The following is a 55,120-nucleotide window of genomic DNA, read 5'->3' as shown; positions in this document are numbered from 1 at the left end:
GCAACCTGCGGACCGACGGCTACGGCGGCACCCCCCAGGGCCGGGCGCGGCTCGCGATCGAGGTCGTCAGCGCCGTCGCCGCGGAGATCGGCGCCGACCGGACAGGCATCCGCCTGTCGCCCGAGCACGACATCCAGGGCGCGGTCGAGACCGACCCCGAGGTCACCGCGGCCACCTACGCGGCGCTCGCGGACGGGCTCGCGCCGCTGGGGCTCGCGTTCCTGGACGTGCTGCACGGCGACCTGCGCGGCGACCTGGTCCAGGGCGTCCGCCGCCGGGTCGGCGCGCCGCTGATCGGCAACTCGGGCTTCGCCGTGAACACGACCCGCGACGAGGCGGTCGGCCTGGTCGAGGACGGCGTCGTCGACCTCGCCGCCGTGGGGCGCGCAGCCCTCGCGAACCCCGACCTGGTGGCGCGCTGGGCGCAGGACCTGGGCGAGAACGCGCCGGACCCGGCCACGTTCTACGCCGCCGGCGCCGAGGGGTACACGGACTACCCGACCGCCGCGGCCTGACCAGTCCCCACAGGGCGCCCGGTCGCGGCCGGGCGCCCTGTGGCCGCGCTGCCGCGAGGCGCCGGTCTCGCGCGGTCGGCCGCCCGCCCCGGTGTCAGGCCTGGGACGCCCGCCCCCGGCGCCGCGGCGCCGCCGAGCGCGGCGGGTTCGCCCGCAGGTGGTCCCGCACGGTGCCGAGCACCCGCGCGAGGGACTCGACGTCGGTGCGGTCCAGCGGGTCCACGAGCAGCTCCCGGACCACGCCGATGTGGCCCGGGAACACCCGGGCGAGCACGTCGCGGCCCGCGTCGGTGATCGTCACCGTGACCCCGCGCTCGTCGTCCGGCGACGGCGCGCGCGTGACCAGGCCGGCCTTCTCGAGCAGACCGGCCTGGTAGGTCAGGCCGCTGCGGCTGTAGACCACGCCGTCGGCCAGGTCCGTCATCCGCCGGCTGCCCTCCGGGGCGTCACCGAGCGTGGCCAGGAGCTGGAACTGCACGTAGCTCAGGCCGCCGACCTCCTGCAGCTGCTGCTCGACGGTGTGCCGCAGGAGGCTGCTCACCTCGATGAGCGCGAAGTACGCGCCGAGCTCGACGGGATCCAGGGTGGGCGACGCGGGATCGGTCATGTGGCCATCATAGGTGTTTCGAATTCGCAGTCTCGGTCTGTCACTCGCGCACACGTCCACCGCGACCGGCCCCGGTGCAGTCGACCGTGGCGCGCGCGGGCTCGGCGTCCGACGGGTACGACAGCACCCCGCGCAGGACCAGCTCCCCCACCTCGCCGTCCCAGGTGAGGTCGTACGTGCCGAGCGAGACCGGCGCGTGGCCCGCCGCGCGGACCAGATCCGCGGACCGGGCGCGGAACGACCCTCCGGGGACCAGGAAGAGCGACACCCCGCTGTACGCGTGCTCGACCGCGACCACGCGGCACCCGGCGGGGCTGACGGGCTCCAGCACCCGCGCGTCGCCCGCTGCCACACCGAGCAGGAACGCGACGCCGGCGCCGACCCACCCGGCGCCGAGCAGCGCCGCCTTGCCCAGGTTGACCGGCCACCGCACGATCCACCGGAGGCTGCCCGGCGGGGCACCGGCCTCGCGCGCCGCGAGGCCCGCCGCGGCGCCGCTGAGCGCGAGGACCGTCCCGAGCAGGGCGAGCACCGGGCCGACGAGCTCCGGGGCCACGACCGCCGACCCGACGACGACCGGCTCCGGGACGTCCGCCGCCCACCGGGCGGCGAGGACCGGGAGTGCCAGGGCCGTCGCCGCGGCCCACCGCAGCAACCGTGACCAGCGGTGCAGCAGCCTGGCGCGGTCCGGGTCGGCTGGCCGTCCCGGGTCCGGCTCGACCAGGATCCCCATGCGGCCGACGCTAGGACGCGCCGGTGAGGCGTCGCGGGCGTTCCGCAGGACGCACCGGGAACGCGCACACGACGTCCACGCTGCGGTGGCGCTCCGGCTCAGCGCAGCGTGAGGACCTCGACCCCGTCCTCGGTGATCGCCACCGTGTGCTCGCTGTGCGCGGTCCGCGCCCCGGTCGCGCTCCGCAGCGTCCAGCCGTCGGCGTCGGTGACCAGCTCGTCGGTGTCGGCCATGACCCACGGCTCGATCGCCAGCAGCAGCCCCGGCCGGAGGGTGTAGCCGCGCCCCGCCCGGCCGGTGTTCGCGATGTGCGGGTCCTGGTGCATCGTCGACCCGACGCCGTGCCCGCCGAACTCGGTGTTCACGGTGTACCCGGCGTCGGTGAGGACGGTGCCGATCGCGTGCGAGAGGTCGCCGATGCGCGCACCCGGCCCCGCGGCGGCGATGCCCGCGGCCAGCGCACGCTCGGTGGCCTCGATCAGCGCCAGGCTCTCGGCCGGCTGGGTCTTCCCGACGACGAAGCTCACGGCGGAGTCGGCCACGATCCCGTCCAGCGACACCGCGAGGTCGAGCGTCAGCAGGTCGCCGTCGGCCAGCGTGTAGTCGTGCGGCTTGCCGTGCAGCACGGCGTCGTTGACCGAGGTGCAGATGTAGTGGCCGAACGGCCCGCGCCCGAACGACGGCGCGTAGTCGACGTAGCAGGACTCGGCCCCGGCGTCGGCGATCATCGCCCTCGTCCACCGGTCGATCTCCAGCAGGTTCGTCCCGACGATGCTGCGCTCCTGCATGGTGCGCAGGATGGACGCGACCAGGGCACCGGTCGCGCGGGCGCGGTCCAGCTCGGCGGGGCTGAGGATCTCGATCATGGTGCGGCCTTCCAGCATCCTGCGGATAACTATCCCGTCCATACTATCCCGGTACTAGAATCCCGAGCATGGTCAGGCTCCCGCTCACCCCGGACGACGTCGAGCGCGGCCGCCGGCTCGGCGCGCTGCTGCGCCAGGCCCGCGGCGAGCGCACGGTCCTCGCCGTCGCACTCGACGCCGGGGTGTCCCCCGAGACGCTCCGCAAGATCGAGTCCGGACGGGTCGCGACGCCCGCCTTCCCCACGGTCGCGGCCGTCGCCGAGGTGCTCGGGCTGTCGCTCGACGCGGTGTGGGCGGAGCTGCGCCGCACCGAGGAGCCGGCGCTCGTGGCCGGCACCGCGCGCATCGCGTCCTGACCTCCGGGGCCGCGCCGGGGCGCACCGCCCGGGTGTGCGCCGCCGCGGGTGCCGCTCACCAGGTCCGGCGCACGACCGCCTTGCCGCCGGCGACGAGGCTCCGCTCCGGCACGTCCTCGGCCACGACCGCACCCGCCGCGATCACCGCGTCCCGCCCGATCGTCACCCCCGGCAGGATCGTCGCCCCCGCGCCGATCCACACGTTCTCCCCGACGTCGATCGGGCCGCCGGTCAGCCAGACGCGCCGGTCGTCGGTGTCGACGGGGTGGCCGACGGTGATGAAGGTGACCTTCGGCGCGACCATGACCCGCGACCCCAGCCGGATGCCGGCGTAGTCGAGGAACGTGCAGTTCTGGTTGACGAACACCCGCTCGCCGAGGTCCAGGTTCAGACCGTGGTCGGTGAAGAACGGCGGGTAGATCGTCACGCCGTCCGGCACCGGCCGGCCGAGGATCCGCTCCAGCAGCGCGGCCCGCCCCGCCTCGTCGTCGAACGGCAGGACGTTCAGCCGGGACGTCAGCTCGGTCGCGCGCAGCACGCGCTCGGACATCGCCCGGGACTCGGGGCTGTGGATCCGCAGGAGGAGGTCACCGGGCACCCCGCGATCATCCCGCGGGCACCCCGGACCCCGACGCAACCGAACCGCGCGCCGCTGCGTCTTCTACGGTGTGACCACGATGAGCAGCGCGGACGGCGTGGACTTCCTGCGCGAGAGGTTCGAGGCCGCCGGGCACGCGCCACCGGCACCGGCCGCCCCCGGCGCCGCCGCCGACGAGGTCGCCCCCGTCGCCCTCGACCGCGACCGGCAGTTCACCGAGTTCGTCCGGCAGCACCAGGCCGACCTGCTGCGCACCGCGTGGCTGCTCTGCGGGGACCGGCACCAGGCCGAGGAGCTCGTGCAGCAGGCGCTCGTGCGCACCTACAGCCGCTGGGGCCACGTGCGGCAGCGGGACCCCCTCGGCTACACGCGCCGGGTGCTCGCCAATCTGCGCGTCGACCACTGGCGCCGTCGGCGGCGGGAGGTGCTGGTGCCGCCCGACGAGGTCTCGCCCGAGAGCACCCCGCTGCACGGCCGGCCACCGGGCGACCGCACCGGCGACCGCGACCAGCTCGTCCGGGCGCTCGCGACGCTGACCCCGCGGCAGCGCCGGGTCGTCGTCCTGCGGCACTTCCTCGACCTCTCCGAGGCCGAGGTCGCCGAGGACCTGGGCGTCAGCGCGGGGACCGTGAAGTCGACCGCCTCCCGGGCGATGGCGGCGCTCCGCGTCGTCCTCGCCCCCGACCACACCGACGCGGGCGGCGCCCGGGACAGGAGCGACCGATGAGCGCCCGCGACGACGACCTGGCCCGGACCCTGCGGGCCCGGGCGGACGCCGAGATGCCGGCGATGTCCGTCGACGTCGCCGCGGTCGTGCGCGGGGGCAGGCGCCGGCGCCTCGCGCGCGGCGGCGCGGTGCTGGCGGCGACGGCGCTCGTCCTCACCGGCGCGTGGTCCGGCGTGCGCGCCCTCGACGCCGTGCCGGCCGACCTCCAGCCCGCGGGCACCTCCTCCCCCTCACCGACGATCCCGGAGGCCGACCTGCACGCCGAGGTCGACCCGGTCGCGGGGACGATCACGTACCCGCTGGCCCGGTACGACCTCACGGCCGAGGAGTGGGCGACGGTCTGGCTCGCGCGCTCCTGGGAGATGAAGCGCTGCGCCGAGGCGGAGGTCGGCCGCCCGATCGCGTGGGAGACCGCGCTCCCGCGCGACCCGCACAGCGACCGGACCTTCGGCGTGTGGGACCTCGCGGAGGCGCAGGAGTACGGCTACGCGGTCCCCCCGGAGGGCGGCCGCGCCGCCGGTGCGGTGGACGCCGACGTGCCGATGTCGGTCTGGGAGGACTGCGGCAGGTCGGAGACCGTCCGGGCGATGAGCCCCGAGACCGACGGGAGCTACGAGCTCGCGGACGCGCTGGGCCAGGCGCACGAGGTCGCGGTGGCGTCCGAGGCGAGCCGCAGCGCGGTCGCCGACTGGACCGCCTGCCTCGCCGAGCACGGCCTCGAGCCCGCGGGCGGCGACGGCGGCTACGCCGTCGCGGGGGCGTCGACGAGCCGGTGGGACAGGGAGAGCGTGGCGCTCGCCGTCACGGACGTCCGGTGCAAGGCCGAGGTCGACTTCGTGCCGCGGATGGCTGACGCCGAGGCGGCGGCACAGGCGCCGGTGCTGCTGATGTTCCGCGCCGAGCTGGAGGCGCGGCTCGCGCACATGCGCGCCGTCGTCCCCGTCGCGGAGGCGTACCTCGCGGCGCATCCGGAGATCCCGTAGCCCGGCGCTCCCGCTGCGGCCCGCCCCGTCCTCTGCCACGCTCGACGCATGTCTCAGGTCGTGGGGCGCCGCGTCCCCGCCGGCTGGATGCTGGTCCTCGCGGCGGCGATGTTCGTGCTCGGGGTGCTCGGCTGCGGGTGGTCGATCGCGGACGGCGAGCGCGTCGCCGCCGTGTCGAGCGCGGTGGTGGCCGTGTGCGCGGTCGCGCTGTTCGTCCTGTGGCTGCGCGAGCGGGGCCGGCGGACGTGAGCACGCAGGAGCGCCGGGGTCTCCGGGTCCGGCTGATCACGGCGACGAGCGTCGGCGCGGAGGACTGAGCCCTCGCTCAGCCCGGCCCCGTCAGGTCGGCGGCCGCTCCCCGCGGTACTCCGGCAGCCGGGGGTCGCGCCGCACGCGGCGGTACTCGCTGACGGCGACGACCAGCCCGCACCCGATCACGACGGCCACGCAGACCCAGAACAGCCCGGGCACCGGGTCGAGCGACCGGGTCACCACCACGCCGACCAGCGCGACGCCGGCGAGGACCGCGACCGCCTTCGACGCGGGCGTCATGTCCCGGATGCGCCGCCCCTCCTCGCGGTAGTCCGGCTGGCGGCTCGCGGTCGCACGGCGCACGACGACCCGGGTGAGCAGCACCACCCCGAAGATCACCACGATGCTGACCAGGCCCCACGGGTCGAACGTCACGGTGGTCTCCTCGGCTCCGGCGGCGCGTGCCGGAATCGTGGCGCGGGTTCCCGTTCCGGGCAACCCGGACGGCGAGCGGCGCCCGCCCCGCCGCAGCGCGAGAGCCTGGATCAACATCTCGTTGACAACACGCCGTTGATGTCGTGGGATGGCCACCATGCCCCGACGACCAGACCCGCGCCGCCGCCCTCGACGCACACCGCGCCGTCCTGCGCCGCGCCGGGGGCAACGACCTGTCCGCACGCCCGTGGCAGCACCCCGCCCAGCCGTCGGGGGACGGCGACCTCGTGCGCCTCGCCGCGTGGCGAGCGGCCGACCCCGCCGTCGGCGCGGACGTCGTCGCGGCCGGCCTGGGGCTGCTGGGGGCCGCGCGCGCGGAGCTGGACCAGGTCGAGGCGGCGCTGCTCTTCTCGGCCCGCGCCGCCGGCCTCACCTTCCAGGAGATCGCGGCCGCCCTCGGCCTCGGCTCCGGGCAGGCGGCCCAGCAGCGGATGGCCCGGGTGCTGTCGCGCGCGGACCGGCCGTGACGGGGGGTGGTCACCCTCCGGGACGCCGGCCCGGAGAGCGGCGCCAAGGCCCGCACGCTCGGGAGGCTGCTCGCGGCGGGCTTCCGGGTCCCCGACGGCGTGGTGGTACCCCGGGCCGGCGACGCCGGGTGGCCGCGCCATCTCCCGGGCCACCTGCGCGCGCTCGGCGGCGACACCTTCGCGGTGCGGTCGTCCGCCGCGGTGGAGGACGCGCCCGGCTCCTCGTACGCGGGGCAGTTCCGCACCCTCCTGCACGTCCGGGCCGCCGACGTCGTGGCGGCGGTGCGCGAGGTCGCGGCGGCGACCGCCGCGGCCGCCACCTACGCCACGGCGCTCGGCGCACCGACCGGGGGCGGCGTCGCGGTGCTGGTCCAGCCGATGCTCGTGCCGGCCGTGGCGGGCGTGGCCTTCACCCGGCACCCGGTCACCGGCGCGCGGGCGACGGTCGTGGAAGCCGTGCCCGGTCTCGCGGACCGGCTGGCTTCCGGCGACGCCGATCCCGAGCGCTGGCACGTCGACCCCGGCCGGTCCGTGCACGTCGAACGCGGCCACGGCGTCCTCGACCCGGGCCGCGTCCGGGCCGTCGCGGACGTCGCCGAGCGCGTCGAGGGCCTGCTGGGCGGAGGGCAGGACGTCGAGTGGGCGGTGGACGCCGACGGCGCGGTCTGGACGCTCCAGGCGCGGCCGATCACCGCCTGGACCGCGGCCGTCCCCGGCCCGCGGCCCGGGACCGGCGGGTCCGGGGTCGCGGGAGCGGCGCTCGCCGTCGGCACCCCCTCCGCCCCCGGGGCGGCCCGCGGACGGGTCCGCGTCCTGCGCGGCCTCGACGACCTCCCCCGGTTCCGGCCGGGTGAGGTGCTCGTGTGCCGGGCCACCTCGCCGGCCTGGACGCCCGCGCTGGCGCGCGCCGCCGCGGTCGTCACGGAGGTCGGCGGCCTGCTGTCGCACGCCGCGATCGTCGCGCGCGAGCTGGGCGTCCCCGCGGTCACCGGGGTCCGCGGCGCGCGAGACCTGCCCGAGGGCGCGCCCGTGGTCGTCGACGGGACGGCGGGCACCGTCCGGCTGGCGGCGTCGTGAACGGGCAGGGCGCTCTGCTCGCGGTGCTGCACGCGCTGCGGGTGCGCGGCGTGGCGGACCCCGGTCAGGTCGTCTCGCGCACCGGCCTGCCCCGCACCCTCGCGGAGGACGCGCTCCTGGACGCGGAGGCCGCTGGGCTCGCCGCCCGCGTCCCCTTCGCCGGCCCGGACGACTGGTCGCTGACCGAGCGCGGACGGGCCCGCGGCGAGCGCCTGCTCGCGGCGGAGCTCGACGCCCTCGGGATGCGCGCGGAGGTGCAGGCCGTCCTCGACGCGTTCCTGCCGTGGAACGACCGGGTCGTCGGCGCCTGCACCCGCTGGCAGCTCACCGAGCTCGGACTGGCGCGGCCCCCGGCGGACCTCGTGGAGGTCCTGCGGGACCTCGACGGCGCCGCCGGCGGGCTCGCCCTGGTCGAGGCCCGGCTCGGCGCCGGGCTGCCCCGGTTCGTCGGCTATCGCGCGCGGTTCGCCGACGCGGTCGACCGGGCCCGGGAGGTCCCGTCGTGGATCGCGGCGACCGACCGCGACTCGGCGCACCGCGTCTGGTTCGAGCTGCACGAGGACCTGCTCGCCACCCTCGGCCGGGAGCGCTGACCGCGGTCGCCCGGCGTCGTGCTGGTCCGGTGGCCGCTCGCGCACGGCCTGGTCGACCGGGTGACGCTGCTGGTCTACCCGGTGGTCGTGGGCCAGGGCGTCCGGCTGTTCCCGCAGGACGGCCCGGACCTCCGGCTGGCGCTGGTGCGGTCCACGACGACGCCGGGCGGGGTCACCGTGCAGACGTACGAGCCCGCGGGCCGGCCGGAGTACGCCGGGGCGGCACCCCGCCCGGACGCCTGACGGCCCGCGGCGGGGCCGTCCGGGACGTCCGCCCGACCCGCGGGCGTCCCCCTCCCGCGGGTCGGACGGGTCAGGCGGGCAGGTCAGCGCGCTCGGCCGGGCGGTCCGCCGCCGGGTCGGTCGCGCCACCGCGGGCGGGGGTGCGGGCCGCCGGGGTGAGGAAGGTCGCCGCGGCCACGAGGACCAGCACCAGGACGAGCGCGTGCCGGAGCCCGAAGTGGTCGCCGAGGAAGCCGAGCGCCGGCGGGCCGACGAGGAACGCCACGTAGCCGATGGTCGCCGCGAGGGACACGCGCGCGGTCGCGTCCTCACCGGGCGCCGCGGTGTCGCCGGCCGCCGACAGCGCGACCGGGAAGCCCAGCGACGCGCCGAGGCCCCACAGCACCGCGGCCGCCGCGGCCACCGCCTGGTGGTCGACGAAGATGACGAGCGCCAGCCCGACCGCGCCGACGGCCGCGCTGACGGCGAGGACGGCAGCGCGGCCGAACCGGTCGACGAACCGGCCGCCGACGAACCGGCCGAGCGTCATCGCCGCGGCGAACGCCGCGTACACCGCGGAGCCCAGGGCGGCGTCGAACCCGTGGCCGTCGACCATGACGAGCGGCAGCCAGTCGTTGGCGGTGCCCTCGGCCAGCGCGAGCGCCAGGATGATGCCGCCGATCATGACGAGGCGGGTGTCGCGCCACACGGGGCGCCGCGCCGCGACGACTCCCCCGTCCGCGCGCACGCCGGCCGCGGGCGCCCGCACACCGACGCCCGCCGGGATCACCCGGATCGCGGGCACCAGCGCGACCGCGACGACGACCGCGACCGCGGCCAGGTGCGCGACGACCGGGAACCCGACCGCCGTCAGGACCATGCCGGCCACGGCGCCGACCACCGTCCCGAGGCTGAAGCAGCCGTGCATGGCGGGCATCGTCGACCGCCCGAGCCCGCGCTCGACCTCCGCGCCCTCGACGTTGAGCGCGATCTCGCCGCCGCCCATGCCGAGCCCGAACAGCGCCAGCCCCGCCGCGACGAGCGGCCCCGACCCGAGGGCCGCACCGACGCCGATCACGGCGGCGCCGACCGCGACCGAAATGGTGCCCGCGAGCATGACCGGACGGGTCCCCCGTCGGGCGACGAGGGCGCCCGACGACAGGATGCCGACCATCGACCCGGCGGAGAGCCCGAACAGGATCAGCCCCATCTCGGCCGTCGAGGCGCCGACGAGGTCGCGCACGTCCGGCGTCCGGGTGACCCAGGACGCGATGGTGAGGCCGGGAAGGAAGAACAGCAGGAACAGGGCGTTCCGGCGCGCGGTGAGGCTGGCGGGCACGGGTGGGGCTCCTCGGGCGGCTGAGCAAGACTGTACAAGCGTACACACTTCGTGGTCCGCGTCCGTCGGGGAAGATGGGCGGGTGAGCGGCACGCGGCGGGAGGTCCCCAACGACCCGGGGCGTCGGGAGCGCATCCTCGACGCCGCGCTGGACGTCGTCGCCGAGGCGGGCGTGCACGGCACCACCCACCGGCGCATCGCGGCGCGCGCGGGCGTCCCGCTCGGGTCGCTCACCTACTACTTCTCCGGGCTCGACGACATCCTGGGTGCGGCCTTCGCCCGGCTCGTCGACGCGATGTCGGCGTTCTACGGCCGGACGCTCGTCGACGCGCGGGACGGCGAGGAGGCGGAGGCCGCGGTCGTCGAGCTGATCTGCGGGCCGGCGTACGCGTCCCAGCGGGAGATGACGCTGATCTTCGAGATGTACGCGTACGCCAACCACGACCCGGAGGTCCGGGCGCTCGCGCGGGACTGGGTGCTGCGGAGCCGCGAGAGCCTGTCCCGGCACTTCCCGGAGCACGTGTGCCGCGCGCTCGACGTGCTCGTGGAGGGCTGGCCGATCCACCGCAGCTTCGACGCGGCGCCCACCGACCGGGCGCTCGTGGCCGCGACCGTGCACGCGATCGTGCACGGCCTCTCCGACCGCACCTGACCTCGGGACCCGCCCGCGTCTGCGGTCGGCCGCGCCCCGGCGCCGCGCCGGACGTACCGTCGGGCGCATGACCACCGCCGGCCCGCGTCGCGCCCCGCGCGCCGAGCGGCTGCGCCTCGCGGTCGAGCGCGACGGTGCCCGGTGCGTCTGGTGCGGGCGCGCGTTCGGCCCGCTCGTGCCGCCGACCCGCGAGCACCTCGTCCCCCGGGCCAAGGGCGGGCCGTCGTGGCTCGAGAACGAGGTGCCGGCCTGCCGCCGGTGCAACGCCGAGCGCGGGCACCGCGGGGTCGTCGAGTGGCTCGAGGAGTGCGGGCGGCGCGGGTGGGACCCGGACGCCGCAGCGGTGGCGCGCTCGCTCGACGCCCTCGCGGCGGCGATCTCGGAGCGGGGCGGGCAGCGCCGGGCGCGGGCGTACGTGGCCGCGCAGCTGCGGCGGCTGCGCCGCTGACACGTACGGTTCGGCCCAGGCGGTTCGCGCCCGCCGGCGGGCCGGTCCGTGCCAGGGTGGGCGGGTGCCGTCGTCGCTGCTCCGCTGGCTGGACCGCGTGAACGCCGCGCACCCGTGGAGCCACAACGACGCCTACCGCCGCTGGGTGCTGCGCCAGGTGCCCCGCGGTCCCGCGCGGGTCCTCGACGTCGGCTGCGGCACCGGCGGGCTGGTGCGGTCGCTGGCCGCACGCGGGGCTGCGGCGCACGGGGTCGACGCCGACGGGCCGACGGTGGCCACGGCGCGGGCGCTGTCGGCGGGACACCCCGGCGCCACGTTCGCCGTCGCGGACGCGCTGCGCCTCGACCCCCTGATCCTCGACCCCCCGCCGCCGGGCGCCGGCCACCGGGGCTACGACGCCGTCACCGCCGTCGCGGTGCTGCACCACCTGCCGATGGCCGAGGCCCTGACCCGCTGGCGCGCGCTGCTCCGGCCGGGCGGGGTGCTGGTCGTGGTCGGCTGCTACCGCGAGGCCACGCGCCGGGACCGGGCGGTGTCGCTGCTCGCGGTCCCGGCGAACCTCGTGGTGGGCCTGCTGCTCGGCCGTCGCGCCGCGGCCTCGCGGGTGGCGATGGCCGCGCCGACCCGGGAGCCCGAGGCCACGCTCGCCGACGTGCGCGCGGCGGCGGCGCGGCTGCTGCCCGGGGCCCGGGTGCGCCGGAGGCTGTTCTGGCGGTACACGCTGGTGCATCGCGCGCCGGCCTGAGCGCCGCCCGCCGCGCCGGTCAGCGCCGCGGCCAGGCCGCCCAGCCGTCCGGCACCGCGGCGAGCCGGTCGCGCGCCTCCCGCGCGCGCCGGCGCTCCGCGCGGTCCAGCGCGGGCGTGGTGCCGCCGCCGCCCCGGTCGTCCCCCCGCAGCGTGCAGCCCGTCGAGCGGGCCGTCGCCCACTCCCGGTACCCGCCGCCGACCACGACGCCGACGTGCCACTCGAGGTCGCCCGCGACCCGCGGCCACGGCTCGTCGCACGCGTCGCAGCCGCACACCGGGAACGGGAAGTCCTGCAGCAGACCTGCGTGCAGCACGACGCCCGGGAACGCCGTCCACACGACGGTGAGCGCCGCGGCGGCCGGCCGCCGCGGGGCGAGCCGGACCGCGCGCGCCACCTCCGGCAGCCCGACCCGCACGTCGCCGGCGCACGCCGGGTCGTCCGTGGCGTCCACGTCGTACCGCGCCACCAGGTGCCGGACCAGCGCGTCGGCGACCGCGTGCAGCGGAGCGAACCGCTCCGGGTGGCTGACGCGGCCGTAGGCCTCCGCCGGCGGGCCGTCCGGCCAGCGCTCGCCGTACCGCACCGGGCGGCCGTCCGCGTCGAGCGGTTCCGGCGCGCGGACGTCCGGGCGCGTGTAGCCGGTCAGCAGCACGGTCCCCTCCCTCGGCGCCGGGGCGGCGCGGGGCGCACCGGTACCCGTCGCACGCTACGCGTCGGCATCGGCGCGGTCCGCCGCGCGCACCAGGTCGACGTCGTCCTCGGTCACCCGCAGCAGGTCGCCCGGGCACAGCGCGTCGTCGAGCTCCACGACCCGCCCGTCGGCGTACGCGACGACCACCGGCGCGTCGTAGCACTCCGTGACGTCGAGCAGCAGCGCGCCGCCGTCGTCCGACACCTCGGTCTGCTCGTCGTCGCCGATCCGGACCGAGACGTCCGCGTCGGCGCGGTTCTCGATCTCGACGTCCGCGCCCGCAGCGCAGCCGGCGACGGCCAGCAGGCCGATCCCGACGACGACCCCGACCACCGCTCGACCCCGGCCTGCCCGCATCGTGTCCTCCCCCGCGCTCCGCGCCCGTGTCGGGGCGCTGACGCCCGGACCGGGGCATCCCTGCCGACGGTAGGTGCCGGACCGCGCCGGACGCCGCCCGTTCCTGTGCCGATCCTGTGCGGGTCCGGCGCGCAGGTGCGACGCGCGGACCCGGCCTCGGGTCCCGTGCGCACACCGAGGCCCCGCCGCCGCGGTGTGACGCACCGCACACCACGCAGCGACCAACGGCCCGCCCACGCGACTCCGCCGAGGAGCAGCATCGGGAGCGGCGGCAACGGCGCCGCCGCGGCCGATGGCCCCACCCCGCGGGGTCGCCGGCCCACGACGCGAGGAGGACGCGATGCGCACGGAGCACACCGACCCGCGGTACGCGGTCGAGGTCGACGACCGGCCGACGTACCGGGTCGACTTCGTCGGCGCCTACGGGGCGACGGAGGAGTTCCGGATCTTCGCCGCGCCGGACCTGCCGGCGGTGCAGCGGTGGGTCGGCGACCAGGCCGCCGGCCGCGCGTACACCGTGTGGGTCGAGTACGCGGGGAAGTCCGGGGTCGGGCTCGCGCAGGTGCTCGCGTCGCGCTGACCCGGGGGTCAGTCCGAGGCGAGCCGGCGCAGCGCCGACCCCTTGTGCGCCGCGCGGGCGCCGGTCTTCTCGGACTCGACCAGGTAGGCGGGCTCGTCGTCGGACGCCGTGAACTTCTGGCCGTCGTGCTGGAAGTCCGCGGTGCGCCGCTCGACGACGGTGCCGTGCGTGCGGCCCTGCGAGGTGTTCCAGGACACCCGGTCCCCGACGTGGATCGGCTCGGCCATGGTGCGGTCCTCCCGTTCGGCGACGTGCGGTCCGCGCCAGTCGACCACGCGGCGCGCGCGGCGGCACGGCGAGGACCCCCGACGGCTCGGAGCGGCTACGCGTCCCAGCCCACCGCCCGGAGCACCGCCGCGGCGACCTCGCCCGGCGCGAGGCCGTCGACGTCGACCACGGCGTCCTCGACGCGCGCGTCCTCCAGGATCGCGTGCAGCTCGCCCGCGCGGTGCCGGTGCCACGCGAGCACCGACGGGTACCCGGCGTGCCGCGCGTCGAGCCGGTCCCGGACGGCCTCGACCGGCAGCCGCAGCCGGCACACCGTCAGCGGCACCCCGACGGCGTCCTCGTACGCCGCGCGGGACGCCCGGTCCTCGAGGACCCCGGCCAGCACGAGACGCGACGCGCCCCGCCGCCGGTAGACGGCTGCCACCGCTCGCAGGTTCTCCAGCTCCAGGTCCTGCTGGAACGGGTCGCCGGGCGGGGCGGGCCAGGAGCGCCGCAGCTCGTCCAGGTCGACCACGGCGTGCGGCACGCCGCGTTCCGCGAGCAGCTCGCCGACGTGGTGGGCGGTCGTGCTCTTCCCCGCGCCGACGGTGCCGGTCAGCAGGAGCGCGGCCGGGGCGGGCGGCGCGGCGGGCGGGTTCCCGGGTCCCGGTGCGGAGGTCACGGCCTCACGCTACGGCCGGGTGCCGGTCCCCCGCCGCGCCTCGCCGGTCACTTCCAGGTGACGGGCGACGGGAAGTACGGGTTGTCCGACGACGCGATGAACGACTGGTACGACTCGCCGTTGTACTCGGCCGAGGTGACGACGGCGCCGTCCTTGGCCAGCGCGACGAAGCACGACACCAGGACGCGGTTCTCCTCGTCGTACTCCGGGAGCAGCAGGCCGCACGAGTCGCCGGGCGAGTTCAGCGAGAACCCGCTGGTGAGGTACTCGGTGTCGGCGCCGGTCGCGTCGAGCGGGAACAGGTCGACCGTCGCGGGGTCGTAGCCCTCCGGGGTGTCGTACAGCCACTGGTGCTGCGTGATCACGGCGTACGGGGTGTACCCCTCGAACTCCTCGGCGTTGCTGAACTGGTCGAACAGCGCGGCGTCGAGCTCGCTGACCTGCAGCACGGCCACGCCGACCCCGCCGCTGACCTCGTCCTCGCCGTAGGTCTCGGTCTGGTTCAGCCACGCCGGCTGGCCGAGGGCGAACGCCGTGCCCGGTGCGGTGACGGCACCGGCGGCGCCGAAGTCGACCGCCTCGACCTCGTAGTCGACCTCGAGCGGTCCCATCTCGGCCTCCCTCGCGGCGGCCGAGGCGCCGGCGGCGGGCTCGCGGTCCTTCTCCTTCGGCTGGTCCGCGGAGCAGCCGGCGAGGCCGAGCGCGAGGACGAGGGCGGCAGCGGGCACGGCGAGGGACGGCAAGCGCACGGGGAGACCTTCCGGGGGCGAGGTGCCTGGTGCATACACAGGCGAGACCCAGGGAACCTTAAGCCATGGTCGCGGGAGCCGCCTCCGCCACTCTCAACGTATAGCGCGGCAGGGGTCTTGCCGCAAGGCCCCCTCCCGGGCCCAGAATCCTCGGCGCACCGCCCCCAGCGCGCCCCGGAGGAGCCCCGTGACCGCCACCGCGACCCCCGCCTTCCACCTGCCCGACCGCCTCGCCGTCAAGGCCGACCCCGCCCTGATCGCGGACGACGAGCGCCAGTTCGCCGAGATCGCCGCCGCCCTCGACGCGACGACAGCCGATCTCGCGCAACGGCTCGACGCCGTGCGCCGGCAGCCCGCGGGCCGGGGCCAGCAGACCCTCGACCGCGACGCCGAGGTCCGTCGGCTCACGCGCCGCCTGCGCGCGCTGCGGCGGTTCGGGCTGGACCTGTGCCTGGGCCGCCTCACCCCGCACGACGGCGGCGAGCCCGTGTACGTCGGCCGCCTCGGGCTCACCGACGCCGACGGGCGCCGGCTGCTCGTCGACTGGCGGTCCCCCGCCGCCGAGCCGTACTTCGCCGCGACCCGGGCCCGGCCGATGGGCGTTGCGGCGCGGCGCCGGTACCGGTGGACCGGCGGCCGGGTCACCGACTACTGGGACGAGGTGCTCGCCGGGTACGGCGCCGCAAGGCACGCCGCCGGCGCCGCGCTCGACGACGAGTCCGCCTTCATCGCCGGCCTGGGCGCCAGCCGCACCGCCCGGATGCGCGACGTGCTCGGGACCATCCAGGCGGACCAGGACGCGATCGTGCGGGCGGGCTCGCGCGGGACCCTCGTCGTCGACGGCGGACCCGGCACCGGCAAGACCGTCGTCGCCCTGCACCGCGCCGCGTACCTGCTCTACGCCGACCCGCTGGTCGACCACCGCCGCGGCGGGGTCCTGGTCGTCGGCCCGAGCCGGCCCTACCTGGACTACGTCGCCGACGTGCTGCCGAATCTCGGCGAGGACGGCGCGCGGACCTGCGTGCTGCGCGACCTCGTGGCAGAGGGCGCCACCGCGGTGCCCGAGCCCGACCCCGAGGTCGCGCGCCTCAAGGGCACCCTCGACCTGGTCCGCGCGATCGAGCCCGCCGTGCGGTTCTCCGAGCGGCCCCCCGCCGACGGCCTGCTGGTCGAGACGCCGTGGGCCGACCTGTGGCTCGGCCCCGAGGACTGGGCCGAGGCGTTCGGCGCGCCCGACCCGGGCACCCCGCACAACGAGGCCCGCGACGTGATCGAGGAGGCCCTGGTGGACCTGCTCGCGGAGCAGGCCCGCGAGCAGGACGACGAGATCCCCGACGACCTGCTCCGCCGCGCCCTGCGCCGGCACGCGGACCTGGTCGCCGCGCTGAACCGCGCGTGGCCGCTCCTGGACGCGGCGGACCTGGTGGCCGACCTCTGGTCCGTCCCCGCGTACCTCCGGCTGTGCGCGCCGGGACTGGCACCCGAGCAGGTCGACCTGCTGCAGCGCCGCGACCCGCGGGCGTGGACCGACGCCGACCTGCCGCTGCTCGACGCCGCCCGGCACCGGCTCGGGGACCCCGGGGCGTCCCGGCGCCGGAACCGCCGGCAGGCCGAGGCGGCGGCCGAGCGCGAGTACCGGGCGCGCGTCGCCGACGACCTGATCGCCGCCGACCGCGACGGCGAGCAGGAGGGCATGCTCGACATGCTCCGCGGCGCGGACCTCGAGCACGCGCTGCTCGGCGACCCCGAGGACGCCCGCACCGACACCGACCGGCTGGCCGGCCCGTTCGCGCACGTGGTCGTCGACGAGGCCCAGGAGCTGTCCGACGCGGAGTGGCAGATGCTCCTGCGCCGGTCGCCGTCGCGGAGCCTGACCGTCGTCGGCGACCGGGCTCAGGCCCGGCACGGGTTCACGGAGCCCTGGGCGGAGCGGCTGCGCCGCGTCGGGCTGGGCGACCCGGTGGTGGCGTCGCTGTCGATCAACTACCGCACGCCGGCCGAGGTGATGGCGGCGGCCGAGCCGGTGATCCGGGCCGCGCTCCCCGACGCGAACGTGCCGACCTCGGTCCGCAGCACCGGGGTGCCCGTGGCGCACGGGACCGTCGGCGAGCTGGACGAGCTCCTCGGGACGTGGCTCGACGAGCACCCGGAGGGCGTCGCGTGCGTGATCGGCGCCGACCGGGAGGTCGCCGGGGCGCCCCGGGTCCGGTCGCTGTCGCCCGCGGGCGCGAAGGGGCTGGAGTTCGACCTCGTCGTACTGGTCGACCCGGAGCGCTGGGGAGGCGGCGTCACCGGGGCGGTCGACCGGTACGTCGCCATGACGAGGGCCACGCAGCGGCTGGTGGTGCTGACCGGGACGTGAGCGGGCGCGCCCGGCCGCGGCGGCGGGGCGGTACCGTCGCCCCGCCGGGCGCCTGCCCGCACCACCCCTTCTGGAGGGACCCACGATGGCCGACGCACGCGGGGCCACCCGCCCCGGCATCGACGGCTGACGGGCCGTGCCGGACTGGGCGTGGACGCTGGTCGGCGTCCTGGGAGGCGTGCTGATGCTGTGGCTCGCGCTGGTCGCCGTGCTGTGGGCGACCCGCCCCGACGAGCTGCGGCTGCGCGAGGTGCTCCGGCTGCTGCCGGACGTGGTGCGCCTGGTCCGACGGCTGGCGAGCGACCGCGCGCTGCCGCGCGGGGTGCGCGTCCGGCTGTGGCTGCTGCTCGGCTACCTGGCGCTGCCGGTCGACCTCGTGCCGGACGTGATCCCGGTGCTCGGCTGGGCGGACGACGCGCTCGTCGTGGCCCTCGTGCTGCGGTCGGTCGTGCGTCGCGCGGGACCCGAGGCGCTCGACCGGCACTGGCCGGGCTCCCCCGAGGGGCTGGCGGCCGTGCGGCGGCTGGTGCGGCTGCCCGGCTGACGGCCCGGGGGAACGACGAAGCCCTGGTGGGATCTCTCCCACCAGGGCTTCCACGTCGGGCTGACAGGATTTGAACCTGCGACCCCTTGACCCCCAGTCAAGTGCGCTACCAAGCTGCGCCACAGCCCGATGGTCCTCGAGAGGACCTCGGCGGCCCCCGCAGGAGCCTCGGAAACTCTACCGTATCCGGACGGTGCCGCCGTCCCCCGCCGGCAGATGGGCGCGCCACGCCGTCGCCACCACCACCAGGCAGACCACCGCGACGCCCAGCCCCGCCAGGAACATCTCCGGGTAGCTCCAGCGCGTCGACAGCCAGGCGAGCGTCGCGGGCACGAAGAACCCGAGGTACGCCGCCGAGTAGTAGACGGCCGTCAGCCCCGCCAGGTCCTCCGGCGTGGCGATGCGCTGCACCTCGGACAGCCCCGCCACCAGGGCGAGCCCGTAGCCCGCGCCGAGCACCGCGGCGGCGAGCAGCACGACCGGCAGCGACAGCGTCGCCGCCGCCCACGCCGCCAGCGCCATCCCGACGACGAGGATCACCAGCGCCACCACCGAGGCGCGGGCGCTGTGCCGGGTGTCGACGAGCCGGGCGACCGACTGCACCGCGAAGCCGACCGCCAGCGTGACCACGGTCAGCAGCGCGGAGAACGCGATCGGCACCCCGCCCGCGTGCTCGCGCATCAGGCCGGGGAGCACCGCGTACGCCGAGCCCACCGCGCCGAACACCCACGGCGCCAGGGGCAGCACGACCCGGAGGAACCGCCGGTGGCCGACCGCCGGGACCCGCAGGTCGTCGCGGAGCCGGGAACGCGCCCCGGCCGGGCGGGCCGGGTGCGTCTCCGGGACGGCCAGCACCGCGACCAGGGCCAGCACGGTCACGGCGGCGTGCAGCAGGTACGGGGTCCCGGTGCGCCACGGCCCCCACTGGGCCAGCGCCCCCGCGACGCCCGCGCCGAGCAGGAAGCCCGACGTCAGCGCCAGCGACGCCCGCCGCGCGCCCGCCTGCGGCTGCCCGGTGGCCGCGCACAGCTCCGCGACCCAGGTGGTGCCGACCGCCATCACCAGCCCGAGCGCGAGCCCCGACAGCACCCGGCCCGCCGCGAGGGCCGGCACGGACGCCGGACCGAGCGCGAGCACGAGCGACCCCACGACGCCCAGCGGCGCGGCGGGCAGCAGGAGCGGCCGCCGGCCGAACCGGTCCGACAGCGGACCGCCGATCAGCAGCGCCGGGACGATGCCGATGACGTACGCGCCGAGGAGGACGTTCACGGTGAGCGCCGACAGGTGGCTGACCTCGCGGTACATCACGAGCAGCGGCGTGAACTCGTTGCCGCCCCACGCGACGGCGAACATGAGCGCCGCGACGCGGAGCCACGCGCGCGGGTCCGGCTCGGCCCGGACCGGGTCCCGGGGTGTGGCGGCGGTGCCGGTGGCGGTCGTGCCGGTGGCGGTCACCGCGCGCCGCCGTCCCGCTCCGCGCCCGCCGGGTCGCCTGCGCCCGGCGCGCCGGGGTCCCGGTCGACCGCGCCGCCGGTGCGCGGGTGCGCGGAGGCCAGGTGCGCGCCGTGCAGGTGCTCACGCAGCCGGTCCCGGAAGGCCGCCGCGTCGCCCGCCTCGATCGTCGCGACCAGCGCCTCGTGCCCTTCGACGAAGCCCGGCGCGCGCTCCCCCCGCGGCGCCGCGACAGCGCGACCATCCGCCGCTGCCGCTCGCGCAGCGTGACCGAGAAGCCGGTGAGCAGGTCGTTCCCGCCCGCCGCCACCACCGCGAGGTGGAACGCGGCGTCGAGCTCGGCGTAGGCCTCCAGGTCGCCCGCGGCGACGGACTTCCGCTGCCGGGCGACCAGAGCGCGCAGCTCGGCGGCGAGCGCGTCGCGGGACGCGCCGGACCGCACGACGACGTCCACGGCGTGCGACTCCAGCAGCAGCCGCGCCTCGACGACCGCCTCGGCCTCGCCGGGCGCGGCCGGCACCACCAGCGCGCCGCGCTTCGGGAACAGCCGGAGCCAGCCCTCGGTCGACAGCCGGAGGAACGCCTCGCGGACGGGCGTGCGGCTCATCGCGAGCTCGGCGGCGACGTCGCCCTCGCTGACCATCTCCCCCGCGGGCAGCCGCCCGGAGAGCAGCGCGTCCTTGACGTGCCGGTAGGCGACCTCGGTCGCGGGCGGTGCCGGCGTGGGGATGGTGGACTGCATGGTTACTACATGTATCTCAGTTGCATCCCAGAACCAAATCGACTGCGCAGCTCATCCCTACCCGTTTCGCGCACCGCCACCCGATCGATCGGGGTGCGATGTGCGAACTGGGTGGGGACCAGGTGCGCCCGGACTGGAGCCACGTGCCGTTCGAGGCGCGGGGCCCCGGGGCACCGGCCGGCGACCGCGAGTGGCACGCGGGACCGCCCGCCGGGCGTCAGCGCGCCGGCGCCGTGTCCTCCGCCGCCTCGCCCGCGACGTCGTGCTCCCCCGACCGGCCGCGCAGCACGTCGAGCTCCGCCGCCACGACGCCGAGCAGCAGCAGGTCGACCACGAGGCCGGTGACCGCGCTCCACTGGTCGATCCGGAACAGGAAGATCTGGCTCAGCAGCAGGTTGACGAGCACCGCGCGCCGGAACCACTCGTACCCGCGCACCCGGTCGTCGCCGACCAGCCGCAGGCCCACCACGGAGCACACCAGGGACGCGGCCCCGCTGGCGAGCAGCCCGACCATCGCCCACCAGGGCAGGTCCGCCCCGGTCGCGACCAGCACGGTCCCCCGCACCACGGTGTACAGCGTGACGAGCGCCAGCACGCCGACGGTCACCCGCGGCAGCCACCGGACGCGCACGACGCGCCGGGACGCCGTCACGACGGCGCGGGCCACGGCGCTGATGGGGTCGGGCAGCTCCCGCGCGTCGTCCTCGACGACGTCGAGCAGCGCCCGGACCTCGGCCGCGCCCCGGACGTCGCCGGCGCCGGCCACGAGCTCCCGCGCCTGGCGCCGGGCACGCGGCGAGAACCCGCCCGCCAGACCGGCGACGGCGAGGTCCGCGGCGGCCGCGAGCGTCTCGTGCGGGTCGCGCCGCCGGCCGTGGATGACCTCGCCGACCAGGACGAGCACGACCACGACGACGTAGATGAGCGACGCGGTCGGCTCGTAGAAGTAGTCGTTGTCCGACGTGACGAACTTGCCGATCTCGTCGATGAACAGCCCGAACCCGACGCCGCCGACCAGCGCGGCCAGCGGCCGCACCACAGGACCCGCCCAGGACAGCACCGCGACCACCGCGACCGCCATCAGCAGCCCGCCCCACAGGACGTGGGCGATGTGCAGGCCGTCGCCGCCCAGCTGCGGGAACCCGGTCAGCGCCAGGAGCCCGCGGGTCACCAGCACGGTCAGCACCGTGACGGCGAGGAACCCGGCGACGTGCCGCGGCCCCGCGGGGTCGCGCGGCAGCCCGAGCACGAGCACCGGCGAACGCCGCCGCACGTGGTGCCGGTCCGCCTCGGCCGTCCGGTCGCCCGTCCGCTCGACCTGCGCGCCGCGGGTCACCGCTTGCGCTTCTCCCGCACGCGGACCGAGATCGAGATCGGCGAGCCCTCGAAGCCGAACGTCTCGCGCAGCCGGCGCTCGATGAACCGGCGGTAGCCCGCCTCGAGGAACCCGGTCGCGAAGACGACGAACCGCGGCGGGCGGGTCGACGCCTGGGTCGCGAACAGGATGCGCGGCTGCTTGCCACCACGCAGCGGGTGCGGGTGCGCCGCCACGAGCTCGCCGAGGAACGCGTTGAGCTTGCCGGTGGGGATGCGGGTGTCCCAGGACTCGAGCGACCGCGTGAGCGCGGGGACGAGCCGGTCGGTGTGCCAGCCGGTCCGCGCGGAGATGTTCACCCGCGGCGCCCACTGGATCTGCACGAGCTCCTTCTCGATCTCGCGCTCGAGGTACGGCCGGCGGTCCTCGTCCATGAGGTCCCACTTGTTGTACGCGATGACCAGCGCGCGCCCGGCGTCGATGACCTGCTGGATGACACGGGTGTCCTGCTCGGTGAGCGGCTGCGACGCGTCGAGGAGCACGACGGCGACCTCGGCCTTCTCGATCGCGGCCTGCGTGCGCAGGGAGGCGTAGAAGTCGGCGCCGGACGTCTGGTGCACCCGGCGGCGGATGCCGGCGGTGTCGACGAACCACCACGGCACGCCCTTGAGCTCGACGAGCTCGTCGACCGGGTCGCGGGTGGTGCCGGCGGTGTCGTCGACGACCACGCGGTCCGTGCCCAGCACCTTGTTGAGCAGCGACGACTTGCCGACGTTCGGGCGGCCGACCAGCGCGACGCGACGCGGGCCGCCCGGGCGGGCGGTCGCGTGCTGCGAGACGGTCGGCAGCGCCGCCATCGCGGCGTCGAGCAGGTCGCCCGTGCCGCGGCCGTGCAGGGCGGAGACCGGGTGCGGCTCGCCGAGGCCGAGGCTCCACAGCTCGGCGGCGTCGGCCTCGACGCGCGGACCGTCGACCTTGTTGGCGCACAGCACGACCGGCTTGCCGGACTTCCGGAGCAGGCGCACGACCCGCTCGTCGGTGGCCGTCGGGCCGACGGTGGCGTCGACGACGAACAGCACGGCGTCGGCCAGTGAGATCGCGACCTCGGCCTGCTCCGCCACGCGCGCCTCGATCCCGGCGACGTCGACCTCCCAGCCGCCGGTGTCGACCAGCGTGAACCGGCGGCCGGCCCACTCGGCGGGGTACGACACGCGGTCGCGGGTGACGCCCGGCTTGTCCTCGACGACGGCCTCGCGCCGGCCGAGGATGCGGTTGACCAGCGTCGACTTGCCGACGTTCGGGCGGCCGACCACGGCGAGCACGGGGAGCGCGAGGTGCGAGCCGTCCTCGTCGTACGCGCCCTCGTCGCCCGAGAGCAGGGCGACGTCCTCGTCCTCGAGCTCGTAGTCGTCCAGGCCCGCCCGCAGGGCGCGCTCGCGCGCCTCGTCGTCCTCCGCCTCCGCGGTCACGTCCGTGCCGTCGAAGGGCTCGGCCTCGGCGGGGCCGTCCTGGAGGTCGTCGAGCTCCACGGCGGGGTCCTCGGAGGTGGTCGGCTGGGCCGGCTCGCTGTCACGCATGGGCACCATTCTCCCTGACCGAGCGGCCGGGGACGAACCACGCCCGACGACGCCCCCGGGTCAGTCCGTCGGGAGCGCCGCGCCGGTGCGGGCGGCGGCGTCGCGCACCAGCGCCGACAGCGCCACGCGAACCGCCTCCGTGCCCGCGCCGATGGCGTCGCGCCGGGACTGCCCGGGGCCCGGCGTCAGGTCCAGCGGCGCCCCCAGCTCGACGTGCAGCCGTCGTCGCGGCAACGGGATGTGGCCCACCGACTCCCCGGTCCGCCGGGTCCCGAGGATCGCCACCGGGACCACCGGCGCACCCCCGTGCACGGCCAGCCAGGCCACCCCGGCCCGCGCGGACGCCGCGTCGCCGCGGCCCCGGTTGCCCTCGGGGAACACGCCGACCGCGTCGCCGCGGTTCAGCACGGCCAGGGCCGTCACGAGCGCGTCGCGCCCGCCGGACCGGTCGACCGGGATCTGCTGCGCCGCCCGCAGGAGCGCCCCGAGCGGACCCACGAACATCTCGTGCTTGACCAGGATGTGCACCGGCCGCGGCGTGACGCCCTGCAGCAGGGGGCCGTCGATCACGCTCGTGTGGTTGGCCGCGAACAGCACCGGTCCCGAGGCCGGCGCGTGCTCGGCGCCGACGACGCGGGCGTCCCAGACGCCGTGCGCGATCACCTTCCCGAGCCCGCGCGCCCAACCGGGCACGGACCGTGCGGCGACCGCGGCGGCCGGCGTGGCCTCGCGCGCCCGGCCGGTCACGCGTGCAGGTCCGCGGTGCGCGCCACCACGTCGAGCACCGCCTGCACGGTCTGGTCGAGGTCGAGCTCCGAGGAGTCGACCGTCACCACGCCGTCGGCCGCGACCAGGAACTGCGACACCGTCGAGTCGTCCGCGTCCCGGCGGACCACCTGGTCCCGGGTCGCCGCGACCGCGTCGGCGTCGTCGGAGCCGTGCACCTCGCGGGCGCGCCGGGCGAGCCGGGCCTCCTCGCTGGCGGTGAGCAGCAGCCGCACGTCGGCGTCGGGTGCGATGACCGTGGTGATGTCCCGGCCCTCCGCGACGATGCCGCGGCCCCCCGAGAACGCCGAGGACGCCGCCTGCGCCGCGATCTCCGCGCGCTGCCGGCGGCCGAGCTCGGCGCGCACCTCCAGGTTGGTCGCCACGGCGCTCACCGCGGCGGAGATGGCCGTCTCGCGGATCGCCTCGCCGACGTCGTGCCCGTCCACGTGCACGCCCGGCTGGCGGGGGTCGACGCCCATCACCAGCGGCATCTCGCGCACCAGCCGCGCCACGGCGTCCGCGTCGGTCAGGGACACCCCGCGGTGCAGCGCCCACCAGGTCGCGGCGCGGTACATCGCGCCGGTGTCCAGGTACGCCAGGCCGAGCCGCTCGGCGACCCGCCGGGACACCGTCGACTTCCCCGAGCCGGACGGCCCGTCGATCGCCACCACCACCGGCCGTCGCACGTCGTGCGCAGTCACCGAACCAACCTCCAACCGCGGGCCGTCAGCTCCGCCTCCAGGTGCGCCGAGCGCGCGGGGTCGACCGACACCGACGCCATGCCGACGGGTCGTCCCGCCGCGTGCTCGAGCCGCAGGTCCTCCAGGTTCACGCCGGCCGCGCCGACGTCGGTCAGCAGCCGCGCGAGCTCGCCGGGCCGGTCGGGCACGAGGGCCGTCACCACCGCGTACGAGCGCGGCGCGCCGCCGTGCTTGCCGGGCACGAGCGCCACGCCGGCGTTGCCGTCCGCGATCAGCCGCGCCACGCGGGCCAGCGCGCCGAGCTCGACGTCCTCCGGCCCGCTCGCCCGGGCGGCGCTGTCCAGCGCGCCCAGGACCTCGTCCAGGTCCTCCCGCAGCCCCGCGAGCACGCCGCGCACGGCCGCCGCGTTGGCCGCCAGGATCGACGTCCACAGCGCCGGGTCGGACGACGCGATGCGGGTGACGTCGCGCAGGCCCTGGCCCGCGAGCCCGAGCGCGTCCGGCTCGGCCCCGCGCAGGCGCGCCGCGACCAGGCTGGCCGCCACCTGCGGCACGTGCGAGACGACGGCCACCGCGGCGTCGTGCTCGGCGGCGTCCATGGTCACCGGCACGCTGCCCAGGTCGGTCGCCAGCGCCCGCACCGCGAGCAGCGCGTCCGGCCGGGACTCCCCCGAGTCGACGACGACCCACGGCCGCCCGACGAACAGGTCCGGCACCGCCGCGGCCGGCCCCGAGCGCTCCCGCCCGGCCATCGGGTGCGACCCGACGTACCGGGACAGGTCCGCGCCCGCGGCCCGCAGCTCGTTCAGCACGTAGCCCTTCACGCTCGCCACGTCCGTCACGACGGCGTCCGGGTGCGCGGCCAGCTCGTCCCGCACCACGTCCGCCGTCACGTCCGGCGGCGCGGCGACGACGACCAGCGCCGGCTCCGGGTCGCCCTCCGCCGCGGGCCGCCCGGCCCCCACGTCGCGGGCCAGCGCCAGCGCCGTGCGGGACGGGTCGTGCAGCGTCACGTCGACGCCGCGCGCGGTCAGCGCGAGGCCGACCGACGCGCCCAGCAGCCCGGTGCCGACCACGCGGACCGGGCCGCGGGTCACCACCGCGGCCGTGCCGTTCGTGCTCACATGCCCACCGACGTCATCAGCGAGCCGACCTCCGCCTTCCCGAGCACACGGGTGCGGCCCGGGCGCAGGTCGCCCAGCTTGATCGGGCCGATCTGGGTGCGCAGCAGGCGGGTCACCGGGTGGCCCACCTCCTCCAGCAGCCGGCGGACGACGCGGTTGCGACCCTCGTGGATCACGATCTCGACCATGCTGGCCTGCGGCGTGGCGTCCACGACGCGGAACGCGTCCACCGCCACGACGCCGTCCTCGAGCTCGACGCCCTTCTTCAGCCGCGCGCCGACCCCGGCGGGGACCCGGCCGTCGACGGTGGCGAGGTACGTCTTGGAGACGCCGTGCGACGGGTGCGATAGCCGGTTGGCGAGCTCCCCGTCGTTGGTCAGCAGGATCAGGCCCTCCGAGTCGGCGTCCAGCCGGCCGACGTGGAACAGCCGCTCCTCGCGGTTCTGCACGAACTGCTCGAGCGACGGGCGGCCCTCGGGGTCGTGCATGGTCGACACCACGCCCAGCGGCTTGTTCAGCGCCAGGGTGATGACGTCCTTGTCGAGCTGCAGGCGCAGGCCGTCGACGTGGATCACGGCGCTGCGCGGGTCGACCCGCACGCCGAGCTCCAGCACCACCTGCTCGTCGACCGTCACCCGGCCGGCCGCGATCAGCTCCTCGCACGCGCGGCGCGAGCCGAGGCCGGCCTGCGCCAGCACCTTCTGCAGCCGCACGCCCTCGGGGTCGTGCACGTCGATGTCCGTCGGGCGCGGGCCGCGCGGGGGCGTGCGGTACGACTGCGGCGGGCGGGACGGCCAGGCCGAGCCCGGGCGGCCGGTGTCGGCGCCGCGAGGGGCGCCGGAGCGGGTGCCGCCGCCCGGGCGACCGGCGCCCGCGACGCGGCCGGACGAGGAGCCGCCGGGGCGACCCGCGGACGACGCGCCGGGGCGGCCCGCACCCGGACGGCCGGAGCCGCCGCCGTAGCCGCCGCCCGACGACGGACGGCCCGAGCCGCCGCCGTAGCCGGAGGACGGCCGGCCGGAGCCGCCGCCCTGGCCGCCCGAGCCGGGACGTCCGCCGCCGTAGCCGCCACCCTGGCCGCCGGACCCGGAGCGTCCGCCGTAGCCGCCGGACGAGCCCGAGCCCGACCGACCGCCGCCCTGGCCCGCACCGCCGGAACGACCGCCGCCGTACCCGGCGCCGCCGGAGCGACCGCCACCCTGACCCGCGCCGCCGCCCGAGCGGCCCGCGCCGCCGGCGCCGCCGCGCCCGGCTCCTCCGGACCGACCGCCGGACCCACCGGCCCCGCGGGCACCGCCGCCCGCGCCACCGCGGCCGCGACCGCCCTGTCCTGCTGCACTCATCACACGTCTCCTGTCGTCACTGCGGCCCCGTCCAGCCCGTCGAACGCGTCGATCTCGGGCAGGTACGGGGCGAGCGGGGGCAGCTCGTCGAGGCTCGTGAGGCCCATCCGCTCGAGGAAGTATCCCGTGGTCCGGTACAGCAGCGCACCCGAGCCCGGGTCGGTGCCGGCCTCGGTGACCAGCCCGCGGGCCGTCAGCGTGCGCACCACGCCGTCCACGTTGACCCCGCGCACGCCCGAGACCTGCCCGCGCGTGACCGGCTGGCGGTACGCGATCACGGCCAGGGTCTCGAGCGCGGCCTGGGTCAGCCGGGCCGTCTGCCCGTCCAGCACGAACTGGCCGACGACCTGGTGGAACGCCGGCGCCGAGTAGATCCGCCAGCCCTCGCCGGCCTGGCGCAGCTCGTACCCGCGCGGACGCCCGCCGTGCTCGCCGCGGTACTCCTCGGCGAGGGTGCGCAGCAGGTCGACGACCTCGCCGGTCGGCAGGCCGAGCACCGTGGCGAGGCGCACAGCCGGGATCGGCTCGTCCGCGACCATGAGCACGGCCTCCAGCGCCGCGAGGGCGCCGCCGGGCAGGTCGTGGACGTCGGGGGCCTCCGCCGCGGGTTCGGGGGGCAGCTCGCCCTCGCCGAGCCCGTCCGCCGGTACGCCTCCGGGCACCGCAGCCGTCGGGTCTCCGGTCATGCGTCTTCCCCCTGCGCCTCGGGCGCGACCGCGTCGGCCGGCACCACGTCGTCCGCCTCGTCGAAGTCCGAGGCCACGGCGACGTCGCCGTCCTCGGCCCCCGTCCACCGCACGGTCAGCTCCCCGAGCGGCGTCACCTGGTCGAACGCCACGGCGCCCTCCCGGAACAGCTCCAGCAGCGCGAGGAACCGCGCCACCACCAGCAGCGTCGAGTCGGCGTCGGCGGTCAGCGTGCGGAACGAGGCGGCCCCGCCGTGCCGCAGCCGGTCCGCGAGCACGGCCGCCTGCTCCCGGACGCTCACCGCGGGCGCGTGCAGGTGGCTGAGGTCCACTCCGGGCGGCGGGGCCGGCGGCGCGAGCGCCTTCGCGGCCAGCGCGGCGAGCTCCTCCGGCCCGATCTGCCAGATGAGCTCCGGGAGCATCGCCGCGAGGTGCGGCTCCAGCTGCACCGTGCGCGGCAGCCGCCGGCCCTGCTCCGTGAGCCGGGTGCCGATGTCGGCGGCCACCACCTTGTAGGCCCGGTACTGCAGCAGCCGGGCGAACAGCAGGTCCCGCGCCTCCAGCAGCTCCAGGTCCTCGGCGTCCTCGACCTCGCCCGCGGGCAGCAGCCGCGCGGCCTTCAGGTCGAGCAGCGTGGCCGCGACCAGCAGGAACTCGGACGCCTGCCCCAGGTCCCAGGGGCGACCGCCCTCGGCCTCGGCCCGCTCGGCGGCCCGGATGTACGCGATGAACTCGTCCGTGACCGCGGCGAGCGCGACCTCGGTGATGTCGAGCTTGTGCTTGGAGATCAGCCCCAGCAGCAGGTCGAACGGACCGGAGAAGTTCTCCAGGTGCACCTCGAAGGCGCCGGACCCGGGCCGCGGCGCGTCGTCGGGCGCGCCGGTCCCGCCGGGGGCGGCGGCAACGGCCTCGGCGGTCGGCGCCGTCTCAGGCGGCGTCGCCACGGGCGACGAGCTCCCGCGCGAGCTGCCGGTACGCGTGCGCCCCGGCGTGCGTCGGCGCGTACGTCGTGATCGGCTCCGCCGCCACCGAGGCGTCCGGGAACTTCACCGTGCGGCCGATGACGGTGTGCAGCAGCGTGTCGCCGAACGCCTCGTACACCCGGGCGACGACCTCGCGCGCGTGCAGGGTGCGCGGGTCGTACATCGTGGCGAGGATGCCGTCGACCTCGAGGCGCGGGTTGAGCCGGTCGCGGACCTTCTCGATCGTCTCGACCAGCAGCGCCACGCCGCGCAGCGCGAAGAACTCGCACTCCAGCGGGATGAGCACGCCGTGCGCGGCGGTGAGCGCGTTGACCGTCAGCAGGCCGAGCGACGGCTGGCAGTCGACCAGCACCACGTCGTAGTCGTCCAGCACCGGCCGCAGCACGCGGGACAGGATCGACTCGCGGGCCACCTCGCTGACCAGCTGCACCTCGGCGGCGGACAGGTCGATGTTGGCCGGCAGGAGGTCCAGGTTGGGGATCTCCGTGGGGCGGATCAGCTCCTCGACCCGCGCGTGCCGGTCGACCAGCAGGTCGTAGACCGTGCGGTCGAGCTCGTGCGGGTTGGCCCCCAGACCGACCGACGCCGCGCCCTGCGGGTCGAAGTCGACGATGAGCACCCGGCGGCCGTACTCGGCCAGCGCCGCGGCGAGGTTGATCGTGGTGGTCGTCTTGCCGACGCCGCCCTTCTGGTTGCACATCGCGATGACGCGGGCGGGACCGTGGGCGGCGAGCGGCGCGGGGACGGGGAAGTCGGGCAGGGGCCTGCCCACCGGGTCGGTTGCGATCTCGGTCGTCTCCTCGCGTGCCACCCGCACAACCTACCGGAGCACCCGGCCGGTCAGCCGTCTCCCGCGCCGGTGCGCGCGGCGCCCGCGGCGGCCCGGACGGCGCTGTCCCGCCTGGCGCGCGGGTGGCTGGTCGCGTACACCTCGCGCAGCGTGTCCGGCGTCACCTTCGTGTAGATCTGCGTGGTGGTCACCGAGGCGTGGCCCAGCAGCTCCTGCACCACCCGGACGTCGGCGCCGCCGGCCAGCAGGTGGGTCGCGAACGAGTGCCGCAGCGTGTGCGGCGACACGTGGTCGGCGCCCGGCAGCCCGGCCCGCTCGGCGGCCGTGCGCAGCACCGCCCACGCGCTCTGCCGGGACAGCCGGGCCCCGCGGGTGTTGAGGAACACCGCCGCTCCCCCGCGCCCCGCCGCGGCCAGCGCCGGGCGGGCGCGCACCAGGTACGCCTCGAGCGCCTCGACGGCGTACGCGCCCACCGGGACGACGCGCTCCTTGCTGCCCTTGCCGAGCAGCCGGACGGCCGCGCGGCCCTCGGTGAGGTCCAGGTCGTCGAAGTCGAGCCCCACGGCCTCCGAGATGCGGGCGCCGGTCGAGTACACGAGCTCCAGCAGCGCCCGGTCCCGCAGCGGCACCGGCCCGTCGCCGAGGGACGCCGCCTCCAGCAGCCGCAGCACCTCGTCGGTGCCGATCGCCTTGGGCAGCACCTGGGACTGCTTGGGCGGCCGCACGGCCCGCGCGGGGTCGGCGGCGGTCAGCCCCTCGAGGACCGAGAACCGGTGCCAACCGCGCACGGCCACGACGGCGCGCTTCGCGGACGACGCCGACAGCACCGCCCGGCCGTCGGAGCCGGTCCGCACGGCGGTGAGGAAGTCCTCGACGTCGGACTCCGCCACCTCCGCGACCGACGCGCGGCCCGCGGCGGCCAGGTGGTCGACGTACCGGGTGAGGTCGCGGCGGTAGGCGGCCAGCGTGTTGGCGGACAGCCCGCGTTCGACGGCGAGGTGCGCGAGGTACCCGTCCAGGGCGGCCCGCAGCGCGGGGGCGGACGGCTGCTCGTCCGTCATCCCGGTGCCTCCCCGCGGTCCCTCCGGTGGGTCAGAGCGGGAGGAAGACGTCGACCGCCACCGCGACCGACAGCAGCGACAGGTACGTGATCGACCCGTGGAACACCGACATCGCGCGGAGCTTGCCGCGGCTCGGGTCCTGGGCGCGACGGTACAGCGCGATGTTCGACCAGAGGAACCACACGCCGAGGACGGTCGCGACGACCGCGTACACCCAGGTCATCCCGGCGACCGGCACCAGCAGCAGCGAGCAGGCGATCATCGCGACGGTGTACGCGATCATCTCCTTCGCGACCTTCGACTCGGCCGCGACGACCGGGAGCATCGGGACGCCCGCGGCCGCGTAGTCCTTGCGGAACTTCATCGACAGCGGCCAGTAGTGCGGCGGCGTCCAGAAGAAGATCACCCCGAACAGCAGCACCGCGGCCCAGGACAGCCCGCCGGTCACCGACGACCAGCCGATGAGCACCGGCATGCAGCCGGCGGCGCCGCCCCACACGATGTTCTGCGGCGTGCGCCGCTTGAGGATCATCGTGTAGCCGACGACGTAGATGAGGATCGCGCCGCCGGTGAGCAGCGCGGACGGCACGTTGACCAGCAGCGCGAGCCACAGCAGGGAGCCGACGCCGAGCGCCAGGCCGAACACCAGCGCCGCGCGCGGGGTGATCTCCCCCGTGACCAGCGGCCGCCGCTTCGTGCGGTTCATCACCTGGTCGATGTCGCGGTCGATGTAGCAGTTGAGCACGTTCGCCGCGCCGGCCGCGGCCGCGCCGCCGACCAGCGTGGCCAGCACCAGCCCGATCGGCGGGAACCCGCCCTGCGCCAGGATCATCGTCGGCAGCGTCGTGACGAGCAGCAGCTCGATGACCCGCGGCTTCGTGAGCGCGACGTACGCGGCGACGCGGCGGCGCAGCGCGCTCCGTCCGGCCTGGGCCTGGGGACGAGGGGCCTGCGACGAGGCCCCGGCGGGAGCGGCTGGGCTCATCGTGCGCACGCTCCGGTCCTCCGCCCGTCGCTGGACCGCGGCGGCCGACGGCCCCGCGGATGATCCTGACCATCGTACGGCCCTCCCGGCAGCAGATGCGGCCGTGAACCGCCTGGGACCAGGGTCCCGGTCGTGTGACGTCCGTCGCGCCGGGCCCCCGCGGCGGTGGACCGGACGGCGGACCCCCGCCCGGCGGGTCTAGGCTCGAAACGCACGCCCGGCCCCGGGGGAATCAGGACCGGGCGTGAGCGGCGCCCGGCCTGGTCAGGACGGGCCCGACCGTCGACGCCCCGGCCCGGAGTCCGGGGCGAGAAGTGAGGTGGCACGACGATGACAGAGGGCATCACGCCGCTCGACCAGGTGGCCGACGCGGGCGTCGCGGTATGGCTGGACGACCTGTCCCGGGAGCGGCTGCGCACCGGGAACCTGAAGGACCTCGTGGCCGAGCGCCGCGTCGTCGGGGTCACGACCAACCCGACGATCTTCGCGAGCGCGCTGGCCAAGGGTGAGTCCTACGACGAGCAGCTGAAGCAGCTGCGGGCGCAGGGCACCGACGTGGACGGCGCGGTCTTCGCGATCACCACCGACGACGTGCGCGAGGCCGCCGACGTGCTGCGCCCCGTCTACGACGCCACCGACGGCGTGGACGGCCGCGTGTCGATCGAGGTCGACCCGCGCCTCGCGCACGACGCCCAGGCGACCGTCGACTCGGCCCGCGCGCTGTGGTCGACCGTCGACCGGCCGAACCTGTTCATCAAGATCCCCGCGACGCTCGACGGGCTGAACGCGATCACCGAGGTGCTCGCCGACGGCATCAGCGTCAACGTCACGCTGATCTTCTCCCTGGAGCGGTACCGCGCCGTGCTCGACGCGTTCCTCGAGGGCCTGGAGCGGGCGAAGGCCAACGGTCACGACCTCGCGCCGATCGCCTCCGTCGCGTCGTTCTTCGTGTCCCGCGTGGACGCGGCGATCGACCCGCGCCTCGACGAGATCGGCTCCCCCGAGGCCGCCGACCTCCGCGGCAAGGCCGCCATCGCCAACGCCCGCCTCGCCTACGGCGTCTACGAGGAGGTCGTCGCCGGCGAGCGCTGGCAGGCCCTCGCCGCGGCCGGCGCGAAGCCGCAGCGTCCCCTGTGGGCGTCCACCGGGGTCAAGGACAAGGCGTACCCCGACACCCGGTACGTCGACGAGCTCGTCGTCGCCGGCGTCGTCAACACCATGCCCGAGGCCACCCTCCAGGCCGTGTTCGACCACGGCGACTTCCGGGGCGACACCGTCACCGGCACCCAGGCCGAGGCGCAGGACGTCATCGACCGGCTCGCCGGTCTCGGCATCGCGATCGACGAGGTCACCGACCAGCTCGAGCGCGAGGGCGTCGACAAGTTCGAGAAGTCCTGGGCCGAGCTGCTCGACACCGTCCGCGGCGGCCTGGAGCAGGTGGCCGAGTGAGGCCCGCGAAGGTCACCGCGGAGCACAACCCGCTCCGCGACCCCCGCGACCGCCGGCTGCCCCGGATCGCCGGGCCCTCGGGCCTGGTGATCTTCGGGGTCACCGGCGACCTCGCCCGCAAGAAGCTCATGCCCGCGGTGTACGACCTCACCAACCGGGGCCTGCTCCCGCCCGGCTTCGCGCTCACCGGGTTCGCCCGGCGCGACTGGGAGGACCAGGACTTCGCGCAGATCGTGCACGACTCCGTCAAGGAGCACGCGCGCACCCCGTTCCGCGAGTCCACCTGGCGCCAGCTGTCCGAGGGCATCCGGTTCGTGCAGGGCACCTTCGACGACGACGACGCGTTCGACCGGCTGCGGCAGACCGTCGAGGACCTCGACGTCACCCGCGGCACCGGCGGCAACCACGCGTTCTACCTCTCGGTCCCGCCGAGCGCGTTCCCCGTCGTCTGCAAGCAGCTCGCCCGCTCCGGCCTGTCGGAGTCGGTGGAGGACGCCTGGCGCCGCGTCGTCATCGAGAAGCCGTTCGGCCACGACCTCCAGTCGGCGCGTGAGCTGAACGACGTCGTGTCCTCGGTGTTCCACCCGGACGACGTGTTCCGGATCGACCACTACCTCGGCAAGGAGACGGTGCAGAACCTGCTGGCGCTGCGGTTCGCCAACCAGCTGTTCGAGCCGATCTGGAACGCCAACTACGTCGACCACGTGCAGATCACGATGGCCGAGGACATCGGCGTCGGCGGTCGCGCCGGGTACTACGACGGCATCGGCGCCGCCCGCGACGTCATCCAGAACCACCTGCTGCAGCTCCTGGCCCTGACGGCCATGGAGGAGCCGGTCACGTTCGACGCGCACGACCTGACCGCCGAGAAGATCAAGGTCCTCTCCGCGGTGCGCGTGCCCAAGGACATCGGCAAGCACACCGCCCGCGGGCAGTACGCCGAGGGCTGGCAGGGCGGCGAGAAGGTCGTCGGCTACCTCGACGAGGGCGGCTTCGACCCGAACTCGACCACCGAGACCTTCGCCGCCATCCGCGTCGACGTGGACACCCGCCGCTGGGCCGGCGTCCCGTTCTACCTGCGCACCGGCAAGCGCCTCGGCCGCCGCGTCACCGAGATCGCCGTCGTGTTCAAGAAGGCGCCGCACCTGCCCTTCGAGTCCACCGCGACCGAGGAGCTCGGCAAGAACGCCCTGGTCATCCGGGTGCAGCCCGACGAGGGCGTGACGCTGCGGTTCGGCGCCAAGGTGCCGGGCACGGCGATGGAGGTCCGCGACGTCACGATGGACTTCGGCTACGGCCACGCATTCACCGAGTCGTCCCCCGAGGCCTACGAGCGCCTCATCCTCGACGTCCTGCTGGGCGACCCGCCGCTGTTCCCGCGGCACGAGGAGGTCGAGCTCTCCTGGAAGATCCTCGACCCCATCACGTCCTACTGGGCGAGCAAGGGCAAGCCGGAGCCGTACCGCGCCGGCACCTGGGGGCCGGAGTCGGCCGACCGCATGATGGAGCGCGACGGACGGACCTGGAGGCGACCGTGATCATCGACCTGCCCAAGACGACCACCCGCGACATCAACAAGCGGCTGGTGCAGGAGCGCGAGGAGGGCGGCGCCGTCGCCCTCGGGCGCGTGCTCACGCTCCTCATCGACGTCGGCGCCAACGACCCCGAGGCCGCCATCGAGGCCGCCAACGACGCGAGCCGCGAGCACCCCTGCCGCGTCATCGTGCTCACCGAGTCCGGCCCCGAGGCAGCCGACTCCGAGCTCGACGCGCAGATCCGGCTCGGCGGCGACGCCGGGGCCTCCGAGGTCGTGCTGCTGCACCCGTCCGCCGCGCAGGCCCGGCACCTGGACACCCTCGTGCTCCCCCTGCTGCTGCCGGACGCGCCGATCGTCGCCTGGTGGCCGTACCAGGTGCCCGACGACCCGGCCCAGCACCCGCTCGGCCAGCTCGCCCGGCGCCGGATCACCGACACCACCGAGTGCACCAACCCCTCCGACGCGCTGCACCGGCTGGCCGGCGGCTACACCGAGGGCGACACCGACCTCGCGTGGACCCGCACCACCCTGTGGCGCGGGCTCATCGCGGCGACGCTCGACCAGCCGCCGTTCGAGCCCGTCACCCGCGCGGTCGTCGCCGGCGAGAGCACCCACCCCTCCGTCGACCTCATGGCGGCGTGGCTGGGCTGGGCGCTGAACTGCCCCGTCGACATCGAGCGCCAGGCGGATGCCCCGGCGATCACGCAGGTGCGCCTCGAGCGGAAGTCAGGCCCGATCGTGCTCGACCGGCCCGACGGCAAGACCGCCGCGCTGCGTCAGCCCGACCAGCCCGAGCACCGGATCGCGCTGCCGATCCGGCAGCTGCGCGAGTGCCTGGCCGAGGAGCTCCGCCGGCTCGACGCCGACGAGGTCTACGGCGAGGTGCTGCGCAAGGGCCTGACGAAGGTGGGCGCGTGACGGGCGCGCCGCGCACCGTCCTGGTGCACCCGGACGCCGACACGCTCGCCGAGGCCACGGCCGCGCGGCTCATCACGCGGCTCGTGGACCTGCAGTCCGCCGCCGCGCCGGTGCACGTCGTGCTGACCGGCGGCACCGTCGGGATCAAGACGCTCGCCGCCGTGGCGTCGTCCCCCGCGGCCGGCGCCGTCGACTGGTCCGGCGTGCACCTGTGGTGGGGCGACGAGCGGTTCCTGCCCGACGGCGACGGCGACCGGAACGAGACCCAGGCGCGGTCCGCGCTGATCGACGGGCTCGGCGACGCCCTCCCGGCGGCGAACGTGCACCCGATGCGGCCGCTCGACGCCGCCGCGGGCACCGCGACCCCGGAGGACTCGGCCGCGTCCTACGCCGCCGAGCTCGCCGCGTTCGCGCCGGACGGGTCCGACGTGCCCACGTTCGACGTGCTCATGCTCGGCATGGGACCCGACGGCCACGTCGCGTCGCTGTTCCCCGGGCACGAGGGCGTCGACGTCACCGGCGTCCCGACCGTCGGGGTGCACGGCTCCCCGAAGCCGCCGCCCGAGCGCGTGTCGCTGACGTTCGAGTCCATCCGCGCCGCGCGCGAGGTGTGGGTCGTCGCGGCGGGCGCCGAGAAGGCGGCGGCGGTGGCATCGGCGCTGTCCGACGCGGACGTCCGCGTCACGCCCGCCGCGGGCGCCCGCGGCTCGGAGGCGACGCTGTGGCTGGTCGACGCGGCCGCTGTCGCCGAGGTCGGCGCGTCGCAGGGCGCGGCGTAGCCGCCGGCACTCCCCGCACGGCCCGAGGGCCCCGCAGCCGGGTGGCTGCGGGGCCCTCGCACGTCGGCGCACCGCGCCCGGTCGGCGAACCCGGCGAGGTCGAGGGTTCGCCGGTTCACGGCGGCCCGAAACGCTCGACCTCGGCGGAAGCGCTCGACCTCGGCGGGGATCCCCGCTGCCGCCGGACGCGGCGAGGGCCCCGCAGCTGCTGCTGCGGGGCCCTCGCGCGGGGCGTGCGGGTGCCGGCTCAGCGCACCCCGCCGCGACGGCGGGCGCGGAGCGCGGCCAGGGCCTCGTCCAGGATCGCCTCGCCGTCCTCGGCGGACCGGCGCTCCTTCACGTAGGCCAGGTGGGTCTTGTACGGCTCGTTGCGCACCGGCGACGGCGGGTTCGCCTCGTCCTGGCCCGCCGGGAAGCCGCAGCGCGGGCAGTCCCAGGTCTCGGGCGCCTCGGCGGCGGCCTCCTCGGCGAACGACGGCCGGGTCTCGTGGCCGTTCGCGCACCAGTAGGAGATCCACACGCGGGGCGCGGCGTCGCCGCGCTCGGCCTCGCCCATGGGGCCCGCGCCGACGCGGGACCCCCGGATCGCACTTCCGCTCGCCATGAGGTCTCTCCCTCAGCTCACGCGCTCGATGAGACCGAGCAGCACGATCACGACCGCCCACACGAGGCTGACGCCCACGGTGATGCGGTTGAGGTTGCGCTCGGCCACGCCGGAGGACCCGGCGCTGCTGGTGATGCCGCCGCCGAACATGTCGGACAGACCGCCGCCCTTGCCCTTGTGCAGCAGGACGAGCGGGACGAGCAGCAGGCTCGTGACCACCAGGAGGACCTGGAGGGCGATGGTGAGGGCTGTCACGGCGGGTCTGGCTCTTCTCGCTGTCGGGGGACCCCGGGCGGGGTCGGTCGGGTGGACCGCGGTCCAGGGTAGGCGACGCGCGGCGCAGGAATCCAGCACGACAGGCCGGATCGGGCCGCAGGTCGCCCGGTCGGCCGGGGCGCGCGCCGGCGTGCTGCCGCCGCGCGCCCCGACCCGGGGGGCTCAGGCGCCGACGTGCTCCTGGAAGCGCGCGATCTTCGCGAACTCCTCGGCGTCGAGCGACGCGCCGCCGACGAGCGCGCCGTCGACGTCCGGCTTGCCGATGATCTGAGCGGCGTTGCCGGACTTCACCGAGCCGCCGTAGAGCACGCGCACGGCGTCGGCGACCTCGGCCGAGTACAGCTCGGCGAGCTTGCCGCGGATGGCCTCGCAGACCTCCTGCGCGTCCTCCGGGGTGGCGACCTCGCCGGTGCCGATGGCCCACACGGGCTCGTAGGCGATGACGACCGTCTTCGCCTGCTCCTCGGTGACGCCCGCGAGCGAGCCCGCGAGCTGCGTCAGGGTGTACTCGACGTGGGTGCCCGCCTTGCGGATCTCCAGGCCCTCGCCGACGCACACGATCGGGGTGATGCCGGCGCCGAGCGCGGCGACCGTCTTGGCCGCGACGACCGCGTCGGACTCGCCGTGGTACTCGCGCCGCTCCGAGTGGCCGGTGGCCACGTAGGTGACGCCGAGCTTGGCGAGCTGCGCCGCCGAGACCTCGCCGGTGTACGCGCCGGAGGCGTGAGGCGTGCGCGGACACGTCCTGCGCGCCGTAGCCGATCTCCAGCTTGTCCGCGTCGACCAGGGTCTGCACGGAGCGGATGTTGGTGAACGACGGCAGGACGACGACCTCGGCGGTGCCGAAGTCGTGCTTGGCGTCCTTGAGGGTCCAGGCGAGCTTCTGCACCAGGTGCACGGCCTCGTGGTGGTCGAGGTTGAGCTTCCAGTTGCCCGCGATGAGGGGGGTACGTGCCATGTGGATCAGTCCTCCAGGACCGCGATGCCGGGGAGGGTCTTGCCCTCGAGGAGCTCCAGCGACGCGCCGCCGCCGGTCGAGATGTGGCCGAAGCCGGCCTCGTCGAAGCCGAGGCGACGGACGGCCGCGGCCGAGTCGCCGCCGCCGACGATGGAGAAGCCGTCGGTGTCGACGAGCGCCTGCGCGACGGCCTTGGTGCCCTCGGCGAACGCCGGGAACTCGAACACGCCCATCGGGCCGTTCCAGGCGATGGTCTTCGCGTCGAGGATCGCCGCGCGGAACAGCTCGCCCGACTTCGGGCCGATGTCCAGGCCCATCTTGCCGGCGGGGATCTTGTCCGCGTCGACGGTCTCGTGCGGCGCGTCGGCGGCGAAGCCGTCGGCCGCGACGATGTCGACGGGCAGCACGATCTCGACGCCGGACTCCTGCGCCTGGGCGAGGTAGCCCTTGACGGTCTCGACCTGGTCCTCCTCGAGCAGCGAGGAGCCGACCTCGTGGCCCTGGGCCTTGAGGAAGGTGAAGACCATGCCGCCGCCGATGAGCAGCTTGTCGGCCTTGGTCAGCAGGTTCGCGATGACGCCGAGCTTGTCGGAGACCTTCGAGCCGCCGAGCACGACCACGTAGGGGCGCTCCGGGTCCTCGACGGCCTTGCGCAGCGCCTCGACCTCGGTGAGGACCAGGGAGCCGGCCGCGTGCGGGAGGCGCAGCGCGACGTCGTAGACCGACGCCTGCTTGCGGTGCACGACGCCGAAGCCGTCGGACACGAACGCGTCCGCGAGGGCCGCGAGCTCGTCGGCCAGCGCGCCGCGCTCGGCCTCGTCCTTGGAGGTCTCGCGCGCGTCGAACCGGATGTTCTCGAGCAGCGCGATCTGGCCGTCCTCGAGCGCCGCGACCGTGGCCTTGGCGGACTCGCCGACGACGTCCTCGGCGAGGGCGACCGGCTGGCCGAGCAGCTCGCCCAGGCGGGCGGCGACGGGGGCCAGCGAGTACTTCGCGTCGGGCTCGCCCTTCGGGCGGCCGAGGTGCGCGGTGACGACCACGCGGGCGCCGGCGTCGAGCAGGCCCTTCAGCGTGGGCAGCGCGGCGCGGATGCGGCCGTCGTCGGTGATGGTCGTGCCGTCGAGCGGCACGTTGAAGTCGGAACGGACGAGCACGCGCTTGCCGCGCAGGTCGCCGAGGTCCTCGATGGTCTTCATGCTTGCCTACCTTGCTCCGCGGGGCCGTCGGGGCCGACGACCGGGGCTGTCCATGACGGCGCCCGCGACACGCCGGGGTCGGAGGCCGACCCCGGCGTGCGCGGGCGCATGTGCGTCGCTACGGACGGCTGAGGGTCAGAGACGCTCGCCGACGTAGGAGGTGAGGGTGACGAGGGAGTTGGAGTAGCCCCACTCGTTGTCGTACCAGGACACGACCTTCACCAGGTCGCCCGACACCTTGGTCAGCTTCGAGTCGAAGATGCTCTGGTGCGGGTCCGTGACGATGTCGGAGGACACGATCTCGTCCTCGACGTACGCCAGGACGCCCTTGAGCGGGCCCTCGGCGGCAGCCTTGACCGCGGCGTTGACCTGCTCGACCGTGACCTCCTTGGAGGCGGTGAAGGTGAGGTCGGTCGCCGAGCCGGTGATGGTCGGGACGCGCAGGGCGTAGCCGTCCAGCTTGCCCTTCAGCTCCGGCAGCACGAGCGCGACGGCCTTGGCGGCGCCGGTCGAGGTCGGGACGATGTTCTGCGCGGCGGCGCGGGCGCGGCGGAGGTCCTTGTGCGGGCCGTCCTGCAGGTTCTGGTCACCCGTGTAGGCGTGGATCGTGGTCATGAGGCCACGCTCGATGCCGATCGAGTCGTTGAGCGCCTTCGCCAGCGGGGCGAGGCAGTTCGTGGTGCACGACGCGTTCGAGATGATGTGCTGCGTGGCCGGGTCGTACGACTCGTGGTTCACGCCGACGACGAACGTGCCGTCCTCGTTCTTCGCCGGGGCGGAGATGATGACCTTCTTGGCACCGGCGGCGATGTGCGCCTTGGCCTTCTCGGCGTCGGTGAAGAAGCCGGTCGACTCGATGACGATGTCGGCGCCCAGCTCGGCCCAGGGGAGGTTGGCCGGGTCGCGCTCGGCGAGGGCGCGGATGTTCTTGCCGTCGACGATGATGTTGTCGTCGTCGAAGTCGACGCTCAGCGGGAAGCGGCCCAGCACGGTGTCGTACTTGAGCAGGTGAGCCAGCGTCTTGTTGTCCGTCAGGTCGTTGACGCCGACGATCTCGATGTCGGCGCCCGACGCCACGATGGCCCGGTAGAAGTTGCGCCCGATGCGGCCGAAGCCGTTGATGCCGACCTTGATGGTCACTTGCCCTCCTCGGCACGCGCCGGCACAGGCCAGCGCACACTGTTGCGGTGATGGACTGCGCACGCCGGTGTGCGCTCCGGAAACGCCGCGGTCACAGGAACTTGACCCTCAGAACATCTCCGGATGGCCTAGAGCCTATACCCGAGCGCAGGGTGCCGCAGGGACCTAGGTCTGGCCGGCGGGACGGCCGCCCGTGGTGCGGTCGGCCGTTCACCCGCTGCCCCGCGGCCTGCTAGAGGTCCAGCAGGTCGGGGCTCAGCCCGGACTCGGTGTCCGGGATGCCGAGGTCGGCCGCGCGCTTGTCGGCCGTCGCCAGCAGGCGGCGGATCCGGCCCGCCACCGCGTCCTTGGTGAGCACGGGGTCGGCGAGCTTGCCGAGCTCCTCGAGCGAGGCCTCCTTGTGGGCGAGTCGCAGCTCCCCCGCCTCGCGCAGGTGCTCGGGCACGTCGGCGCCGAGGATGTCGAACGCGCGCTCCACGCGCGCACCCGCGGCGACGGCCGCCCGCGCCGACCGGCGCAGGTTCGCGTCGTCGAAGTTGGCGAGGCGGTTCGCGGTGCCGCGCACCTCGCGGCGGACCCGGCGCTCCTCCCAGACCAGCAGCGTCTCGTGCGCGCCGAGCCGGGCCAGCATCGCGGCGATGGCGTCGCCGTCGCGGATCACCACGCGGTCGACGTTGCGCACCTCGCGCGCCTTGGCCGGGATCTGCATGCGGCGCGCCGCCCCGACCAGCGCCAGCGCGGCCTCCGGGCCGGGGCAGGTCACCTCGAGCGCCGACGACCGGCCGGGCTCGGTGAGCGAGCCGTGCGCCAGGAACGCGCCGCGCCACGCCGCCTCGGCCTCCTGCACGCCGGCGGAGACGATCTGCGGCGGCAGCCCGCGCACCGGGCGCCCGCGGTTGTCGAGCAGGCCGGTCTGCCGCGCGAGCGACTCCCCGTCCTTCACGACGCGCACGACGTACCGGTTCCCGCGGCGCAGCCCGCCGCCGGACACCACGATGACCTCGGACTGGTGGCCGTACACCTCGGCGATGGCGGCGCGGAGCCGGCGTGCGGCCATCCCGGTGTCGAGCTCGGCCTCGATGACGATCCGCCCCGAGATGATGTGCAGCCCGCCCGCGAACCGGAGCGTCGCCGACACCTCCGCCTTCCGGCACGACGTCTTGTCGACCTGGAGCCGCGCAAGCTCGTCCTTCACCTGTGCCGTCAGAGCCATGCGGTCATCCTGCCATCCCCTGGGGTGCGCCGACGTCGCCGAGGTAGCCCTCGACCACGTCGCTGATCGCCGCGGCCAGCCGCAGCGCGTCGTGCCGGGGCGTGCCGTCCCCGCGCCTCACCTGGCGCAGCAGCAGCCGGCCGCCCTGCGCGCGCGTGCGCTCCTCGAGCTCGTCGACGTCCTCCACGGCGCCGGGGTCGGCGATGACCGCGTCCAGCCGGAGGTCCGGGGCGTGCTGGCGCAGCGCGTCCAGGTGCTCGCACGGGCCCATGCCGGCGGTCTCGGCGTCGGGGCTGAGGTTGAGCAGCACGATCTTGCGCGCGGGCGTCCGGTGCAGCGCCTCGGCGAGCTCCGGCACGAGCAGGTGCGGGATCACGGACGTGTACCAGGAGCCGGGTCCCAGGACGACCCAGTCCGCCTCCTCCACCGCGGCGACCGCCTCGGGCAGCGCCGGCGGGCGGTCGGGCACGAGCCGGACGCCCTCGATGGGGTCGCGCGCGACGGCGACGTGGCTCTGCCCGCGCACCACCTCGACGCGTCCGTCGGACCGCCGGACGTCGGCCTCGATCGCCAGCGGCACCGCCGCCATGGGGAGCACGCGGCCGCGGGCGCCGAGCAGCCGGCCCACCCAGTCGAGGCCGTCGACCGTGTCGCCCAGCAGCTCCCACAGCGCCACGATCAGCAGGTTGCCGACCGCGTGCTTGTCCAGGTCACCCGCCGAGGTGAACCGGTGCTGCAGCACGTCGCGCCACGTGCGGCCCCAGTCGGAGTCGTCGCACAGCGCGGACAGCGCCATGCGCAGGTCCCCGGGCGGCAGCACGTCGAGCTCGTCGCGCAGCCGGCCGGAGGACCCGCCGTCGTCCGCGACCGTCACGACCGCCGTCAGCCGGTCCGTCACGCGGCGCAGCGCCGACAGGGACGCGGACAGCCCGTGCCCGCCGCCCAGGGCGACGAACGCGGGGTGCCCGTCGCGGGACGGGTTCATTCCTTGCCGAGGTCGCGCGCCGCCACGGTGACGCGCTGCCCCCGGGACCGCAGCCGCTCGGCGATGGCCTCGCTGATCGCGACCGACCGGTGCTTGCCGCCGGTGCAGCCGACCGCGATCGTCACGTAGCGCTTCTCCTCCGCCAGGTACCCGGCGAGGACGGGCTCGAGCGCGTCGACGTACCGGTCCACGAAGTCGACGGCGCCGGGCAGACCGAGGACGTAGTCGCGCACGGGCGCGTCCCGGCCCGACATGTGCCGGAGCTCGGTGATCCAGTACGGGTTGGCCAGGAACCGGACGTCGACCACGTGGTCCGCGTCGAGCGGGATGCCGTACTTGAAGCCGAACGAGAGCACGTTGACCCGCAGCGCGTCCTCCTCCTGCTCCGAGGACACCGCCGCGCGCACGATCCGGCCGAGCTCGTGCACGTTCGTCTCCGAGGAGTCGATCAGCACGTCCGCGCGCTCCCGGATGTCCGAGAGCAGGCTGCGCTCCGTCGTGATGCCGTCGAGGATCCGGCCCTCGCCCTGCAGCGGGTGCGGGCGACGCACCTGCTCGTACCGGCGCACCAGCACCTCGTCCGAGGCGTCGAGGAACAGGATCCGGTAGTCGATGCCCGACTCGCGGAGCTGCGCGAGCACCGCGAGGAGGTCGGCGAAGAACTCGCGCCCGCGGACGTCGACGACCGCCGCGATCCGCAGGTCCGCGCTCGGCGGCCCGCCGTGGGTCAGCATGCCGACGAGGTGCGTGAGCATCTGCGCGGGCAGGTTGTCGACGACGTACCAGCCCATGTCCTCGAGCACCGCGCCGGCGCGGGTGCGGCCCGCGCCGGACATGCCGGTGATGATCAGGACGTGGGGCTGCCGGACCCGGGGCGCCGCGGTGGCGGCCTCGATCGCGGGGATGCCGTGGGGGACCGTGATCGGCGAGGTCTCGTCGCTCATGACCCCAGCATGCCAGGCGCGTCGGCGGTCGGCGCCGCCGGGTCGGCGGCCCGGGCCGGCACGTCCGTGGCCGGGGCGGCCGGGTCGGCGTCCCGGGCCCGCGCGCCGGTGGCCGGCGCCGGGACGCCGGTGGGCTCGGTGCCCCCGGCCAGCGCCGCCACCACCGCCGCCGCCGTCCGCGCGCCCATGCCGGGCACCGTCGCGATCTCCTCCGCCGAGGCGGCCTTCAGCCGCTTGAGCGAGCCGAAGTGCTTGAGCAGCGCGGCCGACCGCGCGGGGCCGAGCCCCGGGACGGTGTCGAGCGCCGAGACCGTCATCCCCTTGCTGCGCTTCTTGCGGTGGGCGGTGATCGCGAACCGGTGCGCCTCGTCGCGGACGCGCTGCAGCAGGTACAGGCCCTCCGAGGAGCGCTGCAGGATCACCGGGTAGTCCTCCCCCGGCAGCCACACCTCCTCGAGCCGCTTCGCCAGGCCGCACAGCGCGACGTCGTCGATCCCGAGCTCCGCCAGCGCCGCCGCCGCGGCCGCGACCTGCGGCGGGCCGCCGTCGACCACGACCAGGTTGGGCGGGTAGGCGAACCGCTGCGGGCGCCCGGTGGACTCGTCGATCGGGCCGGACCGCACCGGCCCGGCGTCGGCGTCCGCCAGCGCCTCGGCCAGCTGGTCCTCCCCCAGGCCGAGCTCCAGGTCGCCCGCCTGCTCGCGCTCGGCGAGGTACCGGCGGAACCGGCGGGTGATGACCTCGTGCATGGCCGCGGTGTCGTCGCGCGCGCCCGTGCCCTCCGGGCCGCGGATGCCGAACGTCCGGTACTCGCTCTTGCGGGCCAGGCCGTCCTCGAACACCACCATCGACGCCACCTGGTACGTCCCCTGGTTGTGCGAGACGTCGTAGCACTCGATGCGCAGCGGCGCGGAGTCGAGCCCCAGCGCCTCCTGGATCTCCTGCAGCGCCTGGCTGCGGGTCGTCAGGTCGCCGGCCCGGCGGGTGCGGTGCAGCGCGAGCGCGTGCTCGGCGTTCTTCCGGACCGTCTCGGCCAGCTCGTGCTTGTCGCCCCGCTGCGGAACCCGCACCTGCACCCGGCTGCCGCGCAGGCCGGACAGCCAGGCCTGCACCTGGTCGAGGTCGTCCGGCAGCACCGGGACCAGCACCTCGCGCGGCACCGAGCCCGCGACCGCGCCCTGCGCCGCCGCGCCGTCGTCGCCGGCGGGCGTGTCGCCGTACACCTGCTGGAGCAGGTGCTCGACGAGCTGCGCGTCCGTCACGTCCTCGACCTTCTCGACGACCCAGCCGCGCTGGCCGCGGATCCGGCCGTCGCGCACGTGGAACACCTGGACGGCGGCCTCGAGCTCGTCGCCGGCGAGGGCGAAGATGTCCGCGTCCGTGCCGTCCTGCAGCACCACGGCGTTCTTCTCGGTGGCGCGCTTGAGGGCGCCGATGTCGTCGCGGAGCCGCGCCGCGCGCTCGAAGTCGAGCTCCGCCGACGCCTCCTGCATGCGCTGGGTCAGCCGCCTGGTGAACCGGGCCGTGTCCCCCGCCATGAAGTCGGCGAACTCCTCGGCCAGGACGTGGTGGTCCTCCTGCGAGATCTTCCCGACGCACGGCGCCGAGCACTTGTCGATGTACCCGAGCAGGCAGGGCCGGCCCTGCTGCTTGGCGCGCTTGAACACCCCCGCCGAGCAGGTGCGCACCGGGAACACCCGGAGCAGCAGGTCCACGGTCTCCCGGATCGCCCACGCGTGCGCGTACGGGCCGAAGTACCGGGTGCCGGGCCGCTTCGCGCCGCGCATGACCTGCACGCGCGGGAACTGGTCGGCCAGCGTCACGGCCAGGTACGGGTACGACTTGTCGTCGCGGTACTTCACGTTGAACCGCGGGTCGAACTCCTTGATCCAGGAGTACTCCAGCGCCAGGGCCTCGACCTCGGTCCCGACGACCGTCCACTGCACCGAAGCCGCCGTCGTGACCATCTGCTGCGTGCGCGGGTGCAGGCCGGCGACGTCCTGGAAGTACGAGTTCAGCCGGGACCGCAGGCTCTTCGCCTTCCCGACGTAGACGACCCGGCCGTCCTTGTCGCGGAACCGGTAGACGCCGGGCTGGTCGGGGATCTCCCCCGGGGCGGGGCGGTAGGTGGCGGGGTCAGCCATGCGTGCCACCGTAGTTCGCCGGACCGACAGCCGCGCCGACGGCCCGGCGCGCCGGTACCGTCGCCCGCATGGGACTGCTGCACGAGTACGCCGCCGACGTCGTCTGGACGGGCGCGGGCGCCACGGGCACCACCGGGTACGCGGCGTACAGCCGCGACCACGAGGTGCGGGTCGCGGGGAAGCCGACCGTGCTCGCGTCGGCCGACCCGGCGTTCCGGGGCGACCCGGCGCGGCACAACCCCGAGGAGCTGCTCGTCGCCGCGCTGGCCGAGTGCCACATGCTCTGGTTCCTCCACTTCGCCGCCACGTCGGGCGTGGCGGTCGTCGGCTACACGGACCGGGCCGGCGGGACCATGCGGGTCGAGGCGGCCGGCCACGGCCAGTTCACCCAGGTCGTGCTGCGGCCGCAGGTGACCGTCCGGCCGGGCGGGTCCGCCGCGACCGACGGCGCCGCGCTCGACGCGCAGCTGGCCGACCTGCACCGGCGTGCGCACGAGCACTGCTTCATCGCCCGGTCGGTGACGTTCCCGGTGCTGACCGAGCCGGCGCCGGCGGTCCTGGAGACCGCGGGCGCCGGCTCGGCGGGCTGACGCCCGGGCGGCTCAGGCGCTCGCGCGCTCCGCCGCCGGCTCGTCCAGCACCTCCGCCAGGAACGTCCCGGTGTGGCTGGCCGCGACCCGCGCGACCTGCTCCGGCGTGCCCTGCGCGACGACCGTGCCGCCGCCCGAGCCGCCCTCGGGACCCATGTCGATGATCCAGTCGGCGTTCTTGATCACGTCGAGGTTGTGCTCGATGACGATCACGCTGTTGCCCTTGTCGACCAGGCCCTGCAGCACGCCGAGGAGCTTGCGGATGTCCTCGAAGTGCAGGCCGGTGGTCGGCTCGTCGAGCACGTAGACCGTGCGGCCGGTGGACCGGCGCTGCAGCTCGGTCGCGAGCTTGACGCGCTGCGCCTCGCCGCCGGACAGCGTCGGGGCGGGCTGGCCGAGCCGGACGTAGCCGAGGCCGACGTCGACGAGCGTGGTGAGGTGCCGGGCGATCGCGGGCACCGCGGCGAAGAACTCCGCGGCCTCCTCGATCGGCATGTCCAGCACGTCCGCGACCGTCTTGCCCTTGAAGTGCACCTCGAGCGTCTCGCGGTTGTACCGCGCGCCGTGGCAGACCTCGCAGGGCACGTACACGTCGGGCAGGAAGTTCATCTCGATCTTCAGCGTGCCGTCGCCGGAGCAGGCCTCGCAGCGGCCGCCCTTGACGTTGAACGAGAACCGCCCGGCGGTGTAGCCGCGGACCTTCGCCTCGGTCGTCTCGGCGAACAGCTTGCGGATCCGGTCCCAGACGCCGGTGTAGGTGGCCGGGTTCGACCGCGGGGTGCGGCCGATCGGGCCCTGGTCGACGTGCACGACCTTGTCGAGCTGGTCCAGTCCGCTGACCCGCTTGTGCCGACCGGCCACCCGGCGGGCGCCGTTCAGCTCGTTCGCCATGACCGTGTAGAGGATCGAGTTCACCAGCGTCGACTTGCCGGAGCCGGACACGCCGGTCACGGCCGTGAACGTCCCGAGCGGGAACGACACGTCGACGTTCTTGAGGTTGTGCTCGCGCGCGCCGTGCACCGTGACCTGGCGCTTCTTGTCAACCTTGCGCCGCTGCGCGGGCATGGGGATCGAGCGGCGGCCGGACAGGTACGCGCCGGTCATCGACTCGCGCGACGCCAGCAGGCCCGCGAGGTCGCCGGAGTGCACCACGTTGCCGCCGTGCTCGCCCGCTCCGGGGCCCACGTCGACGATCCAGTCCGCGGTGCGGATGGTGTCCTCGTCGTGCTCGACCACGATCAGCGTGTTGCCGAGGTCGCGCAGCCGGGTCAGCGTGTCGATGAGGCGGCGGTTGTCCCGCTGGTGCAGGCCGATCGACGGCTCGTCCAGCACGTACAGCACACCCACCAGGCCGGACCCGATCTGGGTCGCGAGCCGGATGCGCTGGGCCTCGCCGCCGGAGAGCGTCGCCGCGGCGCGCATGAGCGACAGGTAGTCGAGGCCGACGTCGAGCAGGAAGCCGAGCCGGGCCTGGATCTCCTTGAGCACCTGCTCGGCGATCTGCCGCTCGCGCACGCCGAGCTCGAGGCCGTCGAGGAACTCCTTGGCCTCGCGGATGGGCAGCGCGCACACCGCGGCGATGGACTTGCCGCCGACCCGCACGGCCAGCACCTCGGGCTTGAGCCGCGTCCCCTCGCACACGGGGCACGGCACCTCCCGCATGTAGGCCTCGTACTTCTCCTTGCTCCACTCGGACTCGGTCTCGCCGTGGCGGCGCTCCAGGAACGTCACCACGCCCTCGAAGCCCGTGGAGTACTGGCGCTCACGGCCCCAGCGGTTCTTGTACTTGACGTGCACCTTGTGGTTCTCGCCGAACAGCACGGCCTTCTTGGCGCGCTCCGGCAGCGCCCGCCACGGCTGGTCCATCGAGAACCCGAGGTCGTCGGCCAGCGCGGTCAGCACCCGCTCGAAGTACTCCGACGAGATCTGCGCCCACGGGGCCACCGCGCCGTCGCGCAGCGACAGGTCGTCGTCCGGGACGACCAGCTCGGGGTCGACCTCGAGGCGCGAGCCGATGCCGGTGCACTCCGGGCACGCGCCGTACGGCGCGTTGAACGAGAACGTCCGGGGCTCGATCTCCTCCAGCGTGAGCTGGTGGTCGTTCGGGCACGCGCGGTTCTCGGAGAACCGGCGCTCCCGCTCCGGGTCGTCCGCGTCGAGGTCGACCATGTCGACGACCAGCAGGCCGCCGGCGAGGCCGAGCGCGGTCTCCACCGAGTCGGTCAGGCGGCGCTGGACGCCCTCGCGCGACACGAGGCGGTCGACGACGACCTCGATGTCGTGCTTGAGCTTCTTCTCCAGCGTCGGCGGCTCGGCGAGCTGCACGACCTCGCCGTCCACGCGGGCGCGGGCGAAGCCCTTGGCCTGCAGCTCCTTGAACAGATCGGCGTACTCGCCCTTGCGGCCGCGCACCACCGGCGCGAGCACCTGGTAGCGGGTGCCCTCGGGCAGCTCCAGCAGCCGGTCGACGATCTGCTGCGGCGTCTGCGCGGTCACGCGCTCCCCGCACACCGGGCAGTGCTGCGTGCCGGCGCGGGCGAACAGGAGGCGCAGGTAGTCGTAGACCTCGGTGATCGTGCCGACGGTCGACCGCGGGTTGCGGTTGGTCGACTTCTGGTCGATCGACACCGCGGGCGACAGCCCCTCGATGAAGTCGACGTCGGGCTTGTCCATCTGGCCGAGGAACTGGCGCGCGTACGCGGACAGCGACTCGACGTAGCGGCGCTGCCCCTCGGCGAAGATGGTGTCGAAGGCCAGCGACGACTTCCCGGACCCGGACAGGCCCGTGAACACGATGAGCCTGTCGCGCGGGAGGTCCAGGTCGACGTTGCGCAGGTTGTGCTCGCGGGCCCCCTGGACCACCAGACGATCATTCACGCGCAGCATGCTACGGCGGACCACCGACATGCGCACATGTGTTCGAACCGTAAAGGCTGCCCGACCTGCGCCGTCGCCCCTGGTCGGCGCATGATGAGGACCGTGACCGACCGCGCCGTCGTGACGGACCCCACCCCCGGGACGGGCCCCGCGCCCACGACCCCGACGCCCATCGGCGAGTACGCCGTGCTCGGCGACGGCCGGACCGCCGCCCTCGTGTCGCGCACCGGCTCGGTCGACTGGCTGTGCCCGCCACGCTTCGACTCCCCCGCGTGCTTCGCCGCGCTCCTCGGCGGCCCGGAGCACGGCCGCTGGCTGCTGACCGCGCCCGACGCCACCCGCGTCACGCGCCGGTACCTCGACGACTCGTTCGTGCTCGAGACGACGTTCGAGACGCCCACCGGGACGGCCGTGCTGCTCGACGCCATGCCGCTCGGCGACGGCCGGTGCGACCTCGTCCGGCGGGTCACGGTCACCCGCGGGTCCGTGCGGCTGCGGCACGAGTGGGTCGTGCGGTTCGGCTACGGCGCCGTGGTGCCCTGGGTGCACCGCGTGACCGACCCCGACGGCGCCGAGGTCATCCGCGCCGTCGCCGGTCCGGACAGCCTCGTGCTGCGCGGCGACCGGCTCCCCCGCCCCGGCGGTGGTCCCCACCGCGGGCACGCCGACGAGTTCACGCTCGCGGAGGGCGGGAGCGTCGGCCTCTCCCTCACCTGGGTGCCGTCCTGGAAGCCCGTGCCCCGCGCGCCCCGGCTCGCGCACCGCGTCGAGGCGACCGAGCACCAGTGGGCGCACTGGGCCCGGTCGGCCCGGTACCGCGGCACCTACCGGGACGCCGTCGTCCGGTCCCTGCTCGTGCTCCGGCTGCTCACCGACTCCGAGACCGGGGGCATCGTCGCGGCAGCGACAACCTCGCTCCCCGAGGACCCGGGCGGCGAGCGGAACTGGGACTACCGGTACTGCTGGCTCCGGGACGCCGCCATGACCCTCGAGGCCCTGCTGGAGCACGGCTACCGGCACGAGGCCCAGGCCTGGCGCCAGTGGCTGCTCCGCGCCGTCGCCGGCGACCCCGCGCAGGTGCAGATCATGTACGGCGTCGACGGCTCGCGGGAGCTCACCGAGCGCACCCTCGACCACCTGCCCGGCTACGCCGGCTCGCGGCCCGTCCGCGTGGGCAACGCCGCCGTCGGGCAGGTGCAGAACGACGTCCTCGGGGAGGTCATGGCGGCGCTCCACCTCGCCCGGACCTCGGGCGTGACCGAGGGCGACGACTCCTGGTCGCTGCAGTCCCACCTGGTCGAGCACCTCTGCCGGACGTGGCGCCGTCCCGACAGCGGGATCTGGGAAGTGCGCGGCGACCCCCGGCACTTCACGCACTCCAAGGTGATGGCCTGGGTCGCGCTCGACCGGGCGGTCCGCGCCGTCGAGGAGCAGGGCCTGCCCGGCCCCGTCGAGCGGTGGCGCCGGGAGCGGGACGCCGTGCACGCCGACGTCCTCGCGCACGCCTGGGACGCGGAGCGGAACACCTTCGTGCAGCACTACGGCGCCACCCACACCGACGCGGCCCTGCTCCAGCTCGTCCTCGTGGGCTTCCTGCCTGCCGACGACCCTCGGCTCGTCGGCACCGTGGCCGCTGTGCGGGCCGAGCTCGAGGTCGCACCCGGCCTGCTGCTGCGGTACCGCACCGACCGCACCGACGACGGGCTGCGCGGCTCCGAGCACCCGTTCCTCGCGTGCTCGGGCTGGCTCGCCGACGCGCTCGCCCGGCAGGGCGACGTCGACGGGGCCACCGCCGTCCTCGACGTCCTCGACGGCCTGCGCACCGACGTCGGGCTGCTCGCCGAGGAGTACGACCCCGCGACCGGGCGGATGATCGGCAACGTGCCGCAGGCGCTGTCGCACCTGGCCCTCGTGCGGGCGGTGCACAGCCACGACGAGGCGCTCGGCCGCGGCGGGGCGCCGGAGCCGCGGGGCGAGGCGGTGGGGCGGCCGTGAGCGGGGGCGCGGCCGTCGGGGACGTCGCGGGAGCCGGGTACACCGGGGACGTCGTGCCGGGAGGGCCGGCGGCCGTCCGGGTGCTCGACGAGGTCGTGCTGCGCAAGCTGTCCGTCGGGCCGATGGACAACGAGGCGTACGTGCTCGCCTGCCGGCGCACCGGAGCGCGGCTGCTCGTCGACGCGGCCGCGGAGCCGGACCGGCTGCTCGACCTGGCCCGCGCCGGGGTGCCGGGCGAGGCGCCCGCCGGGCCCCTCGTGCTCGTCGTCACGACCCACCGGCACCGGGACCACCTCGGCGCCCTCGCCGGGGTCCTCGCCGCGACGGGCGCCGACCACGCCGCCGGGGCCGCCGACGCGGACGCCGTGGCCGAGGCCGCCGGCACCACCGTGCCGCGCGCGCTCGCGCACGGCGACGTCCTCGAGGTGGGCGCCCTCCGGCTCGAGGTGGTCGCGCTGCGCGGGCACTCGCCCGGCGCGATCGCGCTCGCCTACCGGGAGCCCGACGACGCCCGCGCGCCCGACGCCGTCCCGGGCCGCGTCCACCTGCTCACCGGCGACTCCCTGTTCCCCGGCGGGCCCGGCCGTACCACCGACCCGGCGGCGTTCGGCGCGCTCATGGCCGACCTCGAGGACCGGGTGTTCGGGCGGTTCCGCGACGACACCTGGGTCTACCCCGGGCACGGTCGGGACACCACGCTCGGGGCCGAGCGGCCGCACCTGGCGGAGTGGCGCGCGCGGGGCTGGTGACCCGACGTCCGGGTGATCCCGGCGTGCCCGGCCGCGCCCGCGGGTGAACAGGACATGTCGGACGTGGACGCCGCCGCCCTGGTGAGAAGGCCGTCTGCCATAGTGACGCACAGGTCCGTCACAAGGAGCGAGAGGACGTCCATGTCGAACGACGGCAGTGCCACGCCGGAACCCGGGCAGCAGCCCGAGCAGCAGCCCGGCAGCAGCGCCTGGCCCACGCCGGGCAGCGGCGCCGAGCGGCCCGCCGCCCCCGCGCCCTCGGGCTACGAGGCCACCCCGGCCTCCGGCCCCGCACCCTCCGGCTACGAGGCCGCCCCGTCGTGGCCCACCCCGCCGACGTCCGGCTCCGACGCCCCCACCGCGGCGTACCCGACCACGCCCACCGCGGCGTACCCCACGGCCTCCCCGTACGGTGCCCCGGGCCAGGACACGCCGACGGCCGCGTACCCGACGTCGGGCGCGCCCGGCTCCGACGCGCCGACCGCCGCGTACCCGGCGTCCTCGCCGTACGCCGCCCCCGGTGCAGGGCAGGGCTCCACCCCGCAGGAGGGCGGCTACCCGACGCCCGGCTACCCCGGGCAGGGCGGCGCGTCCGCGCAGCCGGGCGGCGACCAGGCGCAGCAGCCGGGCGCCGGGTACCCGGCCCCGGGTGCGGGCTACCCCGGCACGGGCGGCGGCTACCCGGCACCCGGTGGCGGCTACCCCGCGTCAGGCGGCGGCTACCCGGCGCCGGGCGGTGGCTACCCGGGCGGCGGCTACCCCCAGGCCCCGTACTCGCCGAACCAGTACCAGCAGGCGCCGCGGACCGACGGCGTGTCCATCGCCGCCCTCGTCACCGGCATCCTCGGGACCGGCGTGGTGGCGATCGTGCTCGGCATCCTCGGCCTGCGCCGCACGAAGCGGGACGGCACGCAGGGCCGCGGCCTCGCCATCGCCGGCCTCGTCCTCGGTGGTCTGGGCGTGCTCAGCTGGGTCGTCATCGGCGTGACCGTCGGCGCCGCGATCGCCTCGCACAACAACCGCATGGCCGACCTGCGGTCCTCCTGCGCCTCCGGCGACATGGAGGCGTGCGACGACCTGTACTTCGACTCGTCGTCCGGCTCGGACGACGAGGAGTTCGGGAACACCTGCGGCGGGCGCACCGACGGCAGCACCCTGTGCACCTCCGTCGACCCGACCCGGTGGGCCTACGGCGACGACGCCGAGCTCGACGGCCTGTGGGACGGCTGCGCGTCCGGCGACCTCGCCGCGTGCGACTCCCTGTGGTCCACGGCGCCCTCCGGCTCGGAGTACGAGGAGTTCGGCCGGACCTGCGGCGGGACCACCGACGGCAGCAGCTACTGCGACTCCGGCGCGACCGACGGCACCGACGAGGGCACGGACGAGGGCACCGACCTCGGGAGCAGCACCGGCGCGCAGGCCTACGGCGACGACCCCGAGCTCGACGCCCTGTGGGACGCCTGCCAGGGCGGCAGCGGCACCGCGTGCGACGACCTGTACTGGGCGTCCGACCTCGGCACGGAGTACGAGTCGTTCGGCTCGACCTGCGGCAACCGCGTCGAGTACGCGATCAGCTGCGAGAGCGAGATCGGCGGCTGACGCCTGCCGCCTGCGCACGACGGCCCCGGGGCAGCTCGCCCCGGGGCCGTCGTGCGTCCGCGGGCCGTCGTGCGTCCCGGGGCGTGCGGCGCGTCGTCGTGCCCGCGAGCCGCGGGTGTCAGCGGTCGACCGGCCCCAGCCACGCGTTCGCGACCGTGCCGTGCGCCGACTCGTCGTCGGACGGGTGGAACAGCCCGGCGAGGACGTCCCGGTACAGCCGGCCCAGCTCGCTCCGGGAGAAGTACGACCCACCGCCCGACACCCGGATCGCCCGGTCCACGACCTCCCGGGCCGTCTCCGTGGCGCGCACCTTGAGGCCGACCACCTTCGCGAACCACAGGGCCCCGTGGTCCACCGCCTCGTCGACGTCCCGGGCCAGCGCCCACACCTGCGGCTCGATCCCGTCCTGGGCGATCGCGGCGTCCGCGACGCGCCACCGGATGTCCGGGTCCTGCGCGTAGCTCCGGCCGTCGTTCTTCATCGACGTCCGCCGGTGCGCGGCCGCCACCGCGAGCTCCAGCGCCCGCCGGCCGATGCCGGTGTACACCGCGGCCAGCAGGATCTCGAACACCTGGAACAGCGCGAGGACGTACGGGTCGGCGCTCGGGCCGGGCGGCAGCGCGCGGAACACCCGGCCCGGTGCCGCGTACGCCCCGTCGAGCACCGTCGTGCAGGACTGGGTCGCCCGCATGCCGAGCGTGTCCCAGTCGTCCTTCGTCTCGATCCCGCCGTCCGCCCGGGACACCACCCCGTGCACCAGGCGGGGGCCGTCCGGGTGGTCCTCGTCCAGGCCGAACGTCGCGAGCCGCGTCCACACCGGGGACAGCGAGGTGAAGATCTTCGTCCCGTGGAACCGGTAGCCGCCGTCCGGCTGCCGCTCCGCACGGGTGCGCGAGGCGAACATGACGAGGTCGTTCCCGGCCTCGGAGTTCCCGAACGCGAACACCTCCCCCGCCGCCGCGTCACGCAGCACGAACTCCAGAGAGTCGTCGCCGCCCGCCGCCAGCACCGCGGCCATCCCGGTCACCACCAGGTGCATGTTCACCGACAGCGCCGTCGCGGGTGCCGCGCCCGCCAGCCGGACCTGCTCCCGTGCGACCTCCTCGAGCGTCAGCCCGGCGCCGCCCAGCGCCTCCGGCACGAACGCCCGCAGATACCCGGCCTCGCGCAGGTCGTCCAGGTCCGCGTGCGGGAACGTGTTCTCCCGGTCGTGCACCGGCGCGCGCTCCGCCGCGCGGGCCAGCAGGTCGTCGGTCAGCAGGGTGCGCGGTGCCGCGGTGCGGGTCATGCCGTCCACTCTGCCACCGCCGTCCGGGCCGGGTGGCCGGGTCGGCGGGCCGCGCAGCGCCGGGGCCGCGCTCGGTGCGGCAGGATGGCGGCATGGCCACCTTCGCCGTCCGGTACACGTACGACCAGCGCGCCGACCTGCAGGACGAGGTCCGCCCCGAGCACCGCGCCTACCTGCGCGGCCTCGCCGACCGCGGCCTGCTGCGCGGGTCCGGCCCGTTCACCGACGGCGCGCCCGGGGCGCTGCTCGTCTTCGAGACCACCGACCGCGCCGCCCTCGAGGTGCTGCTCGCCGACGACCCGTTCGCGCGGGCCGGCGTCATCGCCGACGTCGAGATCCGGGCGTGGAACCTGATCCTCGGGCCCTGGGCCCCGTCCGGCGCCTGACGGCCGGGACGGTCAGGCCCGACGGTCGGCGTCCTCGGCGTCCGCCGTGCGCCCGGCGGGTGCCGCCGCGGCGGCCCGGCGCTCGTCCCGGCGCGACGCCGCGATGCTCGTCACCG

At 75.7% G+C, this 55,120-nt stretch carries 59 protein-coding genes, 1 tRNA gene and 2 pseudogenes (2 of these 62 only partly in view); 25 read left to right on the top strand and 37 right to left on the bottom strand.

All coding sequences use genetic code 11. The annotated features are described in order from the left end of the window. Window positions 1-515, top strand: the final stretch of a protein-coding gene (locus tag FKM96_RS19710) for an alkene reductase (protein ID WP_147796672.1). It extends 559 nt beyond the left edge of the window; the window shows 515 of its 1,074 coding nt (coding positions 560-1,074); the start codon falls outside the window, past its left edge; its stop codon occupies window positions 513-515. A gap of 94 nt (window positions 516-609) precedes the next feature. On the opposite strand, the gene FKM96_RS19705 is transcribed toward FKM96_RS19710, so the two are convergent. The 3 genes from FKM96_RS19705 to map all read right to left on the bottom strand — a co-directional run bounded on the left by FKM96_RS19705 (window position 610) and on the right by map (window position 2,721). After that, the gene (locus FKM96_RS19705; RefSeq protein ID WP_147796671.1) at window positions 610-1,122 is read right to left on the bottom strand and encodes a MarR family winged helix-turn-helix transcriptional regulator; all 513 of its coding nucleotides are present in this window, start codon (window positions 1,120-1,122) and stop codon (window positions 610-612) included. A 40-nt stretch (window positions 1,123-1,162) separates the two neighbouring features. Further along, entirely contained in the window at window positions 1,163-1,855 is a 693-nt protein-coding gene (locus tag FKM96_RS19700) for a hypothetical protein (RefSeq protein ID WP_147796670.1), read from the bottom strand. 98 nt (window positions 1,856-1,953) lie between these two features. After that, a complete protein-coding gene (gene map, locus FKM96_RS19695; RefSeq protein ID WP_147797260.1) occupies window positions 1,954-2,721 on the bottom strand; it encodes a type I methionyl aminopeptidase in 768 nt (255 codons plus the stop codon). Between the two features lie 68 nt (window positions 2,722-2,789). On the opposite strand from map, the gene FKM96_RS19690 reads away from it, so the two are divergent. After that, entirely contained in the window at window positions 2,790-3,077 is a 288-nt protein-coding gene (locus tag FKM96_RS19690; RefSeq protein WP_147796669.1) for a helix-turn-helix transcriptional regulator, read from the top strand. Window positions 3,078-3,132: 55 nt separating this feature from the next. Here FKM96_RS19690 and FKM96_RS19685 read toward each other — a convergent pair whose 3' ends face one another. Further along, window positions 3,133-3,675, bottom strand: a complete 543-nt coding sequence (locus FKM96_RS19685) for a DapH/DapD/GlmU-related protein (protein WP_210417316.1) — start codon at window positions 3,673-3,675, stop codon at window positions 3,133-3,135. A 79-nt stretch (window positions 3,676-3,754) separates the two neighbouring features. Between FKM96_RS19685 and FKM96_RS19680 the strand changes: the two genes are divergently transcribed. Genes FKM96_RS19680 through FKM96_RS19670 form a run of 3 tightly spaced genes read left to right on the top strand, consistent with a single transcriptional unit; the run spans window position 3,755 to window position 5,634 of the window. Next, window positions 3,755-4,402, top strand: coding sequence for a SigE family RNA polymerase sigma factor (locus FKM96_RS19680; protein WP_147796668.1), 648 nt, complete (start codon window positions 3,755-3,757; stop codon window positions 4,400-4,402). Then, a complete protein-coding gene (locus FKM96_RS19675; protein WP_147796667.1) occupies window positions 4,399-5,385 on the top strand; it encodes a hypothetical protein in 987 nt (328 codons plus the stop codon). Before FKM96_RS19680 ends, FKM96_RS19675 begins: the two co-directional genes overlap by 4 nt. Window positions 5,386-5,433: 48 nt before the next feature. Continuing rightward, window positions 5,434-5,634 (top strand): hypothetical protein, encoded by a 201-nt coding sequence (locus FKM96_RS19670; protein WP_147796666.1) that lies wholly within the window; start codon window positions 5,434-5,436, stop codon window positions 5,632-5,634. 90 nt (window positions 5,635-5,724) lie between these two features. Here the strand turns inward: FKM96_RS19670 and FKM96_RS19665 are convergent, their stop codons facing one another. Next, entirely contained in the window at window positions 5,725-6,072 is a 348-nt protein-coding gene (locus tag FKM96_RS19665) for a hypothetical protein (protein ID WP_147796665.1), read from the bottom strand. Window positions 6,073-6,215: 143 nt separating this feature from the next. Between FKM96_RS19665 and FKM96_RS19660 the strand changes: the two genes are divergently transcribed. The 4 genes from FKM96_RS19660 to FKM96_RS19645 are packed head-to-tail and all read left to right on the top strand — an operon-like array spanning window position 6,216 to window position 8,512. Continuing rightward, window positions 6,216-6,599, top strand: a complete 384-nt coding sequence (locus tag FKM96_RS19660; RefSeq protein ID WP_147796664.1) for a hypothetical protein — start codon at window positions 6,216-6,218, stop codon at window positions 6,597-6,599. A gap of 6 nt (window positions 6,600-6,605) precedes the next feature. Next, window positions 6,606-7,676 (top strand): PEP/pyruvate-binding domain-containing protein, encoded by a 1,071-nt coding sequence (locus tag FKM96_RS19655; RefSeq protein ID WP_147796663.1) that lies wholly within the window; start codon window positions 6,606-6,608, stop codon window positions 7,674-7,676. Then, window positions 7,673-8,269, top strand: coding sequence for a hypothetical protein (locus FKM96_RS19650; RefSeq protein WP_147796662.1), 597 nt, complete (start codon window positions 7,673-7,675; stop codon window positions 8,267-8,269). Before FKM96_RS19655 ends, FKM96_RS19650 begins: the two co-directional genes overlap by 4 nt. Window positions 8,270-8,287: 18 nt before the next feature. Continuing rightward, window positions 8,288-8,512, top strand: a complete 225-nt coding sequence (locus tag FKM96_RS19645; RefSeq protein WP_147796661.1) for a dihydrofolate reductase family protein — start codon at window positions 8,288-8,290, stop codon at window positions 8,510-8,512. A gap of 70 nt (window positions 8,513-8,582) precedes the next feature. Here the strand turns inward: FKM96_RS19645 and FKM96_RS19640 are convergent, their stop codons facing one another. Then, the gene (locus tag FKM96_RS19640) at window positions 8,583-9,830 is read right to left on the bottom strand and encodes an MFS transporter (RefSeq protein WP_210417489.1); all 1,248 of its coding nucleotides are present in this window, start codon (window positions 9,828-9,830) and stop codon (window positions 8,583-8,585) included. An 82-nt stretch (window positions 9,831-9,912) separates the two neighbouring features. Between FKM96_RS19640 and FKM96_RS19635 the strand changes: the two genes are divergently transcribed. The 3 genes from FKM96_RS19635 to FKM96_RS19625 all read left to right on the top strand — a co-directional run bounded on the left by FKM96_RS19635 (window position 9,913) and on the right by FKM96_RS19625 (window position 11,675). Beyond that, window positions 9,913-10,482 (top strand): TetR/AcrR family transcriptional regulator, encoded by a 570-nt coding sequence (locus tag FKM96_RS19635; RefSeq protein WP_147796659.1) that lies wholly within the window; start codon window positions 9,913-9,915, stop codon window positions 10,480-10,482. Window positions 10,483-10,549: 67 nt separating this feature from the next. Then, window positions 10,550-10,930 carry an HNH endonuclease gene (locus FKM96_RS19630; RefSeq protein WP_147796658.1) on the top strand — a complete coding sequence of 127 codons (381 nt, stop codon included), beginning with the start codon at window positions 10,550-10,552 and terminating at the stop codon, window positions 10,928-10,930. A 64-nt stretch (window positions 10,931-10,994) separates the two neighbouring features. Next, window positions 10,995-11,675 carry a bifunctional 2-polyprenyl-6-hydroxyphenol methylase/3-demethylubiquinol 3-O-methyltransferase UbiG gene (locus FKM96_RS19625; protein ID WP_168217056.1) on the top strand — a complete coding sequence of 227 codons (681 nt, stop codon included), beginning with the start codon at window positions 10,995-10,997 and terminating at the stop codon, window positions 11,673-11,675. Window positions 11,676-11,694: 19 nt separating this feature from the next. Here the strand turns inward: FKM96_RS19625 and FKM96_RS19620 are convergent, their stop codons facing one another. After that, window positions 11,695-12,330, bottom strand: a complete 636-nt coding sequence (locus FKM96_RS19620; RefSeq protein ID WP_147796657.1) for a DUF6226 family protein — start codon at window positions 12,328-12,330, stop codon at window positions 11,695-11,697. Window positions 12,331-12,384: 54 nt separating this feature from the next. Next, window positions 12,385-12,726: a hypothetical protein gene (locus tag FKM96_RS19615; protein ID WP_147796656.1), complete on the bottom strand. Its 342-nt coding sequence runs from the start codon at window positions 12,724-12,726 to the stop codon at window positions 12,385-12,387. Window positions 12,727-13,066: 340 nt separating this feature from the next. On the opposite strand from FKM96_RS19615, the gene FKM96_RS19610 reads away from it, so the two are divergent. Beyond that, complete coding sequence (locus FKM96_RS19610) at window positions 13,067-13,306, top strand: hypothetical protein (RefSeq protein ID WP_147796655.1); 240 nt, start codon at window positions 13,067-13,069, stop codon at window positions 13,304-13,306. An 8-nt stretch (window positions 13,307-13,314) separates the two neighbouring features. On the opposite strand, the gene FKM96_RS19605 is transcribed toward FKM96_RS19610, so the two are convergent. From FKM96_RS19605 to FKM96_RS19595, 3 genes are all read right to left on the bottom strand, one after another. Then, a complete protein-coding gene (locus FKM96_RS19605) occupies window positions 13,315-13,533 on the bottom strand; it encodes a DUF2945 domain-containing protein (protein ID WP_147796654.1) in 219 nt (72 codons plus the stop codon). A gap of 95 nt (window positions 13,534-13,628) precedes the next feature. After that, entirely contained in the window at window positions 13,629-14,195 is a 567-nt protein-coding gene (locus FKM96_RS19600; RefSeq protein ID WP_147796653.1) for an adenylyl-sulfate kinase, read from the bottom strand. Between the two features lie 47 nt (window positions 14,196-14,242). Then, the gene (locus FKM96_RS19595) at window positions 14,243-14,944 is read right to left on the bottom strand and encodes a lactonase family protein (RefSeq protein ID WP_147796652.1); all 702 of its coding nucleotides are present in this window, start codon (window positions 14,942-14,944) and stop codon (window positions 14,243-14,245) included. 187 nt (window positions 14,945-15,131) lie between these two features. Between FKM96_RS19595 and helR the strand changes: the two genes are divergently transcribed. Beyond that, window positions 15,132-17,306 carry an RNA polymerase recycling motor ATPase HelR gene (helR, locus tag FKM96_RS19590; RefSeq protein ID WP_147796651.1) on the top strand — a complete coding sequence of 725 codons (2,175 nt, stop codon included), beginning with the start codon at window positions 15,132-15,134 and terminating at the stop codon, window positions 17,304-17,306. 136 nt (window positions 17,307-17,442) lie between these two features. Then, entirely contained in the window at window positions 17,443-17,850 is a 408-nt protein-coding gene (locus FKM96_RS19585; RefSeq protein WP_246855096.1) for a YkvA family protein, read from the top strand. A 55-nt stretch (window positions 17,851-17,905) separates the two neighbouring features. Here the strand turns inward: FKM96_RS19585 and FKM96_RS19580 are convergent. Together FKM96_RS19580 and FKM96_RS19575 are read right to left on the bottom strand one after the other, a co-directional pair. Then, a tRNA-Pro gene (locus FKM96_RS19580) sits at window positions 17,906-17,979 on the bottom strand. A gap of 48 nt (window positions 17,980-18,027) precedes the next feature. Next, window positions 18,028-19,305, bottom strand: coding sequence for an MFS transporter (locus tag FKM96_RS19575; RefSeq protein ID WP_246855095.1), 1,278 nt, complete (start codon window positions 19,303-19,305; stop codon window positions 18,028-18,030). A 110-nt stretch (window positions 19,306-19,415) separates the two neighbouring features. On the opposite strand from FKM96_RS19575, the gene FKM96_RS21165 reads away from it, so the two are divergent. Continuing rightward, window positions 19,416-19,649, top strand: coding sequence for a hypothetical protein (locus FKM96_RS21165; RefSeq protein WP_210417314.1), 234 nt, complete (start codon window positions 19,416-19,418; stop codon window positions 19,647-19,649). Here FKM96_RS21165 and FKM96_RS22380 read toward each other — a convergent pair. From FKM96_RS22380 to FKM96_RS19510, 12 genes and pseudogenes are all read right to left on the bottom strand, one after another. Beyond that, window positions 19,565-19,945 (bottom strand): annotated as a pseudogene (locus FKM96_RS22380) (GntR family transcriptional regulator); the annotation flags it as partial. The gene FKM96_RS21165 and the pseudogene FKM96_RS22380 sit on opposite strands and share 85 nt — an antisense overlap. Window positions 19,946-20,261: 316 nt before the next feature. Next, window positions 20,262-21,380 (bottom strand): hypothetical protein, encoded by a 1,119-nt coding sequence (locus tag FKM96_RS19565; protein WP_246855094.1) that lies wholly within the window; start codon window positions 21,378-21,380, stop codon window positions 20,262-20,264. Beyond that, the gene (gene der / locus FKM96_RS19560) at window positions 21,377-22,936 is read right to left on the bottom strand and encodes a ribosome biogenesis GTPase Der (protein WP_147796650.1); all 1,560 of its coding nucleotides are present in this window, start codon (window positions 22,934-22,936) and stop codon (window positions 21,377-21,379) included. The genes FKM96_RS19565 and der overlap by 4 nt, the downstream gene beginning before the upstream one ends. Before the next feature lie 60 nt (window positions 22,937-22,996). After that, on the bottom strand, window positions 22,997-23,683 hold the full coding sequence (locus FKM96_RS19555) for a 1-acyl-sn-glycerol-3-phosphate acyltransferase (protein ID WP_147796649.1): 687 nt from the start codon (window positions 23,681-23,683) through the stop codon (window positions 22,997-22,999). Further along, window positions 23,680-24,405 (bottom strand): (d)CMP kinase, encoded by a 726-nt coding sequence (cmk, locus tag FKM96_RS19550; protein ID WP_246855093.1) that lies wholly within the window; start codon window positions 24,403-24,405, stop codon window positions 23,680-23,682. Before cmk ends, FKM96_RS19555 begins: the two co-directional genes overlap by 4 nt. Continuing rightward, window positions 24,402-25,529: a prephenate dehydrogenase gene (locus FKM96_RS19545; protein ID WP_246855092.1), complete on the bottom strand. Its 1,128-nt coding sequence runs from the start codon at window positions 25,527-25,529 to the stop codon at window positions 24,402-24,404. The genes cmk and FKM96_RS19545 overlap by 4 nt, the downstream gene beginning before the upstream one ends. After that, window positions 25,526-26,872, bottom strand: a complete 1,347-nt coding sequence (locus FKM96_RS21760; RefSeq protein WP_168217055.1) for a pseudouridine synthase — start codon at window positions 26,870-26,872, stop codon at window positions 25,526-25,528. The genes FKM96_RS19545 and FKM96_RS21760 overlap by 4 nt, the downstream gene beginning before the upstream one ends. After that, window positions 26,872-27,558 (bottom strand): SMC-Scp complex subunit ScpB, encoded by a 687-nt coding sequence (gene scpB / locus FKM96_RS19530; protein ID WP_147796647.1) that lies wholly within the window; start codon window positions 27,556-27,558, stop codon window positions 26,872-26,874. The genes FKM96_RS21760 and scpB overlap by 1 nt, the downstream gene beginning before the upstream one ends. After that, complete coding sequence (locus FKM96_RS19525; RefSeq protein WP_147796646.1) at window positions 27,555-28,502, bottom strand: ScpA family protein; 948 nt, start codon at window positions 28,500-28,502, stop codon at window positions 27,555-27,557. Before FKM96_RS19525 ends, scpB begins: the two co-directional genes overlap by 4 nt. Next, the gene (locus FKM96_RS19520; RefSeq protein WP_147796645.1) at window positions 28,486-29,352 is read right to left on the bottom strand and encodes a ParA family protein; all 867 of its coding nucleotides are present in this window, start codon (window positions 29,350-29,352) and stop codon (window positions 28,486-28,488) included. The genes FKM96_RS19525 and FKM96_RS19520 overlap by 17 nt, the downstream gene beginning before the upstream one ends. A 29-nt stretch (window positions 29,353-29,381) precedes the next feature. Next, entirely contained in the window at window positions 29,382-30,392 is a 1,011-nt protein-coding gene (locus FKM96_RS19515) for a site-specific tyrosine recombinase XerD (protein ID WP_147796644.1), read from the bottom strand. A 31-nt stretch (window positions 30,393-30,423) separates the two neighbouring features. After that, the gene (locus FKM96_RS19510; RefSeq protein WP_147796643.1) at window positions 30,424-31,377 is read right to left on the bottom strand and encodes a heme o synthase; all 954 of its coding nucleotides are present in this window, start codon (window positions 31,375-31,377) and stop codon (window positions 30,424-30,426) included. A 330-nt stretch (window positions 31,378-31,707) separates the two neighbouring features. Here FKM96_RS19510 and tal point away from each other — a divergent pair, with 330 nt between their 5' ends. From tal to pgl, 4 genes are read left to right on the top strand one after another with little or no spacing between them, the layout of a single operon-like run. Then, window positions 31,708-32,826, top strand: a complete 1,119-nt coding sequence (gene tal / locus FKM96_RS19505) for a transaldolase (RefSeq protein WP_147796642.1) — start codon at window positions 31,708-31,710, stop codon at window positions 32,824-32,826. Continuing rightward, a complete protein-coding gene (gene zwf / locus FKM96_RS19500; RefSeq protein WP_147796641.1) occupies window positions 32,823-34,364 on the top strand; it encodes a glucose-6-phosphate dehydrogenase in 1,542 nt (513 codons plus the stop codon). The genes tal and zwf overlap by 4 nt, the downstream gene beginning before the upstream one ends. After that, window positions 34,361-35,281 carry a glucose-6-phosphate dehydrogenase assembly protein OpcA gene (locus tag FKM96_RS19495; RefSeq protein ID WP_147796640.1) on the top strand — a complete coding sequence of 307 codons (921 nt, stop codon included), beginning with the start codon at window positions 34,361-34,363 and terminating at the stop codon, window positions 35,279-35,281. The genes zwf and FKM96_RS19495 overlap by 4 nt, the downstream gene beginning before the upstream one ends. Next, window positions 35,278-36,060, top strand: a complete 783-nt coding sequence (gene pgl / locus FKM96_RS19490; RefSeq protein WP_147796639.1) for a 6-phosphogluconolactonase — start codon at window positions 35,278-35,280, stop codon at window positions 36,058-36,060. The genes FKM96_RS19495 and pgl overlap by 4 nt, the downstream gene beginning before the upstream one ends. A gap of 247 nt (window positions 36,061-36,307) precedes the next feature. Here the strand turns inward: pgl and FKM96_RS19485 are convergent, their stop codons facing one another. The 9 genes and pseudogenes from FKM96_RS19485 to uvrC form a co-directional block, all read right to left on the bottom strand. Further along, a complete protein-coding gene (locus FKM96_RS19485; protein WP_147796638.1) occupies window positions 36,308-36,664 on the bottom strand; it encodes an RNA polymerase-binding protein RbpA in 357 nt (118 codons plus the stop codon). Window positions 36,665-36,676: 12 nt separating this feature from the next. Then, window positions 36,677-36,919: a preprotein translocase subunit SecG gene (gene secG, locus FKM96_RS19480; RefSeq protein WP_146837079.1), complete on the bottom strand. Its 243-nt coding sequence runs from the start codon at window positions 36,917-36,919 to the stop codon at window positions 36,677-36,679. A 183-nt stretch (window positions 36,920-37,102) separates the two neighbouring features. Beyond that, window positions 37,103-37,898, bottom strand: a pseudogene (gene tpiA, locus FKM96_RS19475) (triose-phosphate isomerase). A gap of 5 nt (window positions 37,899-37,903) precedes the next feature. Then, on the bottom strand, window positions 37,904-39,094 hold the full coding sequence (gene pgk, locus FKM96_RS19470) for a phosphoglycerate kinase (RefSeq protein ID WP_147796637.1): 1,191 nt from the start codon (window positions 39,092-39,094) through the stop codon (window positions 37,904-37,906). 135 nt (window positions 39,095-39,229) lie between these two features. Beyond that, window positions 39,230-40,234 (bottom strand): type I glyceraldehyde-3-phosphate dehydrogenase, encoded by a 1,005-nt coding sequence (gap, locus tag FKM96_RS19465; protein WP_147796636.1) that lies wholly within the window; start codon window positions 40,232-40,234, stop codon window positions 39,230-39,232. A 232-nt stretch (window positions 40,235-40,466) separates the two neighbouring features. After that, a complete protein-coding gene (gene whiA, locus FKM96_RS19460; protein ID WP_147796635.1) occupies window positions 40,467-41,447 on the bottom strand; it encodes a DNA-binding protein WhiA in 981 nt (326 codons plus the stop codon). A gap of 4 nt (window positions 41,448-41,451) precedes the next feature. Then, complete coding sequence (yvcK, locus tag FKM96_RS19455; RefSeq protein ID WP_147796634.1) at window positions 41,452-42,432, bottom strand: uridine diphosphate-N-acetylglucosamine-binding protein YvcK; 981 nt, start codon at window positions 42,430-42,432, stop codon at window positions 41,452-41,454. Continuing rightward, window positions 42,429-43,376 carry an RNase adapter RapZ gene (gene rapZ / locus FKM96_RS19450; RefSeq protein WP_147796633.1) on the bottom strand — a complete coding sequence of 316 codons (948 nt, stop codon included), beginning with the start codon at window positions 43,374-43,376 and terminating at the stop codon, window positions 42,429-42,431. Before rapZ ends, yvcK begins: the two co-directional genes overlap by 4 nt. Next, complete coding sequence (gene uvrC / locus FKM96_RS19445) at window positions 43,373-45,520, bottom strand: excinuclease ABC subunit UvrC (RefSeq protein ID WP_147796632.1); 2,148 nt, start codon at window positions 45,518-45,520, stop codon at window positions 43,373-43,375. Before uvrC ends, rapZ begins: the two co-directional genes overlap by 4 nt. A gap of 68 nt (window positions 45,521-45,588) precedes the next feature. Here uvrC and FKM96_RS19440 point away from each other — a divergent pair, with 68 nt between their 5' ends. Further along, on the top strand, window positions 45,589-46,110 hold the full coding sequence (locus FKM96_RS19440) for an OsmC family protein (protein ID WP_147796631.1): 522 nt from the start codon (window positions 45,589-45,591) through the stop codon (window positions 46,108-46,110). A gap of 12 nt (window positions 46,111-46,122) precedes the next feature. On the opposite strand, the gene uvrA is transcribed toward FKM96_RS19440, so the two are convergent. Then, window positions 46,123-48,996, bottom strand: coding sequence for an excinuclease ABC subunit UvrA (gene uvrA / locus FKM96_RS19435; protein ID WP_246855091.1), 2,874 nt, complete (start codon window positions 48,994-48,996; stop codon window positions 46,123-46,125). A gap of 93 nt (window positions 48,997-49,089) precedes the next feature. On the opposite strand from uvrA, the gene FKM96_RS19430 reads away from it, so the two are divergent. The 3 genes from FKM96_RS19430 to FKM96_RS21995 all read left to right on the top strand — a co-directional run bounded on the left by FKM96_RS19430 (window position 49,090) and on the right by FKM96_RS21995 (window position 53,330). After that, window positions 49,090-50,982: a glycoside hydrolase family 15 protein gene (locus tag FKM96_RS19430; RefSeq protein ID WP_371300456.1), complete on the top strand. Its 1,893-nt coding sequence runs from the start codon at window positions 49,090-49,092 to the stop codon at window positions 50,980-50,982. Beyond that, window positions 50,979-51,731, top strand: a complete 753-nt coding sequence (locus tag FKM96_RS19425; RefSeq protein ID WP_168217054.1) for an MBL fold metallo-hydrolase — start codon at window positions 50,979-50,981, stop codon at window positions 51,729-51,731. Before FKM96_RS19430 ends, FKM96_RS19425 begins: the two co-directional genes overlap by 4 nt. Window positions 51,732-51,872: 141 nt before the next feature. Further along, window positions 51,873-53,330 (top strand): DUF4190 domain-containing protein, encoded by a 1,458-nt coding sequence (locus FKM96_RS21995; protein ID WP_147796629.1) that lies wholly within the window; start codon window positions 51,873-51,875, stop codon window positions 53,328-53,330. A gap of 118 nt (window positions 53,331-53,448) precedes the next feature. Here the strand turns inward: FKM96_RS21995 and FKM96_RS19415 are convergent, their stop codons facing one another. Continuing rightward, the gene (locus FKM96_RS19415; RefSeq protein WP_147796628.1) at window positions 53,449-54,618 is read right to left on the bottom strand and encodes an acyl-CoA dehydrogenase family protein; all 1,170 of its coding nucleotides are present in this window, start codon (window positions 54,616-54,618) and stop codon (window positions 53,449-53,451) included. Between the two features lie 92 nt (window positions 54,619-54,710). Here FKM96_RS19415 and FKM96_RS19410 point away from each other — a divergent pair, with 92 nt between their 5' ends. After that, a complete protein-coding gene (locus tag FKM96_RS19410; RefSeq protein ID WP_147796627.1) occupies window positions 54,711-55,004 on the top strand; it encodes a YciI family protein in 294 nt (97 codons plus the stop codon). A 12-nt stretch (window positions 55,005-55,016) separates the two neighbouring features. On the opposite strand, the gene FKM96_RS19405 is transcribed toward FKM96_RS19410, so the two are convergent. Continuing rightward, window positions 55,017-55,120: the 3' end of a TerC/Alx family metal homeostasis membrane protein gene (locus FKM96_RS19405; RefSeq protein WP_147796626.1), read on the bottom strand. The gene runs 949 nt beyond the window's last position; only the last 104 of its 1,053 coding nucleotides appear in the window; its start codon lies off the right edge, out of view — the gene reads right to left on this strand; the stop codon is at window positions 55,017-55,019.

The organism is Cellulomonas sp. Y8 (genome assembly GCF_008033115.1).
GTDB lineage: Bacteria > Actinomycetota > Actinomycetes > Actinomycetales > Cellulomonadaceae > Cellulomonas.
Note: the sequence above shows the minus strand (reverse complement) of the source record. Positions and strands in the feature narration are given on the sequence as shown.

Excerpts from the sequence above, each read along its gene's own strand:
- FKM96_RS19705 (WP_147796671.1), bottom strand. The coding sequence starts at position 1,122 with ATGACCGATCCCGCGTCGCCCACCCTGGATCCCGTCGAGCTCGGCGCG.
- FKM96_RS19700 (WP_147796670.1), bottom strand. The coding sequence starts at position 1,855 with ATGGGGATCCTGGTCGAGCCGGACCCGGGACGGCCAGCCGACCCGGAC.
- map (WP_147797260.1), bottom strand. The coding sequence starts at position 2,721 with ATGATCGAGATCCTCAGCCCCGCCGAGCTGGACCGCGCCCGCGCGACC.
- FKM96_RS19690 (WP_147796669.1), top strand. The coding sequence starts at position 2,790 with ATGGTCAGGCTCCCGCTCACCCCGGACGACGTCGAGCGCGGCCGCCGG.
- FKM96_RS19680 (WP_147796668.1), top strand. The coding sequence starts at position 3,755 with ATGAGCAGCGCGGACGGCGTGGACTTCCTGCGCGAGAGGTTCGAGGCC.
- FKM96_RS19675 (WP_147796667.1), top strand. The coding sequence starts at position 4,399 with ATGAGCGCCCGCGACGACGACCTGGCCCGGACCCTGCGGGCCCGGGCG.
- FKM96_RS19670 (WP_147796666.1), top strand. The coding sequence starts at position 5,434 with ATGTCTCAGGTCGTGGGGCGCCGCGTCCCCGCCGGCTGGATGCTGGTC.
- FKM96_RS19630 (WP_147796658.1), top strand. The coding sequence starts at position 10,550 with ATGACCACCGCCGGCCCGCGTCGCGCCCCGCGCGCCGAGCGGCTGCGC.
- FKM96_RS19615 (WP_147796656.1), bottom strand. The coding sequence starts at position 12,726 with ATGCGGGCAGGCCGGGGTCGAGCGGTGGTCGGGGTCGTCGTCGGGATC.
- FKM96_RS19610 (WP_147796655.1), top strand. The coding sequence starts at position 13,067 with ATGCGCACGGAGCACACCGACCCGCGGTACGCGGTCGAGGTCGACGAC.
- FKM96_RS19605 (WP_147796654.1), bottom strand. The coding sequence starts at position 13,533 with ATGGCCGAGCCGATCCACGTCGGGGACCGGGTGTCCTGGAACACCTCG.
- der (WP_147796650.1), bottom strand. The coding sequence starts at position 22,936 with ATGCGTGACAGCGAGCCGGCCCAGCCGACCACCTCCGAGGACCCCGCC.
- FKM96_RS21760 (WP_168217055.1), bottom strand. The coding sequence starts at position 26,872 with ATGAGTGCAGCAGGACAGGGCGGTCGCGGCCGCGGTGGCGCGGGCGGC.
- scpB (WP_147796647.1), bottom strand. The coding sequence starts at position 27,558 with ATGACCGGAGACCCGACGGCTGCGGTGCCCGGAGGCGTACCGGCGGAC.
- FKM96_RS19515 (WP_147796644.1), bottom strand. The coding sequence starts at position 30,392 with ATGACGGACGAGCAGCCGTCCGCCCCCGCGCTGCGGGCCGCCCTGGAC.
- FKM96_RS19510 (WP_147796643.1), bottom strand. The coding sequence starts at position 31,377 with ATGAGCCCAGCCGCTCCCGCCGGGGCCTCGTCGCAGGCCCCTCGTCCC.
- tal (WP_147796642.1), top strand. The coding sequence starts at position 31,708 with ATGACAGAGGGCATCACGCCGCTCGACCAGGTGGCCGACGCGGGCGTC.
- FKM96_RS19485 (WP_147796638.1), bottom strand. The coding sequence starts at position 36,664 with ATGGCGAGCGGAAGTGCGATCCGGGGGTCCCGCGTCGGCGCGGGCCCC.
- pgk (WP_147796637.1), bottom strand. The coding sequence starts at position 39,094 with ATGAAGACCATCGAGGACCTCGGCGACCTGCGCGGCAAGCGCGTGCTC.
- whiA (WP_147796635.1), bottom strand. The coding sequence starts at position 41,447 with ATGGCTCTGACGGCACAGGTGAAGGACGAGCTTGCGCGGCTCCAGGTC.
- yvcK (WP_147796634.1), bottom strand. The coding sequence starts at position 42,432 with ATGAACCCGTCCCGCGACGGGCACCCCGCGTTCGTCGCCCTGGGCGGC.
- rapZ (WP_147796633.1), bottom strand. The coding sequence starts at position 43,376 with ATGAGCGACGAGACCTCGCCGATCACGGTCCCCCACGGCATCCCCGCG.
- uvrC (WP_147796632.1), bottom strand. The coding sequence starts at position 45,520 with ATGGCTGACCCCGCCACCTACCGCCCCGCCCCGGGGGAGATCCCCGAC.
- FKM96_RS19440 (WP_147796631.1), top strand. The coding sequence starts at position 45,589 with ATGGGACTGCTGCACGAGTACGCCGCCGACGTCGTCTGGACGGGCGCG.
- uvrA (WP_246855091.1), bottom strand. The coding sequence starts at position 48,996 with ATGCTGCGCGTGAATGATCGTCTGGTGGTCCAGGGGGCCCGCGAGCAC.
- FKM96_RS21995 (WP_147796629.1), top strand. The coding sequence starts at position 51,873 with ATGTCGAACGACGGCAGTGCCACGCCGGAACCCGGGCAGCAGCCCGAG.
- FKM96_RS19415 (WP_147796628.1), bottom strand. The coding sequence starts at position 54,618 with ATGACCCGCACCGCGGCACCGCGCACCCTGCTGACCGACGACCTGCTG.
- FKM96_RS19410 (WP_147796627.1), top strand. The coding sequence starts at position 54,711 with ATGGCCACCTTCGCCGTCCGGTACACGTACGACCAGCGCGCCGACCTG.